Origin of the sequence: Prevotella melaninogenica, assembly GCF_003609775.1 — a bacterium.
GTDB classification, from domain to species: Bacteria; Bacteroidota; Bacteroidia; order Bacteroidales; family Bacteroidaceae; genus Prevotella; species Prevotella melaninogenica_A.
The window spans coordinates 288358-346028 of record NZ_AP018050.1; the positions used below are offsets into that span (position 1 = coordinate 288358).

Genomic DNA, 57671 nt, shown 5'->3' on the forward strand with positions numbered 1-57671 from the left:
GACGCCAGTAGAAGTCAGTTGTAAGATTGATACGGTTATCAAGGAAACCAAAGTCGAAACCAAGGTTGAACTCACGCTTCTTCTCGTAGGTAAGATTCTTATTACCAAACTGCTCTTTGTATCCTGTCTCCTGAATAGAAGTAAATGGACGCCAAGGCACAGTTGCACTAAAGATTGGCAATGAGTTTGTTACAGGAGGACGGTCACCAGTAAGTGAATAGCTCAAACGGAATGTAGCATGTGTCAACGCCTGCTTGAACATCTTATTAAACCAACCTTCCTCATGAGCATTCCATGCACCAGAAACGTTATAGGTTGGCAACCAACGAGCTGAAGTAGCTTTACCCAGATAGTTAGTACCCTCATAACGGAAAGTACCAGTCATCTGATAGCGACCCTTATAAGAATAGGTACCTGTACCGAAGTAAGCAAGACTACGGATGTGAGTATTAGATAAACCATAGTAGTCAGAACCCTGCTCCTGGAACATCTTGAAAGCACGATAGTTCAGCTTAGCAATCTCACCAGCATCAAACATCATACCCCACTCACGGTCGAAAGTTGCCTTACGGTCAACACTATTACTCTCAACACCAGCATAAAGGTTTACGATATGTGTGTCATTGAATACGTCGTTGTAAGCAGCAGAAAGACGGGTATCCCAACCAAAGAAGTGATTACCTGATCTGTCAAGAATACCGCCTTCTTTAAGAATTGATTCTGGAAGAGAGAATGGATTATCTGGATCAGTATAAAGATAAGGATTGGCATCGCGGATAGTTGTTGTACCCATTGCACGATAAGCCAAAGCCTGATTAGAGTTTTCACGAACGATATGCTCCATCGTTGAAGCAGCACTCTTAACAGCTACCAAAGCAGTAAGCTTCAACTTTGTAATTGGCTTATAGTCAATACTTGTCTGTATACGGAAGTCGTGTACATTCAAGTCCATATAGTTATTGTTCAACTCATTGAAGATGTTGAACGGAGCATAGTTACGTGTATATGACTCGGTTGGGTCGAGTGTACGTGAAGTATTCAAAGAATAAGAGTATGGGTTGATATCAAATGCACGACTAACAGCACCTGTTGAAGGGTCAATCGTACGGCTCAACGAACCTGGAGCTCTCTGCTTACGATAAGAAGCGTTAGCAATAAGGTTCAAACCTATCTTCTTATTAATATTGTAAGTCGTATTGATGTTACCAGTGTAACGCTGAACACGGCTTGACTTATACCATCCCGGATCATACATCGCAGAGAGTGAAGCATAGTACTGACCCTTGTCTGTACCACCAGAAGCACTCACTGAGTGGTTGTGCATGATTGAACTTGAGAAAAGTTGGTCGAACCAGTCTGTATTGCGATACTCAGCAGCACGCAGATAAGCATCACGTGCAGCCTGAGTATTCTCAAGACCGAACTGTCCCTTAGTAGCGTCATACTCAGAGATAAGCTGATACATACGACCATAAACACCACTTGTAGAGGCGTTAGCGATTTCGGCATAATTCAAATAGCCCTTCTTCTCTAACTCACGATAAACCTCCATCTGGTCCTGTGAGTTCATGATATTAAAGTTCTTATAGCTTGGCTTCAAACGAAGAGTGTACTCACCAGTATAGCTCAAATGGCTCTGACCAGCCTTACCCTTCTTCGTTGTTACAACAATCACACCCGCCATAGCACGAGCACCATAGATAGATGTTGCAGAACCGTCCTTCAAAATCTGGAAGCTCTCAATGTCGTCAGCATTCAATCCAGCAATAGCTGAAGAAATCAAAGTCTTTGCATCACCTGATGACAAAGAGCTTGCATCAACATTAGCAATGTCTTCCATGATTACACCATCCACAACCCACAAAGGTTTTGACGAACCGAAGATTGACGTGTTACCACGAACACGAATCTTAGGAGCAGTACCGAACGTACCTGATACGTTCTGAACGCTCACACCAGCAGCACGTCCTTCAAGCGAACGGCTCACGTCTGCCATACCATCGAGCTTTGCTTTTGAAGCATCAATCTTGGTTGCAGCACCAGAGAAGAGGCGTTTGTCTTGCTGGGTCATACCCGTTACGACGACCTCAGTAAGCTGATGATTGTCATTAGAGAGGACAACCTTCATGCCATCTTTTGCTGTTACGGTCTGTGTGACCATACCAATGTAACTGACTACGAGTTTCTTTCCTGCAGGAACGTCGATAGTGAAGTGACCGTCGATATCGGTAACTGTACCCATCGTAGTACCTTGTACCATGACAGATGCTCCGATAACGGCTTCTCCATCGCCCTGAGAAACTACGGTTCCATTAATCTTTGCCTGACCAAACGCTGTTCCTAATGACAGAATAAGACCAAACAAAAAGAGAGTAATTCTTTTCTCCATAGATCTCTTTTGATTATTAAAATATTATTGTGTAACTGTTTCGCTAAACTTTACGTTTTTGTTTCCTAATGAAACTTTTAATTAGAGATAGGTCATAAACTTGAATGTATTGCTGCTTTTTCACAACATACAAAGATTATTACTTTCATGGGATGCAAATATATATATTATTTATAAAAACCGCAAGCATTTTTCGTGCAAAATTACATTCTCTACTAAAATTTAATTAAATACTTAACAATTTCAACAAAAGAGTACATAAAACACTTATAGTTATAAACAAAAGAGTGTGTAGTTGACAAGTTAATGTATTTAATTGATAAGTAAACATGTTTACAAACAAATAAGTCATTTACTATGATGAAAGACAAAATGCACAAAAAGAGACATAATGACATAAGAACAGAAAAAGACAAGATAAATAGAAAATAAAAAGACAAAATTACAAAATATTTGGTTTTCCTTTTTACTCTTGAAAATACAAAATAAACTCTAAGTTTGCAACAAGAAAAATAAACAAGTTATAAGCTCACTTAAAAATAAAATAGATTTATCACCTTATTATAAAAGGAGAGAACAGGAGGTATAAAGAAAATAATAAAAGGACGATTTTCTTTTATAACTTTACACCTGACAACATCTTTATAGATGGTAAATCCCCAAGCAAGCTACAAGATATAATGTAGAAAAACAAATAAATATATTGTCTACCCATTAACAAGTTTTCCGCTTTCTACGAATAACTCATCTTCATACAAAGCGAGGTTTGTAAACTATTTATTCTATATACAATCAGATGAAGTTTTCTTAGATATAATTTCAACAGATTGAATAACCCCCGAGCGCATCCAGTGCTTGACCCGAATAATATGTGCATTTAAAAGCATGTCATGAGTTGCATCATTAATTTGAAGGCGATCGCTGCTTATCATGTCATGTTTGCCATCAAATACAATATGATAAGTTCCATAACTCCGACGTCCTTGACACATGATAAATGTACCTTCAGTTATTTGTGTTTCTCCTGTAATGAGATCGAAAGAAGCATTGTAGAAGTTTGGGAAAGAAAATATGAAGACAAACACCCCATAACCTAAAAGAACAATCATACCAATAAGTTGTTTCTCACGTTTAATAAGTACAGACAAAAATGCAGCAAGAAAGAGTATAATAAACCACCCATTGAGTAAAATTATATCTATCAGTGCCAAAATTCCTTCATGCCAGTCGAAGATCCAAACAAAGGTAGAATATAACATACAGATACATAAGGACAAAATAATAATAAAACAACCTTTCAAGTCAGAGTCTTTTTTCTTCTCTTTCTCCTCCCGTTCGAAAAATGGATTCTGCTTTAAGAATTCCTCATGTGCAGTTTTTACACGTTGGTCTTCTTTTACTATATTAATATTCATACCCTTAAATATGTTAGGCTGTATATATCTACACTCTACAATAATTAATAAAACATTAACGCAAAGTTTATTAATAATATTGTTTACACGTCCACCTCATCCTTCATAAAAATACTTTCTATATATTCGAATAAGCTCGCACAGCACGTTACAACTGATTATGATTATTAGAGTATGCTAAAACTGATTACCATAAACAATAGGTTCACGTCTAAGTAAACTACTTATTAACTATATATCCATTAACAATCCACCCTCAAAGAGGCGGAGTGGCTCTGATTTGTTCTTAGTTAATTTAACCCAAATATCTAAGTATGCAATATGAATTGCAAACTTAGATATTTGGGTTAAATTATCAGTGAACAAGATATTCCTTTCAAAGAAGGATTGTTAGATAACAGAAGTAAAAAGCAGACTTGATATAGAGCACAAAAAATAAAAGGGTAGCAGAGTTATATTTTACTCTGTTACCCTTTTACTTTCCCTTTGGGAGTTTGTCTTAGGAACATCGTGTATCTCCTCCCCCTTCTTACGAGGGAGGGGCCAGCTGGTGGCTGCTTGCTTGAAGCGGCTTCTTTTCCTTTATCAAATAAACAGCAAGCCCACTTGGAAGACCACAGCACTGACCATCCAAGCTAATGCCGTTGTGTAACCTGCAGCAAAGAGTGCCCACCCCCAGCTGCCAGTCTCGCCCTTAATGGCAGCTATCGTAGCGACACAAGGGAAGTAAAGCAATACAAAGAGTAGGAACGAGAAGGCTGTCAGCGTTGCAATAGGCTCTGCTTCCTCGTAGCTGATGTGATGCATAGTTGCTACATCCTTTGTAATCAGATTATGTAGCTTTGAGTATTTGCCTGTCTCACTACTATAACCATTGTCGTCAGAGAAGCTATCATCATTAGAATAGAGTACGCCCATTGTTGATGCAACAATCTCTTTTGCACCCATACCAGACAACAAGCCAACATCCAATTTCCAATTGAAACCCTGTGGACGGAACACTGGCTCAACGGCTTTACCGAGTCGTCCAATATAGCTTTGCTCCTGTCGTGCCTGATTATCCATATTTGGGTCGTCAGGGAGTGGGAAATAGCCTAATGCCCATACGATGATAGATGCAACGAGGATAATACCTCCCATCTTCTTCAGATACTGCTTACCTTTCTCCCACGTATGGCGGCCAATGGCCTTCCACGTTGGGAAGCGGTAAGGTGGTAGCTCCATCACAAATGGTGTATCCTCACCTTTGACTACAAAGGTAGAGAAAAGTCTACTCATCACCACTGCCATTAGCACACCTATTATATATAAGGAGAGCATGGCAAGCGAACGATATTTTAAGGCAAAGAACGAACCCGTAATCATCACGTAGATAGGTAGACGAGCCGAACAACTCATTAATGGGAGTATCAGCATTGTTATCAACCTACTTCTCCGACTCTCAATCGTACGTGTTGCCATCACCGCTGGCACATTACAACCGAAGCCCATGATTAGTGGGATAAACGACTTTCCATGTAGTCCCATCTTGTGCATCAATCGGTCCATGATGAAGGCTGCACGTGACATATAACCGCAATCCTCCATATAGGAGATAAAGAAGTAAAGTATCAATATCTGAGGTAGGAATACGATAACGGCTCCTACTCCACCGATAATACCATCGACAACCATATCCTTTACTGGACCGTCAGGCATATTCGTAGAAATGAACTTGCCTAACCAGCCCACACCTGCCTCTATCCAATCCATAGGATATTGACCAATGACAAAGGTTGCAGTGAACATCACCAACAACACAAAGAAAAAGATTGGAAAACCAAAATACTTATTTGTCAGTATGCGGTCGATAAGGTGAGTTGTCTGATAAGTATCTTTCTTATCGCCTGTCGTGAACTTTGCTTCCTTCAGCGCACCATTAATAAAACCATACTTAGCATCCATGATGGCTGTTTCGCTGTCGTTACCAGTCTCTTCCTTTACTCGAGCATCTGCCGTATCACGATGATTGAATATCTCAACCGAATCGCCCAGTGGATTGACGAGTTGTTCTACGTCCTTATCATGTTCCAACAGTTTAATGGCAAGATAACGAGTAGAATAACGACGGCAGAGTTCAGGATATTTCTTCAAATGCTCCTGCATCTCTTTAATACCATTCTCTATCTCATGTCCGTGGTTGATATGGATATGGCGGAACTTCGACGACTCGTCTTCTTTCCCTTCATAAACGGAGATAATCTGACGGAAAAGTTCCTTCACACCTCTACCATTGGTAAATACCGTTGGAACCATTGGCACTCCAAAGAGTTCAGAAAGCTTTTGTGCATCAATATGATCACCACGCTGTTCTGTCTCATCAAACATATTGAGAGCACAAACCATACGTATGTGCATATCTATCAACTGGGTTGTAAGATATAGGTTGCGCTCAAGATTAGACGAATCAATCACATTGATAACTACATCTGGGGTCTTGTCAACCAATTGCTTACGCACATAGAGTTCTTCAGGACTATAGGCAGAAAGACTATAAGTACCTGGGAGGTCAACAAGGTTAAAGACATAGCCATCAAACTCAGCACGTCCCACCTTCGCATCAACCGTCACTCCCGAATAGTTGCCTACTCTTTCGTGTGCTCCTGATGCAAAGTTGAAAAGCGATGTCTTACCACAATTCGGATTACCAACAAGTGCCACATTGATTGTACGGCTCTTACGACGCACTGCATCTGACAATACCTCTGGCGTTAGTTCCTTGTCTGTGCTATCGTATGCGGAGGAGTCCATCTCAACCTTATTGTCTTCATGCCCCTCTCCGTTATCAGCAGTACGTGTCACAACCTCCGACAACACCTCAATCTGGTCAGCCTCACTGTGACGAAGACTAACCTCATAACCCATAATCTTATATTTAACAGGATCCTGCAAAGGTGCATTGAGCAATACCTCAACGGTCTTGCCCTTGATAAATCCCATTTCTATGATTCGTTTACGAAAACCACCGTGTCCCGATACCTTTACGATAACACCAGTTTCTCCCGTCTTTAATTCTGATAACTTCATAGCTTTGATAATTCAGAATTCACTTTTGATAATTCATAATTCATAATTATTCGAACGAAGTTCTCATCAGTACGTCAAAATCCATAATTATGATTACTACTGTATGCTGTATTTATTGCTGCAAGCAACTTGTTTACTCGTCTACTTGTTGGCTTGTCAACTTTTCAAAGTTCCTTTGTCTTCTTCTCAAGCAACTTGTTTACTCGTTAACTCGTCAACTTGTCTACATCGTAAGAAACAAAGATAATGAAAAAAATACAGAAATAAAAGCGTTTACTATGTAAATACCTAATAATGGGGATAGTCAACAGCATAAACAAAGGTTCTAAACGATAGATTTCTTCACGTTATAATAACGATAGCTTGGTCTGAAAAATAAGCTTATAAAAATTCAAAACAAGGAAAATACTATCACAAATCTTACAAGAATAGTTTTGTTTTCGTTTGCCGTCACTTTTAACACTTCGCTTTATAGTACTGTAAACGAACAAGTTAAGTAATAACCATGACTGAGAGCAATGACAGCAAAAATCGTTTTAGGATATTTCCTTGTTTGCAGATTACAGCAATAAAACGTACATAAAGCCTCCAATCATTATAGTGACATCAACAGATTTATACCAAGACAAAAGCAGAATACAAAAACAAATAACACATCGATTAGTCGTATAAAACCGTATAAAACACAGTTCCATAAACGAACAACTGCACCCTACGAATAGAGTGCAGTTGTTAAAAGAGTTGCAGTCATGACTATCGCCTGCTGCTAAAGATTATGTTTATTCCTTGATAGAGATTACGCTTGCGCCCCATGCCATATTCTGGAACATTGGGAAATCATGTACAGAATGGACATCCTTTTTTAGCACTAAGTCCTTCTGAGAACCTCTTGCTAATGCAAAGAGACCATAATAACCTGTATAAACTTCATCTCCACCAAAGTTACCAGGACCTATCTTCTTCTCAGATGACCAATAGTAACCATTAGTACCCTTATTCTTAACTGTGAAGTCATCATGGCTAAGAACACCTGTAAGCGGAGTAAATGCAGCCTTACCATTATTACCATTGTTGATCTTCTCGAATTCAGCCAAGCGAGGTACACGGAAACCAACTGGGCTTGGGTCATACACAGTCTTTACAAAAGTGCCTGTATATCCATGACCTTGTCCGTTGTTTGCATCCCACAAGTTGAAATAAGTAGTATTTGCAACAACACTTTCTGAATAATAAGGTTCACCATTTCCTATATCTGCAGTACTAATTGCCATCCAGTCCCAATTACCCTTAGTTGTAGGGTCTGACCAGAGTTTACGTGGTCGTGCCATAACAGATGCATATTTCACAGAATTTATCAGCGTAAAACCTCTTCTGAGTGCATCTGGATTAGTACCTGGAGACTGTAATGCCATAGGAGATGTTGGATAGAGTGGATCCTTACGTCCCTGCTGATAGTACATAGCCTCACCCTCTCTTTCCATAGAAGCAGCTTTTTGAGTGAACTCTACCTGCGCAGTCTTTCCAGTACGAGTCTGAGTAAAGGTAAGACGAACCTTACGATCCTGTTGGTAGCTTGTACCCTGCCACTTTGTATGACGGAAACCTAAAGGTTCACGCATAAAGTAACCATTATCTGTATCAACAACATCCTTAGAAGTAATCCAGATATGCCAGCTCCAAAGAACATTTCCTACACCATATGACCCATCAGGATCTGAGTTCTTGATGCCAATAATGACACTTGCCTCCTTCATGTTAGCCTTGTTAACTTTGAACTCAACATTGTCACCATTTATTGCTACGTCAGAGACAATACCAGGAGTGCTGCTCCACAACACTTCAGCCTTTGTTGCACCAGTGATTTTAGAACCAGTGATTTTAGTAGCTCCCCAAAATGGGTTTATAGCTACAGCAGAACCGTTTATACCTGATGGATTAAAAGCTTCTGTATTATCAACGCCATTCTTTTTAGCATTACCATATACCATTGGGAACGAATACTTACCACTGGCTGAAACAATATAACAGTTAGCTGTTTCCTGTGGACCATTCACCTTAGAAAGGTCTACTGTACCAGTCGCCTCAGGTGCCGCCTTAAGTGCCGCCTCACGCTCTGCCTTATAGTCATGGAAATCATTAGCAAGTGTCATCACACGAGCTTCAGCAGAAGTACCACCATTACCACTCTCAGAACTCATAGCAGCAACCATTGAAGGCTTGCCCTCTGTCCAAGTAGTACCATCAGCACTGAACTCATACTTTGTAATTGTCCAAGGCTCTGGCTTTTCAATGCTACCTGGTTTTAGACTCTTACTATAACTTGTAACTGTGAATGGAGCATTAGTTTCATCGTAGTTAAACGTTGTCTTAGCAGCCTTAGCGGTAATATGAAACTCTCTATCCAACTCATCTTTCGAATTAGAAATCGAATAAGTTCTGGTTGTACCAGCAACCCACTTCTTACCATTACCACCAATCTTTGCAACGACGCTCTTACCACTTAAGAAAGTAATCTTCACATCTGCATCTGCTGGAATATCCTGAGGAACCATGAAGAAAACACCATCGCCATCATTCATGACTTTATTTGAAATGTTTGTTGGAAATTCATCCCCTGAATCAAACTCAAGCGCAAAGTTCTTCTTTGTTGTACTTGGAGTCCATGTCTTTGTAGCAATATCGTATGTACCACTACCAAGAACATTGCGAATCTCAATCTTCTTCACCTTCTGATTATAAGAGAGATCACTACCCACCTTGAAATAAACAGCAGTTGTTGCGTGTGAGAATCTAATAGGAATCTTCTGGCTTATATAATCATCGTAATTGAATGCTTCTGTATTGGCAACCAAAACGTCAATATGCTTCTTAGCATTAGCCTCTGGCGAGTAATTAACAACTGGGTTTGTACCAGATGTTGTTGTTACCAATGGGTTTGATCCGTCTTTAGCTGGATGAACAGCAAAGAACTTCAACTTTGAAGACTCGCTCTTCTTCCACTTTACAGGATTAACCATAGTACCATCAACCTTCACCTGCTCATTGTAGAGATAGTTAGCAGCTGTGCTACCTTCCTTAGTTGCAAAGATTGCGAAATTCTTATTGATTGTCGCAAAGTTACTCATGTCTGTTACCAAAGCACGTGTAGCTGCTGGAATATAAACTGGGTTAACACCTTCAACCGTGGTCTCTACCAACTCCAGACCCTGTGCATCACCCTCAAGTGGTGTAAAAGTGGTTTCGTAAACAGATGGAGCCTTAGTCTTTGGAAGTGAAGGCTCATTGATGTTCTGAATATCAGATACAGCAAAGCTAATACCATCCTCTACTTTCTGCGTCTCCTTTACTGTTTCATTATCAGTACAAGAAGTCACAACAAATGATGCTAAGCCTACGAAGCCAGCCATCAAAGCAAATTTAAAATTTCTTGATTTCATTTCTTTGGGTTTAATTTCTTAGGTTTGTTACGGATTAGTTAGATGGTTCTGCATCAATTTCCTCTTCTCCTCCATTTTCAAATCCACCTATGGATGCGCCAAAACCTGGTTGATTACCAGAACCAGCCAAAATCGTCTCTGCCTCTACAATGTTATACACATTAATAGCAGGCGAAAAATACTTCTTTTTCATATTTTTTTACAATAGTTATCTTCTTTGTTCTAAATTACGTTTATGCTCGTCTGAGCGCAATAATACGGAACAATTTTTTGTTATCCGTTTTCCTATATATTTGTGGGTAAACTCTTTACGTGGATTGATATTTATTTTAGTCAAGTGCCTGAAAACGGTGCAAAGGTACTACATTTATCATATATTGCCAATAAAAAGAGATTAATTTTTAGAGAATTTTAACCTGATTAACAACCTAATATGAGTATAAAAAAACAAGAAAACCTTTAATTTTGCAGGGGGTTCCAATAGATGATATAGTCTGCTTAGATTAAAGAGTTTTTAACACAACACAAGCATTATTCTTAACTTTGTAAATATAATTCACAACCTCAAAAAATAAAGACCGTCTTTTAGCTTTGAATCAACGCTCTTTTGGCTTACAAAAGATGCCCTTTTGAGTTCTAACTAACGCCCTTTAAGAGTCCAACTAAGCACCTTTTATTTCGTTCACCTATAACTTACTGATTACAAACAACTTGCAAAGACGATAAAAAATACTATTTATCATGCAAAAGATAGCATTACAAAACATTTCTTTGTAAACATATTTCAGCCTTTATAATAGGTAAATATAATGATTTATACCGTATTAAAAACTAATAACAAACTATCCTATCTATATGATTTTTAGCTTATTAGTAATAAAAACATAAAAAATGCCACAGAGATGGTAATTAATAAATACCACACACATGGTATTTTTATCGTTCTCGACAAACTTTATAATGAATTATTAGGCAGAATAGAAAAGAAGCCCTATCTTTGCAAGCAGTTAAAGCAACGATACCACGTGCTACATGTCACACAAAGCCACACATATATAAAAGGTAGAACGGCGTAGCATCAAAGGTAAAATTATATAAATATAAAAGATTGTAAGAGATGAAAAGTTTAGAATTATTGTTTCCAAAAGTTGAAAGTACAAAAACATCCCTCCTATTATTGGCTTCACGCCTTATATTTGGATTGACATTTGCGAGCCATGGACTCGACAAACTACAGCATTTCTCAGAAACGGCTGCACACTTTCCTGCACCCTTCGGTCTTAGTGGTGACATTGCTGTTGGTTTGAGTATCTTCGGCGAGTTAGTGTGTGGTTTGGCATTTGCCTTCGGTTTCCTCACACGTTTAACACTACTACCAATGATTTTCACCATGATAGTTGCTTTCACAACTGTGTTTGGTGGATCGATCAGTGCAGGTGAATTACCTTTCCTCTATCTTGTCATCTTCGTTCTCTCATGGTTCGCTGGCGCAGGCAAGTTCTCTGTTGATGGCATCATTCGAAGCAAAATAAGTCGGGGTAATTCATAATTCACAATTCACATTTCATAATTATGATTACCGATATTAGCTGTGGTTTATCGCTACAAGTAACGTATTATCTCGTCAACAACGAATTACGCAAATGACACAAATTACATTGCAATAAGCATTAGCGAAATTCGTAGTCGCTAAAAGTAAGATAGAGTTTGCACATATCATAAAGTTCAAAACTCAAAGTTCAAAGTTCAAAGTTAATAATAGTAATCATAATTATGAAATGTGAATTATGAATTATGAATTATAGATTATGAATTATTAGCCCCAACACTCAATATCTTTTGCTATATCAGGCATTGTCTCTCGCTTGAAAACGGGACTCTGCACGCCCGCCCGTTTCTGTCTACGATAATCATCAAGCAGGCGGAAAGCGTATTTACCAAGTGTAAAGATGGCTATAAGGTTACAAATTGTGATGAGTGCCATGAAGAAGTCGCCAATACTCCACACAAGGTCAAGACTGGCAAGAGCACCAAATATAACCATTACACCTCCTGTTATCACACGCAAAACGAAAATAGCTGAAGGACGGTCGGTCAAGAAACGCACATTGGTCTCACCATAATAATAGTTTCCAATAATACTACTGAAAGCAAAGAAGAAAATAGCTATCGCAATAAACACTGGTCCAGCCGTACCCACTTCGCTCTCTAACGCTGCCTGAGTAAGTAATATTCCCGACTCAGAATTATTGGTATAAAGTCCGCTAATGATAATAATAAAAGCAGTACAACTACAAACGAGAAGCGTATCTGTGAATACACCGAGCGACTGGATAAGTCCTTGTTTCACGGGGTGAGTGGTTGATGCTGTCGCAGCAATGTTAGGAGCAGAGCCTTCACCCGCCTCATTACTGAACAATCCACGCTTAATACCATTCATCATCGTCGCTCCTAATCCACCACCTGCAACCTGTGTAAAACCAAAAGCATTCTCAATGATGAGGCGGAAGACGGACGGAATGAGTTGAATATTCATTATAATTATCACTAAAGCAAGGAGAACATAACCCACAGCCATCAGCGGAACGAGTACGCTACTTACCTTAGCAATACGCTGAATACCACCGAAGACAACTGCTAAAGAGAAGACTGCGAGAGCAATACCCATCCATGTCGGGTCAATCGAAAAAGCCTTCTCCATCGCTCCACATATAGTATTGCTTTGTATGGAAACATAAGCCATACAGACAGTCATCGTAATCAGTACAGCAAAGAGCTTCGCCATCCATTTACAATGCATTCCATGCAGAATATAATAAGCTGGTCCACCTATAAACGAATCGGCATGACGACGCTTATAAAGCTGGGCAAGCGTAGACTCGATAAAGGCTGTCGCAGAACCCAACAACGCTATGACCCACATCCAAAAGACGGCACCGGGACCGCCAATGGCTATGGCACTTGCCACACCAGCAAGGTTTCCCGTTCCCACACGTGAGGCAATCGAGACGGCAAAAGCTTGAAAAGACGATACATGTTTCTCGCCCTTATCATGCGTACCTGTCGATTCTGTCAGCAAACGAACCATCTCGCCAACCATGCGAAACTGTACGAAATGCGTCCGCCAAGTAAACCATAACGCACAAATAATGAGTGCGGCAACAAGGATATAAGACCATATAAAATAATTGACAGATACGATGGATTGATTTAACCATCCGTCTGCAGAAAACAATTCTATCATTTAATAAGAGATTAAATATTAGATACAAAAATACTAAAAACATCCGAAAGATATCAGATTTGTTCACAAAAAAATTGCTATTCACTTGACATTTACAATTATTTCACTAACTTTGCAAATTACTAATGGTTGATAAACACATGGTAAGAAAAAGAAAAAACAAGTTTAGAGATGTACGCGAATTTCTGATGATTGCATTGGCAATGCTCATCGGCAGCTTCGGCTGGTGTGCATTCTTATTGCCTCATCAAATCACTATCGGCGGTATTGCTGGTATTGCATCTGTCATTCAATGGGGTCTTGACATCCCTGTACAGTATACCTATCTCACTATCAACGGTATACTACTCTTTGTCGCATTAAAGATATTGGGTTGGAAATTCTGTATCAGGACCATTTTTGCCGTCTTGGTGTTCGCCTTTATAACATCGATTCTGCGTGAAGTCTTTGCTGGACATCCACTCTTTTCCGACGAGCCTTTCCTCGCCTGCGTGGTGGGTGGTGTATTGTTAGGTGTTGGAGTCAGCATCGCCTTGCAGTATAATGCCAGTTCGGGCGGATCGGATGTAATTGCGGCAATGATTCATAAGTATCGTGATGTCTCACTCGGACGTGTTATCCTTGCTTGTGACCTCTGTATCATCACCTCCAGTTATCTCGTTTTGGAGAATTGGGAAAAGGTTATCTACGGATACATTGTTCTCTTCGTAATGACCTATGTTGTGGACTACCTTATTAATGGTATGCGTGGTTCGGTGCAGTTCTTTGTCATTTCTGAACACTGGGGAGAGATTGGTTCTGCCATTAACAACGATGTTGACCGTGGCTGTACGGTTATCGAAGCACGCGGATTCTACACGGGTAAGAAGGTGGGAATGCTCTTTATCATCGCACGCCGTTCTGAAGCACACTCCATCTATCAAGTGATTGACGAGATAGACCCTAACGCCTTTGTGTCACAGGGTGCCGTAAACGGTGTTTATGGTATGGGATTCGATAGAATGAAGGTAGCACATAAAAAGAAAACAGCTGACGAGAAGGTCAGAACAAAAGAATAAGAAAGAAGGAAAGATTGTAAAGATGAATATTCAGGAACTCGAAGGTAAGCGTATTGCCATTCTCCTTTCTGGAGGTGTTGACAGCTCGGTTGTCGTCTATGAGTTTGCGCGATTAGGCCTGCATCCAGACTGTTTCTATATCAAAATAGGACCGGAAGAAAAGGAAGATTGGGATTGCAACTCTGAGGAAGACCTTGAGATGGCTACACTTGTGACCCGCCGTTTCGGCTGTAAGCTGCAGGTCATCGACTGTCATAAGGAGTATTGGGACCAGGTGACACGCTATACTATGGAGAAGGTGAAGGCAGGCTTTACACCTAATCCGGACGTGATGTGCAACCGACTGATAAAGTTTGGGGCTTTTGATGAGAAGATGGGGCATGACTATGACCTCATTGCGACGGGCCATTATGCACAGACTGAATGGATTGACGGACGTAAATGGCTCACCACAAGTCCTGACCCTGTAAAAGACCAGACCGACTTCTTAGCACAGATTTACGATTGGCAGTTAAAGAAAGCTATCTTCCCAATCGGCCACTATGAGAAGAATGAGGTGCGAGAGATTGCCGAACGAGAGAATCTCATCAATGCACGCCGTAAGGATTCGCAGGGAATCTGCTTCCTTGGAAATATCGATTATAATGAGTATGTACGCCGCTATTTAGGCGAACAGATGGGCGACGTCATCGAACTTGAAACGGGAAAGAAAATTGGCGAACACAAAGGACTATGGTTCCATACCATTGGGCAACGAAAGGGGCTCGGTCTTGGCGGTGGCCCTTGGTTCGTCATCAAGAAAGATGTAACTAAAAATATCCTGTACGTAAGTCATGGCTACGACCCTGCTACAGCCTACAAAAAAGATTTCCCGCTCCATGATTTCCACTTCTTGACAGAAGGTATCACAACTTTACCTGAGAAGATTACCTTCAAGATTCGCCACACACCTGAGTACCATCCCGCAACTGTTGAACAGTTGTCGGACGGTAGGTGTATCATTCACTCTGCCGAAAGCATCCACGGCGTTGCTCCCGGACAATTCTGTGTTGTCTATGATGAACAGCATCACCGCTGCTTTGGATCAGGAGAAATTACGTTATAAGTTGACAAGCTTTGAGTGATCAAGTTAACGAGTTTTGAGTGAACAAGTTGACGAGTGAACAAGTTATGTATTTTGTTGACTGCTTTGTTGTTGCAAGATGACATGTTAACGAGTGAGCCAGTTATGCATTCTACAAATTGGTTTGCAAGTTTTGTTGTGCCTAAAAAATAAAATCATAATTCCATTTGAGCTTATTTTAGAAGAGAGGAAATAGAACAAAACCGTTATTCCCTAAATACTTACAAGTTAGATTTAGCCCATATCGGTCAGCTAATAGAAGTATAAACAGCATTATTCTTTTATAATTCTACCTTATAAGGCATTCCTATGTATGCTAAACATTAAAGCCTTACGACCTTTATAACAATAGCTTTAAAATCCCTTACTTTTCGTCTTCAACAGATGTGTTGATGCTTAGCACATGTCGTGTTGTTGGTTAGCACCAATGGTGCTAAGGGCTAATCATATTGCAATTTGCTATCAAAGTAGATTCATTTTCTTATTAGAAGCGGCTTATTTTACACAAACCCTACTCATCTCTTTTGACTAAGAAGGCTTGTCGCTCCGAAACAAATACGCTATTGTTATTAAACCCCAATCAGTCATTAGACCATAAAATGTATAGTTCTTCTTACATTGGTATTGTTTCTTAACATCTTTTATATTCTTAAGATACTCCCTTTTATTTTATCAACTTCTGTACATATCTGTATATATTCTTTCGAAAAACATTTCTTACTATCACCCGTCCATATACCTTTTCAGCCCTTTCATAGACAGAAATTCGCCAATGTTTATAATTATAAGTGTTTTATGTACTCTTTTATTCGAAATAGAAAGAAATAAGACTAATTATGATTTAGAGTATAAATTTAATCGCAAAAAGATTGTTTCTTTTATAAATAATATTTATATTTGCAGCAGATATATAATAGGACGAATAACCTGTAAGAGTCTTTACTCATCAATTCCTCTTAAAATATCTTCTGCTATACGTGCAGATACCATAGAAAAAGTGTTACATTCGACATTTGATTAACTATAAATATGTATATATGAAGCAGGTTTACTATTTTATTTTCTTAGTGCTACTGGCGTTCTCGTCAGTAAACGTAAAGGCTGACACGACTGTAAAAGTCAAGGTTGATGATATCAACAGAGTTTCAGTCAAAGTAAATTACATGCCCGTTGTCAATCTTGCTAACGGAACAAATGAAATAACTGTGCCTCAATATGGTGCCTTAACCATTGAGGCAAAACAAGGTTATTACTTAAAGAGCGTTCTCAAGACGATTGATGCTGACAACTCTGTACCACAGACTATTAATAATCTAACCAGTTGCAACATCTATGTTTCGGATGCAGACAATAATAAACTCTTCACAGTTAAAAGTGCTGACTTAGCTGCAGCTCGCACAGGTTCATGTACAGTAAACGTTGATAATGCCTCAAAAGTGAGGGTGTCACGCAATGAATCACGCACGGCAGTAGAGTTGCAAAATGGTGAAAACACGGTTAAATGGATTCCTAATACCGAGAAAACGCTTGTAATTACCAATGCTAATTATGGTGATGCCCCTATATATAAGGTGACACTTGACGGTAACGACGTTACTCCTTCAAGTGGTCAATACTTTGTTACATTGACTGCTGGCTGCGTTGTTGACATTAAAGCCGATTATCCAAACGTATCTTATCCTGTAAAATTCAACTTTACTGACGAGAATGCAAAGGGTGTTATCTCAAAGGTAATGGCTGATGGTGTGGAAGTTAAGAACTACAACGATGCTGATTTTAAGCTCAAAGCAGGCACCAAACTATCATTGAAATTCGACCAAAGCAACTATGCTTTAGATGCTTTCAAGGTTAATGGAGCTGCTACTACGGTATATGGTACCTACGACTGTTATGTGAAAGACAATCTTGTCTTTGATATTCAAGCACATAAATATGCTACTGTAAAGGCTGTGCTTACTGTTGATAAGGCAGAAAATATCACCGCTTATGAGGGTCCAAGCTATAATAATAAGGTGATAACACTTAAGGATGGCAGCAATAATATTGAGTTAGGCGAGAAGAATAACCTCATCCAAATAAAGCCTAATAGCGGTTGTAAGGTTGAGTCTATCAAAGCAAATGGCACTCCTGTAACAGCTAATTACGAAGGAGCATACGAGATAAGACTAACCGAAGGTATGACGATCGAGGTTACGACATCAGCTATTGTACGTGACCAAAAAGCAACGGTCGTCATTGACGACATCAGCGTTGCGAACTATGGTTTGAGTTTCTATCGTTCTGACCGTTCGATGGTAAAGATGCAGACAGGTGAAAATACTGTGATGTTCTCAGCTGACGACAATCATTTCATGCTTGTTGCAAACGGAAATGACATGAGTAAGATGGTGATAAAATTGAATGGAACAAATCTTAACCCATCTTATCCTGGCGGCACAAGTTTTGAGTTTGATTTGAAGAACAACGACCGTCTGGATGTCCTTCTCAAGGGCGACACAAATGGTATTGAAGCCATTGAATCAGTAAAGCAAGGTAAGGCTGTAGTCTATCGTCTTGATGGCAAGCGTATAGAAGGCACCCAACTACCTAATGGAGTATATATTATTAATGGTAAAAAAGTTATAGTCAACAAGCGATGAGAAAAATTCTACTCACAGTATTTTGTTTATGTTCGGTAGGATTAGCTTACGGTCAGTCGAAGCTTGACCTACAAAGTCAGTTGGAACTGTTCAAACTCCGTAACACTTCCATTCCTACCTACAACAGTCGTACACGTTCGTTTGAACGTCCAAAGAGTGTACCAGAGAACACAATGGCAATGGTCGAACTGAAGGATCAGAACGACCGTACAGACTTAGAGGCACAAGGTGTAAAGGTGCTGCGTGTACGTGGTAATATTGCTATTGTCGTGGCTCCTCTGGCTGATATTGAGCGTATTGCAGACTTGAAGTGCGTTCGTCGTATGGAACTCCCACGTCGTGTTTATCAGAAGATGGATATCGTACGCAAGGAGATTGGTGTTGATAAGATTCATCAAGGCCTCGACCTTCCACAGGCTTACACTGGTAAGGGTGTTGTAACGGGTATTGTTGATGGCGGTCTTGACCCTAACCATATCAACTTCCTCAAGCCTGATGGCAGCACACGCTTCGGTTATATCAGTAAGATTACAGCCAGTCAGTCGAATAAGAATGGTTATCAATACGATAACTATTACCCTCGCGTCGTACTTGACACCTTAACAAACCGTGAAGATGCATACGCTATTGAGGAGTTTACCGCTGACTCTTACAATACTTTCCATGGTACACATACAACGGGTATTATGGCGGGTGGATACAAAGGCGATATGACCTACGCTAAGACTAACGATAACGACAGGTCTTATAAAGTGACAGGTCCTAATCCTTTCTATGGTTGTGCGACAGAGTCAGAACTTGTAGCTTCATGTGGTGATTTGCGCGATCAGTATATTGCACTTGGAGTTGATGATGCTGTGCAGTATGCAAAACTATCAGGAAAGAAGCCTAAGCCATGTGTTATCAACCTTTCATTAGGTAGTAACATTGGTGTACACGACTCAACAAGTGTGATGAATCGCTTCCTTGCAGAGGAAGGAAAGCATGCTATTATCTGTGTTGCAGCAGGTAATGAAGCTAACATGGCTATCGCATTGAAGAAGAATTTTACCGCTGCCGATGAGACGGTTAAAACCTTCCTCACGCCAATGCAGCCAGATACTTTACGTTCTGGAAACAAGACCTACTTTAATCTTCGTAACGGACAGATTGCAGCTTATAGTAATGACTCTACTGAATTCGAATTACAGATAGTTGTTACCAATACGGGTCGACGTAATCGTGCGGTTACAAGAATATCTCTTCCAAAGAACACAAATGGTCAACCTGTAACCTACGCATCAGGTGGTGACTATTCAATGACTGGTGCAATCATTAACGAAGGCTTTGCGAAAGCATTTGATGGTTACGTTACAGCGGCTTCTGCAGTAGATGCTGAAACAGGTCGTTACTACGCTATGGCGCAGATTATGACCAGTGATAACCAGAAAACTAACCAAGACGGCAACTATAAACTGGCGTTGGAAATAAAGAGCAAGAAGCCTGGACAGCGTGTTGAAGTTTACACTGATGCACAGTTTATCTACTTCGATAGCAATAAGCAGGATGGTTTCGTAAGCGGAACACGTAATGGTTCTATCAGCGATATGGCATGTGCAGCAAACATCGTTACCGTTGGTAGTTACAATGTACGCAATCACTGGTCTTCTCTCGATGGCTATGTTTATGGCTACAACAAGCGAGGTGACGAAGATGATTTCCCTGAAGGCGAGGCTTCACGCTTCTCTTCTTTCGGTACATTAGCCGATGGTAGAAATCTTCCACACGTATGTGCTCCGGGTGCATCTATCATCTCTTCTGTCAACTCATACGCTGTAGAGAATCTGGACTTAGGCTATACAGACATGGCATTGCAGGGTAGATTGGAGAAAGGTAGTAAGAAATACTACTGGCATCAATCACTCGGAACATCTATGGCTACGCCTGTTGTGGCTGGTGCTATTGCGCTCTGGCTTGAAGCAAACCCAAGTTTGACAGTCAAGGACGTAATACGTATCATCCAGCAGACTGCTCGTAAAGATAACTATGTTACTAATACGGGCGACCCAGTACAGTGGGGTGCAGGTAAGTTTGACGCTTATGCAGGTTTGAAGCAGGTGCTAAAAGAGAAGAATACCAATGGTATTAATGGCGTAAGATATGCTGAGGACAAGGAAGTTCCAGTTATCACAATGACTGGCGAACGCGCTTTCACAGCCTTCCTTGCTGGTGCAAAGCAGCTGAACCTACGTGCCTATTCACTCAGTGGACAGTTGGTTCACTCACTCTCTGCACAAGGTGACGAACTTAACGTTAATGCCTCTTCATGGAACAAGGGCGTTTACTTGATTCAAGTAAATGGCGGTAAGGCACAACGTATCGTTATCTATTAAGGCTTGATATGTATCGAATAATATTCCCAAAGGATAGGAATAACACTCCTAATCCTTGGGAATACGATAAGTAAACGCAAGCTATAAAATCAGAACACAATAATATTTTTAATTATATGAAGCACAAATTTACTTTTCTGCCATCATTTCTCCTCTTAGTGATGGCTATGTTATGGAGCTCGCTTGCTGCTCATGCGCAAGATGAATGGATGATAAAGTTCCATACGAATGTGCCTGAAAAGGCAAAGAACACAGGTGTTCAAGCACAGGTTTCTTTTGTGTTAGGTTCTAAATCTGACAAGGCCAATGTCTACATCGACTATGGATCAGGTGAAACCGAAGTCGAGATTAAGAAAGCCATTGTTGAGAATGACAAAGGCGAACTGGCTATCAAAGGTACTCTCTGTACAAATGCTGTAACAGATGCAGGCTGGGTAACGATTTCGGGTGACCCAAACGATCTCTATTTCTTCAATGCTTCTGGTAATGAGATTGACAAGATTGAGTTTAATCCTAACTTAAAGCTACAAGTGTTGAACTTAGAGCATAATGTCTTAACATCCCTCAATATCGATCGTTTACAGAGTCTGAATGTTATCTATTTGCAGGATAACCCTTTCTCTGCCACAACTCCATTGATGATTGGAAAGATGCCTGAACTCATAGTTTTGGAAGTACCACAGATTGGACATATCTCTCCAAACTTCACCCTTAAGAACTTCCCTAAACTACGTTCGTTTGATGCTTATCACACGATTGGTCTTAAGGTAGCAGACCCAACAGGCTGTCCTAATCTGCAGCGTTTGAGCCTTGACATGACAAGCGTGGAAAGTGTTGACCTCTCAAAGAACCCAGCATTGGAGATTCTCAACGTGGGTGACTCTCGTATAAAGACGCTTGACCTTCGCAACAACCCTAAGATTACGCAGCTATATATATCTCACTCATCAGGAACAGTCAATACAGACGTGAAGTTTGAGAGCATTGATGTATCTCATTGTCCTGAACTTTACTACTTCTATTGTGGTGGTAATAATCTTAAAGAGCTTAACTTAAGAAACAATCCAAAGCTCTTCACACTCTCTTGTGACCGTAACCTCTTGAGAAAACTTGACGTTAGTCAGAACCCAATACTCTATAGTGTTAATGTACGATACAACTATATGGACTTTGCTACATTGCCTGAACCAGGCAACTGGTTTGAGTATTACCACGAGCAAAACCCTATGGAGTTGAACGATACTTATAAGGTAGGTGATGTTATCGACCTTAGTAATCGTGTGCTTCGTCCAAAAACAAATACACAGGCAAGACTCTTCCGTGTTCCAAAGGCAGACCCAACAAAGCCTGTAGAGTTAGATGATAGCTATTATTCTTACGAGAATGGTAAGGTTACTTTGAAGAAAGAACTTGATGAAGAAGTCTTTGTTCAGTTCAATAATAGCCGCCTGAAAGACTATCCTATCCGCACTGAAAACTTCCGTGTGAAGACTGTTGCAGAGTTTGGTAAGGACGTGAAGGCTATTCAGCTCGCAAGTCTTGGCGACGCAGGTTCTCCTCTGAAGATGTCTGTCGGCATCCTTGGTGCTACAGCAGCTAATCCTGTAACTGTAAAGGTTGACTTAGGCGATGGTAATACTACTCCATTCCAGATTAAGGATGAGCGCCCAGCTACAGCCAATATCGTGACTACACGCACTGGTGCTGGAGACATTATCGTATATGTTCCACAGGATAAGTACGTAACAAGTCTTGAGTCTGATGGTCAGTACATTGACAACATCGACCTCTCTGCACTCACAGAGCTTCGTACGCTTACATTGAAGAGAGCAAATCTTACTACTATCGACCTCTCTTATAACAATAAGCTTGAAAAGCTCGACCTCTCTCAAAACCAGCTTAGACGTGTTGACCTCCGTGGTCCATCATCTTACTTCAATAAGAGTAAGTTGTCTGATATCAACGTAAGCTACAATCAGATTGACTCATTGCTCTTCAATACCATCTATGGTGTAACCAAGCTTAATGTAAGTCATAACAAACTGAATAAGTTAGATCTTAAGGATGCTGACAACTTGCGTATGCTTGATATCTCTCACAATAAGTTCACTCGTCTTCTCCTCAACCACAGCGAACTTATAGAGGATGTAAACGTTTCAAACAATGAGTTGACAGAGGTGAAGATTCCACCTGTAGCACCTATCAAGAAATTGAATGTTAGTGGTAACTACTTCACATTGGCAAATATGCCTAACGACTTCGGCTTGACTCGTGGTAACTTTATCTATGCACCACAGCATGTATTGCAGATTTCAACCTCTTCACCAGGTATTGATCTCTCTGAACAGAATATTACAAAGAATGGTGCAACAACTAACTTTGTATGGAAGAAGAAAGATGGTTCATCGTTACAGTTGGGCAAGGACTACACCATCACCAATGGTTCAGCTAAGTTCATCAACCTTGCACTTGATTCTATCTATTGCGAGATGACGCATCCTGCTTATCCTGATTTCGAAGGACAGAACGTCTTCAAGACTACTAATGTTCATCCTATCGCCTTCCCTAAATACGAGTTGGCTTCCTTTACTACTGTTAACCAGACTGATAGCGTAGTATTGTCTCTTGCAAGCTATATTCCTGGTAAGTCTGTTTACTTCGAGTGGGGTGGCAATGGAAATGTCACACAGTACACACTTGGAGATAAATATAAGATTTTCCAAGCTAAATCAAAGGCGAACACAAAGGTACGTGTACTCGTTGCTGAGGCTGATGATAAGGTGAAAGTCTTCAGTGTTGCAAACGTTAATATGACTGATGTAGACCTCACTGGTTTGAAGGAAGCAAAACTCATTGCTGTAACTCGTGCTGGACTGACATCAATTAAACTCCCTGCAGCACCAAATCTTACCGACTTGAACCTTGAAGGAAATGAGTTGACTGACATTAACTTGTCAGCTTTCCCAAATCTTAATTTCATTTCACTAACGGGTAATAAGATTAAGACATTCGACTTGTCACAAGCACCAAACCTTGGTATTGCTTACCTCTCAAGCAACAAGATGAAGGAAATTAAGCTTAACAACCCTAAGCTTTGGAACCTTGACTTGAGTGATAACGACCTTGAAAACGTGTCACTTGACAAACTTCCTATGCTGGAGCAATTGTGGTTGAATGCCAACAAGTTGACAAAGGTTGACGTATCTAAGAATACCAACCTTACAGTTCTTAATGTCGTTGGTAACCGTCTGAAGTTCTCTACAATGCCATTGCCAAGCAACAACGGTAAACCATTTAATAGATACTCTTACAACCTTCAGGCACCAATCGATGTTAAGTGCGTTAATGGTAAGGTAGACCTCAGCTCTGAGGCTGTCGTTGGAGGTGAGATGACAACCTATCATTGGTTCATCGGTAATGTGACATATAGAGATGGCGAGTTGCAAGGTGAGAGATTAGAGCTAAATGAAGAGTACACACTTGAGAATGGTGTTACCACTTTGAAACTCGACAAGACATTCACCAACCTTGTTTGTGTGATGGCGAACGATAACTTCCCTAATGCTCTTATCTATACAAACTACATCACATTCACACCTGCAACTGGTATTGATGCAGTGACTACAGATAAGGATGTTAAGATTCAGTTCCTCGACGGTGCAATCAGCGTTCTTGGTGCACAGAATAGCACAGTTGCTATCTACTCAATCGATGGCAAGCTCGTTTACCAGGGTAAGGTTGCTAACGATAGCAGCCGCATCCCTCTCAGTCGTGGTACTTACATTGTACGTGTAGGAAACAAGGCAGCAAAGGTAAGCGTTAAGTAAATAATAGCTAACTAATAGACATTCCCCTTGCTTGTTGTAGAATAAGTATTCAGCAACAAACAAGGGGATTGTTTTGTATAAGCCCACGAAGTGTCAATCAAGATTCTCCTTCTGTAACAAAAATCAACGTGTTAAGCCTTAGCACCATTGGTGCTTACCATCAACACGACATGTGCTAAGCATCAACTCGCCCAGTAAAGATGACGTAAGTGAACAAATAAACAGGTGAAAAAGTCAACGAGTTATGTGTTTTTCAGTTTCGCTTAGATGTTTATTGTGCAAAAAAACGAGAAAAAGTGTTATCATCTTGTGATTTATTTCTATCTTTGCAACTCCTTTCTAAGACAGCTAACTATCAACAGACTATCTGGTATGAGAATCGTCCTACAAAACAATCGATCAGACAAGGTAGTGCGAAAGAAGAAAACCTTTAGTCTTCTATGTGTTTACCCATAAACTCTATGCGGTTATCCATTAATAAGAAATACTATGTGTGAAGTAGGACTTACCTACTCTTTTTACACCATAGAAGCGTCTAAACAAGGTTAAAAGAAAATATTAAACGATAAAATTATAATCAACAAGCAATGAGAAAATTTCTACTCACAGTATGTTGTTTGGGTATGTTTGGTTCTGCTTTTGGTCAATCAAAGCTTGACTTGAAGAGCCTGATGGAGTTAAATAAGCTCCGCAACACATCAATCCCTACTTACAACGCCCGTACTCGTTCGTTAGAACAACCAAAGACTATTCCTACAAACATTATGGCAATGGTTGAACTGAAAGATCAGAACAACCGAGCTGATTTAGAAGCACAAGGTATAAAAGTGCTGCGTGTACGTGATAACATCGCTATTGCTTTGATTCCCTTAGCCGATGTTGAGCGTATTGCTAATTTGAAATGCGTTCGCCGAATGCAACTCCCTCGCCGTTTGTTCCAGAAAATGAACCTTGTACGCAAGGAAGTTGGCGTTGACAAGATTCACCAAGGCACAGACCTTCCACAAGCTTACACAGGTAAGGGAGTGGTAACTGCTGTTGTTGACGGTGGTGTTGACCCTAACCACATCAATTTCTTTAAAGAAGATGGTACCAGCCGCTTTGCTTATGTGGGTAAGATAGTGGAAAATAAGCGGAATAAAAATGGCTATCAGTACGACAAGTATTATCCTCGTACCGTGCTTGACACCATGACACAGGCTAATAATGCGCACGCTCTTGAAACTTTCAAGACCGATAATGATGAGATTGTACATGGCACGCATACCTTAGGTATCATGGCTGGTGGATATAAAGGAAACATCACTTACGGAGAGGCTGTTGGAACGTATCAAGCAAAGTCTGTAACAGGAGTAAATCCTTTCTATGGTTCTGCAACAGAGTCAGAACTAATTGCTTCTTGTGGAGATCTTAATGACTTATATATTGCACTCGGTATTGATGATGCGATTGAATATGCTAAGACCTCTGGACCAAGCCCTAAACCCTGCGTTATCAACCTCTCATTAGGTAGTAATATTGGTGTACACGACTCTACAAGTGTGATGAACAAATATCTTTCAAAGCAGGGAAAGGAAGCCATTATCTGTGTTGCTGCAGGAAACGAAGGCGAAAAGCCAATCGCATTGAAGAAGACTTTCGCTACTGCCGGAGAAACAGTTAAGACCTTCCTTACACCGATGGATATTAGTCCTGTAGATGAAGGAGGAACCACTTACTATAACTTCCGCAACGGACAGATAGCAGCCTATAGCAAAGACTCTACTGTCTTTGAGTTTTATATCAATGTTGTCGACACAAAGCAGGACAATCGTACCATCCTAAGCATTGCTGTTCCAAACAACTTGAATGGAAGAGATGTGACTTACGCATCTAAAGCTAAGTATGTAAACAACAGCAACGATGTCAACAAAGACTTTGCGAAAGCTTTCGAAGGTTACGTCTCAGTCTCTTCTGCTATTGATTCTGAAACTAACCGTTACTATGCCTTTGCGGAGGTCATGACTGGCGACAATCAGACAACCAACCAAGATGAAGACTACAAGTTGACCTTAGAAATCAAAAGTAAGAAAGCAGGACAGAGAGTTGAGGTTTATACCGACGACCAGAATATCTACTTCGATGACAATGACGAGGATGGCTTTGTGAAAGGTTCAGCCAATGGTTCTATCAGCGACATGGCGTGTGCAACAAACATTATTACCGTTGGTAGCTATAATGTTCGTAATCACATAGCATCACTTGATGGTAGTATCTATAACTTTAACGGTCTTAGTTCTGGAGAAAGTTTCCCAATAGGTGAGATTTCAAGCTTCTCTTCTTTCGGTACACTCGGTGATGGTAGAAACTTGCCACATGTATGTGCACCGGGCGCAGCCGTCATCTCTTCTGTTAATACATACGCTGTCAAGAATAAGGACTTGGACTATGAAGACGACCAATTACAAGGTAAGTTGAAGAAAGGTAAGGATACTTACTACTGGCATCAGTCAATAGGAACGTCAATGGCTACGCCTGTCGTGGCTGGTGGCGTCGCTCTCTGGCTTGAAGCTAACCCAAGCTTGACCATCAAGGACGTACTGCGTATTATCCAGCAGACTGCTAAAAAGGACGATTTTGTCAAAACAACGGGCGATCCAGTACAATGGGGTGCAGGCAAGTTTGATGCATACGAAGGTCTAAAGCAGGTGCTGCTTGAAAAGCAGACCAACGGAATCAATGGTGTCAGAACTACTGAAAGCAAGGATGCTTTTATCATTACGAAGGCTGGCGATCGCACGTTCAACCTCTTCCTTGCTGGTGCTAAGCAGCTCAACGTACGTATCTTCACACCGAGCGGACAGCTCGTTCATTCGCTTTCCGCACAAGGCAATGAATACAATCTGAATGCTTCTTCATGGAATAAGGGCATTTATCTTATTCAAGTGAATGGTAACAAGGCACAGCGTATTATCATCTATTAAAAGCGCATCATCATACATTAAAAAGGAAAGAACCTTTCAATGATTGGGAAGAAAATGGGAACTTAAAGTCTCATCCCAATCATTGAAAGAATCAAACAAAAAAGAATTGAAGACGCTCTTTTAAGAATACATCTAATATCAAGAGGAAAGCTCCTTATCTAAGCACCTTCATCATGAAGAAGACTGTTTATTACAAAGAAACAAGCTAACTATATACAAAAACGGAAGTATGGTTAAAATTCGTCATAAAAGATTAGCTAATATGCCTTTTAATCCTTACCTTTGCACAGAATAAATAATACTTATGGACTGGTTAATTGATATTTTTTCGGCAGAGAAGCAGGATACGGTAGCCCATATTATGCTATTGTATTCTATTGTCATCGCCTTGGGTATCTACCTTGGCAAAATTAAATTTGGAGGTATTTCGCTTGGCGTTACCTTTGTGTTGTTTGTGGGCATCCTTGCAGGTCACATTAAATTTACAGGACCTATCCCCGTATTGACCTTTGTACAAGACTTTGGATTGATTCTCTTTGTCTTTATGATTGGTCTTCAGGTAGGACCCGGCTTCTTCGAGAGCTTTGGTAAAGGTGGTCTAAAACTAAACATCCTTTCGACGGTGGCAATTCTGCTCAACGTCCTTGTGATGTTTGCTTGCTACTACATTTTCTTTGACACGAAGGACTCAACAACCCTTCCAATGATGGTGGGTACGCTCTATGGTGCCGTAACTAACACCCCTGGTCTTGGTGCTGCTAATGAAGCTCTCCATAGTGTTTACAAGAATGGCATGGACTTCGACATCACTTCAGGTTATGCTTGTGCTTATCCTTTGGGTGTAGTAGGTATCATCGGTGCAACGATTGCTATCCGTTATATCTGCAAGGTAAACCTCCAAGAGGAGAATGAAAAGCTGAATGAGGAAGAGGCTGAGAATCCTAATGCAAAACCCCATTCAATGTATTTGAAGGTACAGAATGCTTATATCGCAGGACGTAACCTCAAGGAGATTTCAGAGTTCCTTAATCGTGACTTCGTTTGTACACGTCTTATGCACAATGGTGAACTCTCACTCCCAACCTTGGATACTGTCTTCGAGTTGGGCGACGAGATTCTTGTTGTCAGCGCAGAGGGTGACGCAGAGGCTATTTGTGCCTTCGTTGGTCCAGAGATTGAAGTAGACTGGCACGAGGAAGACCAGCCACAGCAGTTGGTTAGCCGTCGTATCGTTATTACCAACAGCAAGATTAATGGTAAGACATTGGGAAGCATGCATTTCCGCTCAGTATATGGCGTGAACGTAACACGTATCAGCCGTCAGGGCTTGGACCTCTTTGCTGGTCGTAACCACCGCTTCATCGTGGGTGACCGTATCATGGTTGTTGGTCCAGAGGAGAACGTAAACCGTGTTGCTGCTATCATGGGTAACTCTGAGAAGCGTCTTAACGCACCTAACATTGCAACCATCTTCGTGGGTATCATCGTTGGTATTATCTTCGGAATGTTGCCAATCGCTATTCCTCACATGCCTGTACCGATGAAGCTCGGTCTTGCAGGTGGTCCATTGGTTATCGCAATTCTTATTGGTCGTTTCGGTTATCGAATGGGACTTGTGACCTATACTACCACATCAGCTAACATGATGCTTCGTGAGATTGGTTTGGCACTCTTCCTTGCCTCGGTAGGTATTAAGGCAGGTGCAACCTTCTGGGACACCGTAGTACAGGGTGACGGATTGAAATATGTGTACACTGGTTTCATCATCACGATTGTTCCAATCCTTATCGTCGGCACTATTGCTCGTCTGAAGTATAAGTTCAATTACTTCACAATCATGGGTATGCTTGCCGGAACCTATACCGACCCACCAGCATTGGCTTACGCTAATTCAATTTGTACAGGTGAGGCTCCAGCTGTCGGTTACTCAACAGTTTATCCGCTCAGTATGTTCCTTAGAATCTTCTTAGCGCAGGTAATTGTACTATTCTTCTGCCAGATTTAGGATAGAATAAGTTATAAAAGAAAAATAATTTGGGTGTGTCAGACTTCTGATACACCCAAATTCGTTTATCTCTCAATCAACAAGGACAGTTATTTAAACCCAAATACAAAAGCCCTCAACCATCTGCTTTTAAATGGCTATGAGCTTATTATGCGTTATGAATTTTCCTTACATTATCTCGCTATTAATTTGTCAAAAAGAGGCTAAAACTCATCTTTTCCCTCACCCTTCTAAGTTACTATCTATCAAGTGGTTGTAAAACTCCAATTCAAAAGGTGCTTACTTGGACTTCAAAAGGGCGTTAGTTAGACCTCAAAAGGGCATCTTTTGCAAGCCAAAAAGGCGTTAATTAAAAGCCAATTAACGCTCTTCTTATTTTCAAACTTAGAATTTTATTTACATTATATCACCCGCCCTATACAAAAACATTATTTTGTTACTTATGTTGTTATTTACTTTGTTACTATGTCCTTAAATACTATGTTACCATATCTTCACTTATATTGTTACCATGTCTTTAAATACTATGTCTTTTGTTCATTATGTCTACCACTGAAGTAATCATAATTATGAATTATGAATTGTGAATTATGAATTATATGAGAAAAGTTTTGTATATTTGCCTTTGATTTGTATATGACCAATAGCAAAGGCTATATAAAAGTAGATGAAGAGAACAAAGACATACAGCATAATAACGGGATGGGTAGCTTGTCTATTCCTTCTATTACTTGCTGCATGTAGTGTTCCACATGTACAAGAAGTTGACGATTTGAACGATAAAGCCTATGTTTTGCACTATCGTAATCTCGACTCTGTAAGAATCTATGCCAACAAAGCATATAACTTAGCGGGGAAGTATGATGCGGGAAAGGCAGAAGCATTAAACAACCTTGCTTTTGTTGACTTGATGAAGATGCGCTTTACTGCAGCCTATGCTAAGCTTGACTCTGTTCATAAAATCACTGACAACCAAGTAGAACTCTTAGTAGCTGATATCCAGCTGATGCGTCTTTGTCAGCGTGAGTCACTCAATAAGGAGTTCTACGACTACTATGAAAAGGCAAAGAAGCGAATTCATCGAATTGAAGAGGATGAGAAACTCCTCTCTCCTCGTCAGCGACGTCGCATGGTCTATGCGCGCTCTGAGTTTGCCATTGTCACTTCTACTTACTACTACTATGTAGGTTTAGAGCAGCCCTCTATTAAAGCGATTAGCCAGATTAACCCCGATGGAGAGATTCAAACCGACATGGCACAGCTCTTGTCTTATTACTATAACATCGGAGCTGGTGGTATTATCAATACAAATTCGCAGAAAGCTATTGAGCAAAAGGAGTTTGAATATCTTATCCGTTGCTATATGTTAGCACGTCAGCACAATATCCCTTATTGGGAAGCCAACTCCTTGCAGGCTATCAGTGAACTGATTCTCAACGATAAGAGTAGAGCAACTCTGATGCATGATAACTTGCCTTCGTTCCAGTATATCAACCTTGACAACATGCCTGAGAAGCTCCTTGCGGGTAACTTAGCACAGCGTTCACTGAATATCTTCAAACGTTATGGAGATGTTTATCAGACAGCTGGTTCCTATCGTACACTGGCTTCATGCTATTGGCAGATAAAGGATTATCGCTCGGCTATCATCTGTTTGAACAAAGCTTTGAACAATAACCCTGCTATCAAGCAAGCCCCTGACCTCGTTGCGTCTATTCGTGAGCAGTTGAGTGTGGCTTATTCGGCTATTAACAATAAACAGCAGAGTGATTATAATCGTAACATCTATCTTGACCTTCAGGACGAAACCCGTCAGGATAGATACCTTACATCACGTGCAGAACAATTAGAGCGCACCTCAAAACAGCTGAATCTTATTATCATTGCTGTGGCGCTCTCTATCTTCTTTGTACTTGCTTCGCTCGTCCTCTTCCATTATCTTCGTCGAAGAAAAGACACACAAGGTTCGTTGGACGACCTTCTCCTTCCACTTGAGCAGTGGCGTCAACAGCATCAACAGCACATGGAAGAGTTGGCTGAAAAGTATGAAGAAATATCAGAACAACTTGTTATCAACAAGTTACACCTCACGGACAATAAGCGTAAACACCTCGAACAGCGGGCTAAGATTTCGCTTGTTAATGGTGTTATCCCACTCATCGACCGTATGTTGCATGAGATTGAGAAACTCAAGAAGGGAGGAGAAAACGAAGCTGTACAGGCTGAGCGTTACACCTATATTCGTGAGTTAACCGATAAGATTAATGAACTTAACGCTGTACTTACAGAGTGGATTCAACTTAGACAAGGTAAGCTGTCGCTGCATATTGAGAGTTTTCCAGTACAACAGGTGTTCAATATAGTGAAGAAAGGACGTATGGGCTTCCACATGAAGGGCATAGACCTACGTGTAGATGACACAAAGGCTGTTGTCAAAGCCGACCGTGTTCTGACGCTTTTCATGGTGAATACATTGGCTGATAATGCCCGTAAATTTACGGGAAAAGGAGGTAAGGTGACGATTACATCCATTGAGGAGCCAGACTATGTTGAGATATCTGTTGCCGATACAGGCTGTGGACTCACCGAAGAAGAACAACAACACCTCTTTGACCATAAACCAATTCATGACCAAAAAGATAGTGCTTCGCATGGCTTTGGACTGATGAATTGTAATGGTATCATCAATAAATACAAGAAGATAAGCCAGATATTCTCTGTTTGTGAGATTGGCGTAGAGAGCCAGAAGGGCAAAGGAAGCCGTTTCTTCTTCCGTTTACCAAAGGGTATCAGCCGTATATTATTGGCATTTATCCTCGCTACTGCCTCCCTCTTGACTGCCCAGGCTCGTCCTACAAGAGCCAGCGATAAGGCTACAGCACTTGCTAAGAAAGACTATAATACCCTTGCAGGTATCTACGCTGACTCGGCTTACTTCTCAAACATCAATGGTGCTTACAACAAGACATTGGCGTATGCTGATACTTGTCGTTACTATCTGAATCAGCATTATCTCCAGCTTCGACCTAAAGGAAAGGATTTGATGAAGCAACTTGGAAGCCTTTCTATCGTTCCAGCAGAGATTAAGTGGTATCATGATAGTCTGCCGATGAACTATGGTATCATCCTCGACATACGCAATGAGAGTGCTGTGGCAGCATTGGCACTGCATGAATGGGATGTTTATAGATACAATAACTCTGTTTACACCCACCTTTTTAAGGAGCGTTATGCCGATAACTCATTGGGCGAATACTGTCGAATGATGATGAAGTCGGAGACGAATAAGAATGTGGCTGTTGCCCTTCTGGTACTCTTCTTACTTTCGATCTTCCCCGTTTATTACGTGATGTATTATCGTCATCGTCTTTCCTACCAGTTCTGTTTGGAGCGTGTGAAGCAGATGAACACCACCCTTCTCAGCGATGTTAGCGAAGAAAACAAACTTAAAGAGATTGAGAAAGGGGTGAGCGACAGATTCCCAGAACGATTACTGGTTATCGTCAGACAGATTAAGGAGGCACTAATTGCCTCTGTGGAGGAGAACCAGAAGAGCCAATCAGACATTGAAATGCTGGAAGATGAGGTACGATGTGTGGAATACGAGAACGAGCGTTTACATATTAGTAACAGTATTCTTGACAACTGTCTATCAACGCTCAAGCATGAAACGATGTACTATCCTTCACGTATTCGACAGCTTGTAGACGAGCCTGATGGTGAACTTGAAGTGATTGACGAGTTGGCTATCTATTATAAAGAACTCTATCAGATTCTTAGTCAGCAAGCAATGAGCCAAGTAGAATCCGTGAAACTCGTGTCACGCCCAGTAGACCTCTCGACGGTCGTAAGTACTGCAAAGTTGACAACAACCTTCGAGTCTCCACTTATCAATGGCGACCCGGTCTTCCTTGCTTATTTATTTGATATACTATATCTTATCAATAACAACCAACCACTGACGGTCACAGCCGAAGAACATCAGCCTGGTTATGTAACCCTACATGTTCTCATGTCGACGTTGACACTCTCTGATGATATTTGTCGCGACCTCTTCCAGCCTTCTGCCGACCGTTTGATGTTCTTCATCTGCCGACAGATAGCCCGCGACAATGGCGAATCAACCAATAAACGTGGTTGTGGTATCTCAGCTATCGAGACACCGAATGGCGTGAGAATAGATGTGGTTTTGGCAAAAGCAAATTAAGAAACATAACTAAACAAAATATACCTATGGAGAATTTTAGAGTCATCATCGTTGAAGACGTACCCTTAGAGTTAAAAGGAACGGAGGGTATCTTCAGAAACGAAATCCCTGAAGCTGAGATTATCGGAACAGCAGAAAGTGAAGTTGCCTACTGGAAACTCATTAAGCAAAACCTACCTGATCTCGTTCTGCTTGACCTTGGATTGGGTGGTTCAACAACGGTGGGAGTAGAAATATGCCGTCAAACAAAGCAGACTTATCCACACGTGAAGGTGCTTATCTTTACAGGTGAGATATTGAATGAAAAGCTATGGGTTGACGTTCTTGATGCAGGTGCTGATGGTATCTGCTTGAAGAGTGGCGAGCTATTGACACGTGGCGACGTGGCAAGTGTAATGTCGGGCAAGCGAATGGTATTCAATCAGCCTATCCTTGAGAAGATTGTAGGCAGATTCAAGTTGAGCGTGAGCGGTCAGCTGATGCACCAAGAAGCAATGGTTAGCTACGAGATTGACGAGTATGATGAGCGCTTCCTTCGCCATCTTGCACTCGGTTATACCAAGGAGCAGATTACCAACCTTCGTGGTATGCCTTTCGGTGTGAAAAGTTTAGAGAAACGACAGAACGAACTCGTACAGAAGTTCTTCCCTGATGGTAACAATGGTATGAGCGTCAACGCAACGCGCCTTGTTGTACGTGCGTTAGAACTACGTATTATCGATATCGACAACCTCCATGCCGATGAGGAATAAGTTAGGTTACATTGTCTTAGTGCTTCTCATAGCCCAGTTAGCACTGATACTGCTCTCATGGCTTCTAACGGCAGCTTTTCCCGAGCTACCGATGCGGTCTATGTTGAGTAGTGAGGGCATCCGTTGGTTCTTTGGCTCCTTTGTCAGCAACCAACTTTCACCACTGCTCATCTACTTTATTATGACAGTGATGGCAGCAGGTGCGTGCGTTCGTAGCCGTCTTTATACTGCACTACGTGCAATGCTATCAAATATGAGAAGCAGCCTAACAAACTCCACAAACAATCGTTACAAATTCCATTATCGTGAGAAGGCAGGTCTTCGCGTGGCATTGGTCGAGTTTATCGTCTATGTGATTATCATGATTCTTCTCACAGCTGTTCCGCACGCAATTCTCCTAAGTGTGACAGGGCAGCTATTCCCCAGTTCCTTCTCATCCAGTTTTATCCCTTCTCTATCGCTCATCGTCACGATTATGTCACTAACCTACGGTGTGGCAAGTGGTACGATAGACAGCGTTGCCAAGATGCACAAGATTCTTGTAGGCGGTTTGGAAGTAGGATCAAGACTTGTCCCCACCTACCTTATTGGCATTCAATTGTATATGTCGATAAGGTATGTATTTATTTTATAGCCTCAACCAATCGGTCATTAGAGCCTAAACTTATTATGGTCTAATGACCGATTTGGGTTAAATATATACTACAATAAGTTTGTTTTCATTTGCTGTCACTTTTAACATTTTGAGAAAACTCATTGTAAATCAATTATATAAGCATTCGTTAAAGGTGACAGGAATGACAGCAAACTTATTTTAGTTCAACTTGTCTATGCAGATTAAGCACACATAAGAGCAGGAAAAACCTTAAATCATTCGTTACACTTAGAGAACGCTGTGCATATATTACAATTGCACCATGATGATTGCCTTAAACTTCTTTATCATTGTTTAGTTACTCAATGACTTACAATGACTTATAAAACACGCCCACCATTACGAGGAGTAGCCGTAAACGCAATTACAAAGATAATGATCCCAAAGCAAAGAGCTGCAGGCTTTTTTCTTACATACTACTTTATGACTGACCTTTCCTAAAGTGAGAATACTGCTAAAAGAGGAAGAAGTACTATGCTTAAAGAATTACTATATTTCTCTAACTTGCCACCTCTACTTATCCTTGTTTTAATGGAAGATACGCTCAGAGGAGAATTTAGCAATAACACAAAAGGACTTTTGCAGTCTTAATCCTTGTTTTAATGGAAGATACTCTCAGAGTGCACTTGACAACATATCTAAGTACTTTAAAGAGTCTTAATCCTTGTTCTAATGGAAGAGACTCTCAGAGAGCAAACGAAGACTACAAGAAACGAATTAAACAAGCAGTCTTAATCCTTGTTCTAATGGAAGATACTCTCAGAGTTGAATACCAACAATGAAGATTGACGAATATAAGGTCTTAATCCTTGTTCTAATGGAAGATACCCTCAGAGATAAAAAAAGCTATGTTAGAAATAATTATAATAAGTCTTAATCCTTGTTCTAATGGAAGATACCCTCAGAGATAAAAAAAGCTATGTTAGAAATAATTATAATAAGTCTTAATCCTTGTTCTAATGGAAGATACCCTCAGAGGTTTTGATAATATTGATGCTAACTGGTTGATTATGGGTCTTAATCCTTGTTCTAATGGAAGATACTCTCAGAGTAGTAACTCCTTACCAGTCTACAAGAAGAGTGAGTCTTAATCCTTGTTTTAATGGAAGATACCCTCAGAGTCAGTGCGTGATAATGTGTGTGTTGTTCACATTGCGTCTTAATCCTTGTTTTAATGGAAGATACCCTCAGAGAAGGTGATATGTGGGAGGAAGAAGCAAAAGAGTCTTAATCCTTGTTTTAATGGAAGATACTCTCAGAGCTCCACTGTTAAAACTTCAATAAGATTTAGAATGGCACTGTCTTAATCCTTGTTTTAATGGAAGATACTCTCAGAGTTTTATATTTATTAGTTTTATGTGGTTAGTATATAGTCTTAATCCTTGTTTTAATGGAAGATACTCTCAGAGATGTACCGATGAACATCAAAAAAAAACTCGGGCAGTCTTAATCCTTGTTTTAATGGAAGATACTCTCAGAGAAAGCAAAGGACGGTGATGATGACTCTATCAATGGGTCTTAATCCTTGTTTTAATGGAAGATACTCTCAGAGCTCTCGAGAAGGGTGATGTATTCATGGTATTTGGTGTCTTAATCCTTGTTTTAATGGAAGATACTCTCAGAGGGAGATATTGATGATATTTATGCAGGTTGTAGTGTGTCTTAATCCTTGTTTTAATGGAAGATACTCTCAGAGTGCGACGTAAAAAGGCTATACGGCGAAAAGATGTACGTCTTAATCCTTGTTTTAATGGAAGATACTCTCAGAGTCAGAGAGCAAAACCTAAGAATCCTTGAGTTCAGAGGTTTTGATAATAGTAAGACCTATAAAATCGGCTTTTGTTAATAGAAATTAACTGCTTTAAAAGCGAGTGCAAAGGTAGTGATTTTTAAACAAAAAGTCAAGGAACGCAGGGTTAAATCTTATTAAGCAAAGACTACTTTTTTATAAGTTCTTGTCTTCATGGGCTTTCCAAAAGTGGGAGGTGATATCCTCAAAGCTGCCATCGGGACTGCGGCGGTACATTCGCTGATTGGTGCGAGGAGAGTCGAGGGCACCGAGATGGCGGAGATAAGGTCCCACTTTGATATAGTCGAAACGCTGTTGGTCAATGAGCGGAGAGATAGCTGTGCGCCCAGTGTACCACCCGATTTTTAGTCCAGCATGATGACATCTTACGTATTCAGCGAGTCTGTCAACTTCAGCAGGGTCGGCATCGCCCCCCATAAAACCCACACAGGTAATCGTGGCTTCCGTCTCACGAATCAGTGCAGATAGTGCTTCAACCGTCAATTCCTCTCCTCTGTCTGCCCACAGAAACTGACTATGGCAACCGGGACAGCGACACGGACATCCCGAGATATTGATGGCAAGCGTCACCTCATCGGGAAACTCCTGAAAGACGATATCTGTATTGATATAACGAAGCATTACTATCTGACTATATTTGCTAAACACGCTTATGCGCAAGTGATTATCCACACCCTTGCAACATCGTGCTGTCTCCTTTTAGAAGAGCGATTTTTTACTCCACAAAGATATAAAGAAAGTATTAAACAAAGCAGACTTTATCTGGAATTATTGATAAAATCACTAAGTTTCATCTCTCTTTTAAGATATGAGGTAAAAAATAAGCCCATTATATGCTGAGATAGAAGAACTTTAGATCGCTGGAAACGGTAAGTATGGAACTGTACGAGAATAGTTATAATCTCACAGTCCAACATACAGCAGGCGTAGTTACGATGCAGCTTGCTGAATACTTGGAACATGTACTTTTCCAACTTGGAAGTAAAATACTTGCAAAACCATCAAATATACAGAATCTTTCTACTAAACCTGTATCACTCATAGAAGTGAATGTTTCTTCCTAACCACTTGATTTATAGATATAAATTTACAAAAACATCCTATTCACTCAACTTTTTATAGGTTTTCTTATACCAAACTTATTTTCAATAAAGTTTTGAACTGATTCAACGCTTTCTTCCAATTGCTTTTGTATCTATCACTCCCTTTATTTTTCCATTTGTATACCGCATTTCACTCGTTATTTGTCACCTTTATTCATCACAATCTCCACTCCGTCACTTAAGGATTTGATGGCTGAAGGTAGATGGATATTATCATTACCGTCCTTTTCCAACGACGCAAGTATATCCCCTTGTCCGTTCTCCGAAAAGTGTTCATATTGCGAGAAATACTTGTAATAGTGATACAATCGTGTTGCCACTTTTTCAAGTTCAGGAATCCTAATCAAGAAGTTTGCAACATCTTTGGTCGTAATACTCTTCACCCTCGAAAAGCCCTTATCTTTCAATTGTTGTTTCGATTGCTTTTTTATCGTCAACTCCTCCAGATTATCATCCAATGTTAGCTGTCCCAAGAATTTATCTTCCATCGTCAACTCCCACAAATGATCTATAAAGACGCCATCAAATATCTGTCCCGTATTTTTCAACTGTTCTATGTATACCTCTTTACGCTCCAACATAGAGTTGGCATACTCTATTAATCTCAGATCTAGTTCTTCATAAGTTCGTTTCTTGCCTGAACACTGTATGTATAGGGTGAATAAACAATCGGTAAAGCAACAACGCAACAGCAATCCCATCGGTAACTGAAAAAATGAAATCTTTCCAGTTTTCAAGACCTGCGCAGTTAACAGCAGTGATGAATAAAGATTTGAGTAGATACGGTATAACAGGAGTAGCTTAACCTTCTCAATCCGTTCCAGTTCATCCTGTGAATGTCCTTTCCCATACTTTTGAATCTTCTTCAACAAGGTTAACTCTTCAGCAAACAGTTGTTTTATTTCTGTCATCATCATTATAGCTCGTACAACTATTCAATATAAGGAGTTTATAACACTCCTTTTCTAATTGAATAAGCATTATTATTCAGTATCTTTTTTTCTTTCTTTCAACACATTCTTACTCATCATCTTCATCAACTCATTTTCGTCCATTTCATTTATCTGATTGAGGAATTCTTCTGAGAGTGATGGAAAATCTTTCTTCTCAAACTTCACACGTTCTCTTGACGGTGCTGGTGGTTCATTCCTCAATGGCTGTATCCTGTCTATTTCCTTACCCACCCTATAAGCAGCAGCTCCTGTTAGTCGTACTATTAACGCATGAGGATGATTACCATATTGCTTCTCTCCTACCAGACTCCAGAACAACACCAAACCTTTTTCCTCCATATATTCATCCAGTTTGCTACGTAATACCAACAATGCACGCAGAGGATCACCTGGTATATTTCGATTAATTGCTACAATTTCGTCGTGTTCATTGCGAATAATACCGCGTTCAGCTGTATGCCATCCGAACATCTCCATCATTTCCTTGCATGGCATATAAGCAGTACTCATAAATTGACATTCATCATCAATACCCTTATAATCCTCTTGTAATTGAGCTTCGTAAGCCAATTTCATTTCTCCGCCACCTTCGTCAAAGATATCGTCGTCCTCGCCTCCTAATTGCAAATAACTATCTGCCCATGGATATTCATTCCATCTGTAATCAATACTACCATTATACTCTGGCATCCAACGTCCATAGAAATTCTTGTCTGAAGCCCAGTTTCTCAGCTGCTCAAAATTATTTTTATTTGCAAACGCTCCATTGTATAACACAAATTGCTCACGTTTATCATCACCCTTCTCTTCCTTAATGGTACTATAGGCTTGTAAAACAATCCACTCATTTCCATCGTGATCTTTCAAGCTAAAATACAATGGAGGCATCTGGCGCTCATCTTGCAACCATTCTTTGGCAATTTGCTTCATTGTCGATGCTGGTCGTAACACATCAAACAGTTGGTGTGACTTCTCCAAAGTCAAATCCTTATCCGTGAGCGTAGGATCGTAGTAATCATGCTCTCTGGCATACCAAGGGTAGTTCTTTTCTGCAAATCGTTCTCGTGCAGACCAGAGGTTAATCCTTATCTGACAAGTATCGCACAGATAGGCATAGACCCTATACATACCTATCCACTGGTATTTCTTTCCTATACGTTCTACAGAGTTCTCTGCGCGAGCCTGATATGGCACATCTGAATCATATTTACCCAACTCATCATTCCATCCAAACTTATGCTTTATCAAATAAGCTATTGCATACTCAATTTTCCTCAAGCTCACGCCTTTTCCGTCGCGGAAGAAGATTCTGGATACGTTGTTACTGTTTGTTCCGATAATGTAACGGCTGAAGTCCCAATGAAACAGCGAACGGGTAATCTGCTTTCCACCATCTGTTTCACCAAAATATCCATCAGCCTCGTAGTCATCTTCGGGCATCTCTGCAAAAATATCTTCAGTTACATTATAAGGCGGTTGAGCTTTACTCCATGCATCTATTGTAGGATCTTGATGATTAGCCAACTCTAGAATCTTAAGCGTCCAATGCCTAACCATCAAGTCTTGTGGCACTTTTCCTGCTTCTCCGTAATGGTAAGATAAAATCTTTTCTGCAATAACTCTGCTGAAATCAGCTTTGTCAACAATTACACCATAAACTGCAGCATACAATCCCCATAAAATATATGGGTCATCAACTGCATGGAACTTATCAATAACATATTCCGTTTGGCAAGGATTTTCTGACAGAAGAATCTTCACCTTTCTCATTACATACGCCCTCAGATAGGGATAACTGGCACTCAACATCCATATCTCTACCGTCAGCAAGGTCTTCACTTCATGATCAAGAGTCGGTTCAAGAGCTTTTATCAAATCCATGTATATGCCCCCATCAAAGAGTCCATTCACTTTAGTAGTCCATTTCAGGTCACGTTCTGCCATTTTCATGGACATCAGTTGTCTATGCACTTCATCCATCAACCCTTGGCTATAAAGTTCCATGTTTCTCAAAATCAATTCTGGATCTATATAATCAGGATTCTGCCGGAGTATATCATCTATAATATCCGCAGTTAGTGTATTCTTGTCATCACGTAGATTCCTCATTGACATACTACTCAGCAAAAGGCTTGTCAACTTGCCATTCATGAACTCTCGTTTCTTCCAAAAGACAGCAGATGGGTTCCACACACTGAGAAAGGCCTTGATAAAATTATACTTTTTCTGCCAATTGAGTCTAACATGATAGGCAGCATCCATTTGGTCATACAATCTTTCCAACGTCCTGAATCGATCACCATCATCACACTTACGATTCAATAATCGTTCTGCTTTCAGATAGTCACCCATGGAGTCAAACTCAAAATCTACAAAATCACCTTCAGAGGTAGTATATTCGCGAAGGAGGTTCGCATCCAGGCAATTCTTCAGCAGGCTCTTGCTCCATGTCCTGAACGGGCACACCCTATATGAACGTTTATAAGCTTGCTGTCTTGGTATGTCCTCACACTGCCATTGTTCAAGCGATCTCTCTGCTACCCATAGTATATATTTTGTTGTTACATGCTGTTTCACATCTTCATCCACACCGTCAGTTATTTCGTAGTTACGCTTTTCTAAATAACGCTTATAGATAGGAAGCCTTAATACCTTCTCACGTTCTTCTTCTGTCTGACTATAGTAAGTTTCACAAAACATTCTCAGAAATAACGGATTGGTGAATTCCGTTATTTCTGTATATGGCACTTCATCCGTCATAATCTCGTATGCCTCGAAATACTTCCTGATAGCCTTTTTTCGGTTCTTAAAACCTTCTACCCTCAAAGAATGCCAATCGTTTATCAAGATATCGTTGAGTTGGTCTTCTTTCGAAAGCGTTCTAAGCGATACTATCATCTTCAGATGACTGTAACGGGAAATCTTGTTCTTTAGAATTGGTAATTGCTCCATCCAAAAGTGAGTACCCGCTCCTTCATTCAAAGCATCAATAATGATAGTTGCAGTTTTCCCTTCTTCACGTGCAAGTTTATCATCCAGTTCTTTAAGCGAATCACTACTTTTCCACCCCATAACACGTGCTATTGTTTTCTCCGGATCTTCCAAGGGTGAAAATTCCGAACCCAATAGCATATATATCTGTTGGCGATTACTTATTTCAAGAGCCTCCCTATAAAGCAAATGAGACTTTCCACACCCAGCAGTACCACTAACGTGCATGAATTGTCTTTCTTCATATAACGTCTTATTATGAAGCCATGTATATATTTTGTTATAAATGGCTTGCAACTCCTTCCTGTGGTCAGCATGGAGTTTCTTTTCGCTACCCCTCAAACAAAATAGCTTCTCCATTCCGCCTTTGACCCCATCTGTGATAATTCCATCTTGTAAATAGTTTACAAGTTGAATAATACTATCAATATATGTTAGTCTGTCACCAGCCATTTTATCATGCCAAGACTTATACTCATCATGTATTTCAAGCCGTTCTTCTTCAAAGCCATAGCCACAAAATCGCTGTATAGTCTTTTCTACTTCCTCATTTTCTACATGAACCTTGTCATTATAACGTGTTTTGAGCATGTCGGCAGTGTGCTCTCGTATGTGGTTATAACTCCTTCTCAGACCATACGGGGTGTTATCATATAAATCGTCATTCTCTTCAATTCTGATTTCTGTTTCCTTTTCAACCAGTTCTTTAATCGCTGCGATGGAAAGATAGCCTAACGAAGAGTAGAGTTGGTCTGTTTCTATACCTACAACCATTCCGAAATCATTTATCACTGGCGACCCTGAAAAACCTTCATAGCTATTGAAGCCAAAACTATCAGTTCTTACAACCATTCGGTCAAAGCCCCCTTTAAGGTCTGCTTTCTCCCGACTATTTTTCACAGTCACTCCGAAATAATCCACGCCGTTTCCCAGTTCTCTCGGATATCCGACTATCAACAAATCAATTCTCTCTTTAAACTTACTGGCTAATAATGGCAGTACATACTCATTAGGGCATATATAGTCAACACTTTCCAATATAGCGACATCAGGGTCGGCTTGATGTACAAGTACGCGGCAAACCTTGTGCTCATCTTCCACAACCACTGCAACCATTGTCTCTTTGTCTAAAATATACTCAGCTACAACATGGCCTGCTGTTAATAGGTATGTTGGCGTTACAAAGAAAGCGGTGCCACTTACATAGCCCCCACAAAATACGGGAACTACACCCTTATTTCCGTAATTGTCAATATTCAAATTCATATGTATTGTCTGTACTCAACTGTGTATGATGATTATTAAGCAATTGTATTGCCTTTTCTTTTTTCAGTTCTTTCCAAAGGTTAATTCCTTTCTCATGGTTATAATGAATCACCCGTTGTTCTATTCCCTCTGCCAGCGGTTTCATAGCTATTTTTGCAACAGTTTCAATATCTGGCCCTTCATTATCTTTCCCGCCTGTAAAAAAGTAGTGAGCTGAATCAACTTTAGCATTCAGTTCTATACTAGTATTATGCTTGCTCCCGTGGTGTGACACCTTCACAGCTTCAAACCATATTCCATCATCATCGATGTAATTTAATTCTTTCACGACTTGCGATGACACAGCATCTCCCATCAGAAGAATGCGTTTCTTCTCGTCACCACCTTCCCAACAGAAAGCGAGTGATGCTTTATTAGAATTGGTAACACCTTTTTCTTCAGCTTCTGTTTTTGCGCTCTTATTCAACGTTTCTTTAGTTATAGCCCCTGCACTGGTCTTTCTTGCCAAAGAAGGGCTTTTTCGTAGTTCTGCTAATCGTAGCATCAATTCATAGTATTTATCTTGATCTACAAATGCCTCGTTTGGAGGTGCAGAGCCTAATCTTTTGGCATATTCTAACTTCACATCGTGTAGCAAATCGTCCATCACGTCTTGTGCTGGAGACAGCACTCTAAGTCTTCCCCATTTTTCTTTATTACCAAGCGGTATCGTTTCCCCTGCCAATATCGGAGTTTGTCTCCATACGAATTTCCATTGCGGATGCTTATTTAACTCTGTGATTAAACATGCCGCATCCATTCCATTCGTTTTTTGAAATGCTTCATCTATCGTCGGCGGCAACAATTCAGCCGCTGCCTGCAGTTTTGCTATAGTTTGAGGGGGCAAAGTCTGAGGTTGCTCTGTTTGCGGCTGGAAACCGTTGAATAGAATCATACCTATTTGCATATCTGCAAAATCAGAGTTACGCATTAGCTTGGTTATACCATTTGCATGGTCACGGTCAATATGAGTAACTATGAGTACATCTATATGTTTGTCAAGTTCATCACGTATATAAGTTTTTATCTCATTTGTCAATACATTGCAGTCCATCATAATATGAAAAAAGCTGCCATCCATCTCATCTTTTATTACGAGAAAGATACAGTCGCCAGCTCCCGATTCAAAGGTTTTTATTATTGCTTTCATCTCCTATTCGTATTTCTTTTTTACTCCTATACATTTCACACATCTCCAATAGCTGCTTAAACATCTCCAACCTCTCTATCTTTAAGTTCCCATTGTTATACAACTCCTCCTCAAGATAGTGTTTCACTGTTTTCCTATCATCTCATACCATGAAACTCATTAGCTCATTACATTTTATCAACCATCGATTATTCTAAATCATATTCCGAGTGTCCTATCCTAAGTTACCCTTCCATCAGCCACTTCCACACCGGCACCACAGGTATTTCCTTTTCTGTGTCCTCCTCATCATACGTAATCAGCAGGCACTTCCAGTCTTCGTGCGTCTTGGCATATTTCACTAATGGCGACACCTCCCTATTGTAAGTAGTCTCATCCTTGATGCTATAAGACACTTGTATAGCCAACTTCTCGTCGGGTACAATGAAGTCTATCTCCTTATCCACATTCAGGAAAAACACATTCTTTTTGCCACACCGCCTACACAGTTCCACCGCCACCATATTCTCCAGTAGCGATGTCTCTGAATTCATCAGGAACAAGTTCAGTAAACCGTTATCAACAAAGTAGTACTTCTTCTGCGTCTCCTTCTCCGTCAGCTTCCCAATCTCATTTTCCATGGGTAATATCAGCCAACTGTCAGCGGCATAATCCACATAGTCTATCGTAGTAGGTACACTGATGGGCGACCCCGTTGCCACTATCACGTTCTTCAGCCTGTTATACGACAGTGGTTGCTTTACGCTTTCTGCCATCTTCTTAATCAGGATATTCAACACCCTATCGTTCTTAATATTGTTTCGGACACAAATGTCACCCAAGTAAATCTTCTGGTACAAACTCGAAAGCATAGCCCGCTTGTTCTTAAACGACAGAATCTCTGGCAGACCACCGTAATAAAAGTACTCATTCAGATGTCGCTTCACTTCGCTTCGCTGAATCGTGTCATACTCCCAATGCTTCCTCAGTTCCACCTGCTTCGCTGCCAGATACTCTTTGAAAGAATATGGGTACGCATCGTAGATAAAGAACCGTCCACCCAACGTAGTTGCCACCTCCTTACTCAGCATCTTCGCATTACTGCCCGTCACGTACACCCTGTATTTCGCATCAGCCAACCTGCGCACGAACTTATCCCAATACGGAATGTTCTGCACTTCGTCCAAAAATACCACTGGCTTTTTACCATACAGTTCCAGATGGGCTTCCAACAAACTGTTAAAGTCTTCCGGTTGGAATTCCGCCAGACGCTCATCTTCAAAGTCCACAAACAGAATCTCATCCCATCCCTTTCCTGCTGCCTGCAGTTGCCGCACGCGCTGATACAGCAGATACGACTTACCCGCATGTCTTACACCAACTATCACATAGTTGCCATTCTCTTCAAAATCTGTGGGACGGTTCACAATCACCGCCTCATCCACTTCGTGCTGCTTACTAATCAGACACTGTTTGATAACATCTTTACTAATACTCATATAAACCACATTTGATAAGAATTACGTATTCTTATAAAGTATAGTTTACAAAGGTACATATTTCCTATAAAACAAACTTAATAACCTCTGCCTTTTTTATCATAAATCATTATTTCTTATAACCTATACTTGTGCTAAGGTATATTTATGACGTACTAATGAAAACTCTGTCCGAACAATTATAAAGTCTTCTCTCACAGAATCCACAGATGAACAGAAGCAGCAGAAGCACAGAAACCTAAAGGTCATTTGAAGACACAGACACGATGGATATACATTTGCAAAGCTGATCGGTGTATTCCAAGACCTTTAGGTCTCTGAGCCTTTTATTCAGCAAAAAGGAAATCTGCTCTTTCTGTTTATCTGTGTGTTCTGTGAGAGAATGAAAACACAAAATAAACTTTGCACTTTATGATTTGACTTTTAAACGTTAGTAGCTAATCAAAATTATGGCGTACTAATGAAAACTCTGTCCGAACAATTATAAAGTCTTCTCTCACAGAATCCACAGATGAACAGAAGCAACAGAAACAAAGACTATTTTCTCTCTCACAGAGTACACAGATGAACAGATGCAACAGAAGCACAGAGACCTAAAGGTCATTTGAAGACACAGACACGATGGATATACATTTGCAAAGCTGCTCGGTGTATTCCAAGACCTTTAGGTCTCTGAGCTTTTTACTCAGCAAAAAGGAAATCTGCTCTTTCTGTTTATCTGTGTATTCTGTGAGAGAATAAAAACATAAAATAGAAAAAGACTGAGGGGAAGAAGGCTTCAACTTGTGATTTGTAATAAAAAAATCACCACTCATAAATCAATAGATGCTCTATTAGCTTCCAATTAACGCCCAATTAGCTTGCAAAAGATGCCCTTTAAGACCCTTACTAACGCCCTTTTGAAGTCTTATTAAGCACCTTTTAGAAAACAACCTCATAACTACTTTATAACAAGATAGTTACAAAGGCAATAAATTTAGTGTTTTTAGGCATTTGACAAGCTGATTTCCTTACTCATAATGTAAAGAAAATTCAGAAGCGCAAGGCGTAAAAAGAATAAGATTAAGGCTTAGTTAGAATCCTAACTAAGCCTTAATTGTAGCATTATGAAAATACTTTTAGAGAGATAAAAGCATTAGTTACTTCTTGGATTTTGCTCTAAATTACCCTTATAGGCATTGATAGCCGACTGTGGTATGAAGTAAATCACACGATAATCAGTTGCTGGGATGTCAACCATTGGCTGATGAGGGCCAGGGAAACGACGAGTGAGGGTGTCGCCATTGCGGAACACATCGTAGCTGCGCTCTGCCTCAAACGCCAACTCTAACTGACGTTCTTTATCCACCAAAGTCTTTGCAGTAGCAGCAGTAAACTGAGCACTCGTATAGCTTCCACCCACGATCGCACGCTCACGAATCGTGTTCACGTCAGCCATTGCACTGGCGATATTACCCAATTTCACATTTGCTTCTGCACGATTAAGATACATTTCGTCAAGACGAGAGATGATAGGCGAATACAACTGATTCTCCTTACCACCCTGACGAGAGCACTTCACCACATAGAACATAGGATAAACGCGGTTGAGCTTCATCTGATAGTCAAGCACACCACGATAGGTATGTCCCTGATAAGTAATCGAATAAAGACGCTGTGCAGGGTCGATTGGGGTGAGAACAAGTGGAGTAGTGTGTCCCGTTCCAGTGGTATCACAAGTCAAACTATTGTCTGGCTGGCGGGTATAACGCAACTGTACGTAGTTGAAATTCACCTGATTGCCACTTGCATCATAGACATTCTTGATGAAACGGAAGACAGGGACATACTTATCAGTCTTGTCTTTTACATACTGTGGCTCAATGAATTGCGCACGAATATCGGTGTACTTCTTATTAAACCAGTCGTTCTGACCCGTCTCATTAAGCAAGTCAAGATACTTACCAGACGCATACATTTCGCCCCAACCCATACCGCCGATATTTGAATACATACCGCCGATGGTGTAATAATAATCCCAACCGGGGAACTCAGAGTCTACCCTTTTCACCACAAAGATGTTTTCAGGGTTGTTTTCTGGTTCGAGTGTGTTGCTAACGCCATAGTCCTTACGGCTCAACAGACTAAACTTACCAGAGTCGATTACCTTTGTTGCATACTCAACACTCTTCTGAGCGTAGGCAGTGTTAGGGCTTTCGTAAGTCCCACTCATATAGAGATAGATTCTACTCAACATAGCCCAAGCAGCCTCTTTAGAAGCAAAGATACAACGTTCTTCGCTGTGCAAGTCTTCTGTCATCAGCGAAGCCGCCTTCTCTAAGTCCTTAATCGCCTGCTCGTAAGTTTCCTTTACGGTAGAACGATTCGGCAACACAGTGTTTACAGGGTCGTCAGGTGTACCGTTAACGATAGGCATACCAAGGTTTGTATCGGGGTTTTGTGCGTATGGTCTACCGTATGCACGACAGAGATAGAAGTAAATCATGCCACGCAGATAGTAGCATTCGCCCAACTGCGTATCGGTGATTGCACTCTTCCCTTCAGGAACATCCTTGATAATATTAGATGCCTGCGCAACCACTTTATAGCTATAATCCCAGAAATTCTGCAATCGGTAGTTATTAGGCGTGCGCGAATAAGAGATAAACTCATAGAAAGCATCGGTGGAAGTACCACGAATCATGATATTATCTCCAGCATATTCGCCACAGCGATACATAGGGTCCGACCACGTTTTTAGGAATCCATAGCATCCATTCAGTAGCGATGGAAAACTCTCATCAATGTTTTTAGTCATGGTATCATCATCCATCATGTATTCAGGATGACGCTCTACGCTACACGATACCATTGCAATAGCTGCTAAGAGCAGCACATATATTTTTTTCATAGGGCAGATTCTTTATTTAGAAAGTAACGTTAACGCCAAGCATAAACTTGCGAACAGAAGGATAAACACCAGCGCCTGTTGAGATTGAAAGGGCTGTTGAGCGTTCGCCAGAAGCATTGCGACCACCATCGGCAGCAGGCAATTCAGGGTCAACACCAGAGTAATTGGTGATGCAGAAGAGGTTTTCACCACTGAGATAAACGCGCAGTGCCTTCACAATATCACTCTTAAGATTGAAGTTGTAACCCAAAGTAATTGAGCGAAGCTTCAAGAAGTCAGAGCTCTCTAAGTAGCGAGTTGATGCCTTGTTAGAGTTAGATGGGTTGTTATAGGCAGCAACTGGGTGTGTTGCAACGTCTCCCTTCTGTGCCCATCTCTTCCAACCTTTCTGCAAACTGAACTGATTACGATCGGTATATGCACCATCTGAGTCATACTCCTGACGTGAGTAGTTATAGATGTAAGCACCCAATGAGTAGCCGAAGACAGCATTAAAGTCGAAATTCTTGTATGTTAAGGTCGTTGAGAAACTACCGAAAACGGTTGGCGTAGCGTGTTTGTCAAGTGCTATTTGGTCAGCCTTAGCATAGTTGTTAGTAATAATACGATTGCCATTCGCATCAGTTGTGTACCATTGTGGCGCACCATTCTCTGGGTCAACGCCTGCCCATTCACGCAAGTAATAGGTATCTGCGCTCAGTCCTGGGCGTAACAACGTGTTGGTTGAACCAGCAATACCATCACCTTGGATAATCTGATCTCTACCGCTATACAGCTTCTTAATCTTGTTAGAGTTGGTAGAAAGGTTGGCATCAACGGTCCAAGTGAGGTCCTTAGCCTTGATGATATCTGCAGAGAGTGTCGTTTCAAAACCAGTGTTGGTAAGCTCACCAATGTTCTGCCAGATGCTTGTCACACCGATAACACCAGATATAGGCACAGCAAAGAGTAGGTTGCTTGTACGCTTACTATAGAAGTCGAAGGTCATACGCAGGCGTTTAAACATATTCAGGTCGATACCTACACCAGTGGTATAACTCTTCTCCCAAGTCAGTTTCTTATTGGCAAGCTGAGCGATGACAGCACCAGGAACCTCGTTATAGCTTGCACCTAAGCTGTAAAGTCCGTATTGAGGGTAGAGGCTGTTAGGGCGACTACCTACTGAACCAAACGATGCACGCACCTTCAAATAGTCAATGCAAGGCACCTTAAACCACTTCTCAGCCGTAGCAACCCAGCCACCACTGACAGAGAAGAAGGTTCCGTATGCAGCATCCGATCCAAAGTTACTTGCACCATCGGTTCTCAATGAGAGCTGAAGCAAATACTTATTAGCATAGTCAGCATTGAGGTTTGCGAAGAAAGACTGCACTGCCCACTCATATTTATTACCTCCAACAGATTCAGGTGTAGAGGTGATATCAAGTTGAGCAAAGCCCGGAACCAAACCTGTTCCATCGCTGCTATGATAACGATATTCACCATCATTGAACTCATAACCGAGCATTAAGAAGCCGTGATAATCACCGAAACTACGTGTCGCTTTCAGCAGTTGGTTGGTATATCGACGTGTGTTCGTACTCGTGCTTTCACTCACTCGACCCTTACCCTCTGCTCCTGATGTACGAGGATCAGAATAACTCTTATCGAGGTGGGTACTCCAACGATAGCTATTCACAGAAGAGAACGTAAGCCAATCAGTGAGATAGATATCAAAGTCGAAGTTGCCATTAAAGGCATAAGAATCGTACTTGCTCCAATTATACTGCAATTCGTAAAGATAGTTAGTAGAGTTACTATTCACCCATGACGATGATCTATTGCCAACAATCTTGCCCTCTTCATCGTAAGGGCTATCCCATGGCAGCATAGAATACATAGAATAAGTTGAGCGTTGGCGGTCGTCAATCACTCCCTTACTACCATTAAAGGATGGACGGATAGCTATCCAAGAATAAGGTTTGAAGTTCAGTTTCATCATGGTATTATATCGAGTGAAGTCGTATCCACGTACGGCACCATCCTCCTTATAGACACCACCAGTAAAGACAGCACTCAGTTTCTCGCCACCACTGTTAATAGCAAGGTCATAGTTCTGCACATTTCCCGTGTGTGTAGCTAACTTCCACCAATCGAAATTACTATCACGGAGCTTATCATTCCAACGTGGGAAAGCAATCTCTGCAACATTAGTAAACGACTTATAGTAGTCGTATAGCTCGGCACCATCCATCATCTTCACATTACCATTGTTCAGAGTTGAAACGCCCATCTTGGCAGAGAAGGTAATAGAAGTCTTACCAGACTTAGCCCCCTTGGTTGTCACAACGATAACACCATTGGCACCCTGCGAACCATAGATAGCTGTTGAGGCAGCATCTTTGAGTACGGTAAGAGTCTCGATATCGTTAGGATTAATGTCACCTGGGTCTTTACCGACAATTACTCCATCGATAACCCACAGCGGAGCAGTGCTACCGTTGATAGTAGACTTACCACGAACGATGATAGCACCAAACGAACCCGGCTTACCAGAACCCGGCATAACGTTCATACCCGGCACCTTACCCGTCAACATATTGGTGACATTAGCAGTCGTGATATTAGTAAGCTCCTTACTATCAATACTCTGCATAGAACCCGTCAGGCTGTTACGTTTCTGCGTGCTATAACCCACCACGACCGTTTCATTAAGCATTGTAGATGAAGAAACCATGCTTACGGTCATGTTGTTTTCAGCTCGCACCGTCGTTTTCTCATAGCCTAAGGACGTAATCACCAGCTCGTCACCAGCCTTTGCGTCGATAGAGAACTCACCATCAATGTTGGTAAGTGTAATTTTCTTCGTCCCCTTCACGGTGATACTGGCACTTATAACCGGTTCACCCGTACGTGAGTCGATAACTTTTCCTTTGATAACTGAGGCCTGTGCCTGTATGGTTACTGTCTGGGTGGCGTATGCCTTATGCACCGTATAAGGGCAGCACATAAGGGGCACTACCAACAGCAGCGACCTTCCAAGGTTAGTTTTTCTCATAGCTTTCATGCTTTAAAAGGTTTTTATATAATATTGCGTTTAGGTCTTTTGATTATAGAGACGCGCTTAGATTATTGATTGTTTAGATAAATGCAAATTTAAATTATTTTTTTTAAACCACATGTGTTTCATATTCTTTAACATGTATCTCCCATGACTTTTTTATTCTTCTTGTATCTAAGACACATAATAGTGCGTATTTTGTAGTGTGTACCTTATATAAAAAGCGGCACGAAAAGATTAAGTTGCTTCTGAAAACAAACATGAAACAACACATTGACAAGAAGGATAAAATACAAGGAAAAGAAGGATAGCATCTGATTAGTTGTAATAAAAAAATCACTAACAAAAAATCAATAGATGCTTAATTGGCTTCGAAAAGACGCCTAATTGACTTGTAAAAGATGCCCTTTAAGACCCTTACTAACGCCCTTTTGAAGTCCAAGTAAGCACATTTTGAAATGCAGTTCTGTAACGATTTGATTATCTGTTGGTTACAATACCCTGCTTTTAGCTGCTTTTTTAGGTAAAAAAGGGGCTAAAAGAGTGTATGAATTGTAAGGATTTTTCCAACATCCTACTGCTTAACAACTGAAGAAAAGAGGATATAAGAAACGCAAAAATTAGAACGAATTTCTTATTTCAATATAGTTCTTAAACAGCCATGAATGGCCCTCAGACAGGAGTTTTACCACCTCTGCACAGATGAAAAGACCTGCAATGACCGAGAGGATGAAAACAAAACTGAAACCAAAGAATATCCAGAGGTCGCCATCCGTGTATTTCTCCTGAAAACGACGAAGGCGTGAAGATGATTTAGTAACAAACTCACTGGTGCTTTCTGTCGCATTCTTCAAGGTTTCACCAGCCTGCTTAGACACGTGAAGGGCACGCTGAGAGGCCTCAACCAACTTACTTCTCATCTCGGCAAGCTTCTCTTTTGAAGGCGAACTGATGAGATTGGTTGAGACAGTAGGAAGATTCTCGGCCTTCTTTACTTCGATAGGTGAAGCCTCAGCCAAAGGAATAACGGAACGAGCACGAGTACGAAAAGACTTCGGCGCATCAAACCTACAGTTCAACACGTTACCACAATAGGGGCAACGATACTTCATTGTCCCATAGCTCTCAGTCTCAGCCACAAAGTCGCGACCACAGTTATTGCATTTGACAGTATATCTCATGATGGGAGCAAAATTATAAAAAAATGTTGAAAAGAAAGCAGGAAAGAGTGTTAATTCATAATTCAAAATTCATAATTCATAATTATGATTTGTCTTAATTCATAATCCAGAATTCATAATTCATAATTATGATTACTGTTGTAAACTGTGGTTTATTGCTATGAGTACCATGTTAACTTGTTTTCTCGTTTACTTGCTAAGAATCTGTGTTATCTCTGACCTTTAGGTCTCTGTGGCGTAAGCAATCTGCTCATCTGTGCCATCTGTGAGAGAGTGATTTGAGCTTTGAATATCCCTTTGAGAGTAATTATAATTGTGAGCTGTGACGTACTGATGATAACTTCATTCGAATAATTGTGGATTACCAACGATTTTTAAAAGGAGTACGCCAAGTTAACTAATATCGAGTTGCTGGATGCATGATACTTACCGTATGCGAGGTTCAACTTGAATTGCTCAAGGTTGATACCCGCACCAACGCTGAATCCAGCACCATGTGCACTGGCGTTATCAGACTTACCAATGGTCATTTCGTCTGCCTTACGGAAGTTGTAACCACCTCCAACCCAAATACTTTCAGACAATAAGATGTCTGCACCAAGGTTAAGATGATTGATAAAACGATAGTCGTAATGGGTAAGATCGACGAGCGTTGCCGATACTCTGACTGGGAGAGCAGCAAAAGTTTTACTCACACCGACCTGCACGTCAATAGGCATCTTACCATAATCCTCTTCGTAGGCCTTGATTTGTCCACCGAGGTTCTTGGCAACTAAAGATACTGACCATTGTCTTTCAGGCTCATACCAGTTAAGACCAAGATCAACACCCACTGCCATAGAGTTATAATTACCAATGTAAGAAGTGATGAACTTAGCCGTGATACCACCCATAAGGTTGCGTGCCAACTCGTAGGCAAAGATACCTTCAACAGCGATTTCGCTGGCATTGAAAGTACCCGTCTGTACGTTGTTCGCATCGACCTCCTTCATCTTTCCGTAGTTCATATACTGTACTCCACCTGCCAACGTAGCCTTCTCGCCCAATGCTTTGGTATAAGAAGCACCCATATAATGCGCCCCACGCATATAATTCATATAGCTGAGTCCCACCGTCTTATCGCTCACAGAAGAAGCCAAAGCAGGGTTAGAGAACATCAGTGAAGGGTCGTCCTCAATGATAGTAATATTCTCTCCGCCCAATGCCGCAGCGTGTGCACTCACTGGAAGACGTAAGAAGTTGTATTCAGTTTGACTCTCCTGTGCCTGCATTACAACCGCAAAAAGGGTGAACAGGAGGGTGAAAACGATTTTTTTCATTTAATCTAAATTAATTTCTCGGCAAAGTTACATCTTTTTCCGAATATCTTATTACTTTTGTCGTTGCAACTTATAATGTGGCGTTTTTGTGCCCATTATGGATTGTATAACGGCAGAAAAAGGTGTTTAGTATATCTTATCTTGGAAATAAAGAAGTCAAATAGAGCAGATTTAGAGAATAAGCGGTGGGTTGGTTTCCTATTGGGAATCATCGTTGCGCTGTCCTTCTTCTTTGTTGCCATAGAGTATAATGCAACGGGGAGTGACGATGATTCGGCTAATACTAAGGCCATCAAGAATGTCACACTCCATGATATGGATATGCTACCTGCCATTGACCAGCAAGATCTTGCTAAGACACAAGAGGACAAGAAACCAACGATGGAGGATCTGCTCAACCTCAAACGCCGTGATATTCCGAATAAGGTAACGCCTCACGATGCGGGAAGTATGAACGCAAACGATGAGAAGACGGGGGCACCACAGGTGAGTGATGAACCGATTATCATGCCTAAGATAACCACAACTCCTGAACCTCCGAAGGTGAAGGAAGAAGCAAAGAAGGAGATGGAGAAGATGACGGATGACAATTCCGACAAGGTTGTGGAACGCTATGATGATAAGGTTAGCAAACGAATCCTCTCCGAAACGCCAACACCTCCAGGTGGATGGGTGGAGTTTATGAAGTGGCTCACGAAGACGTTACAGTACCCTGCGGCTGCAAAGGAAAGCAAACTGCAAGGAACAGTGAATATAACTTTCATCATCAATGCCGATGGCACGGTGGATGATGTCAAAATAAAGAATGGCAAAGTGCCTGTTCTCAACGACGAAGCACTGCGCGTTCTCAAGACAATGGGTAAGTGGAAGCCGGGCATTGAGAAGAATAAACCATGCCGTTCGCTGATAGAAATACCGATTGTTTTCCAACTCTCATGATGCTTCCGAGCTATGAGAGAATATTTAAACGATGAATATAAAATAACTTTTAACTTCAACTCTATATGTACACTGCCGATGAAATTCTGAGTAAAGTAAACGAGTATATAAACAATCTCAGTTATGACCGTAAGCCACAAAGCTTGTACGAACCGATAAAATACGTCCTATCATTGGGTGGTAAGCGCATCCGTCCTACGCTGATGCTTCTTTCTTACAATCTTTTTAAGGACGATCCAGAAACGATTCTCTCACCAGCTTGTGCCCTTGAGACCTATCATAACTATACACTCTTGCACGATGACTTGATGGATGATGCGCCACTTCGCCGTGGACAGCAGACCGTTCACGTACGTTGGGATGCCAATACGGCTATCCTTTCGGGCGACTCTATGCTTGTGTTGGCCTTTGAAAGAATGGCACAGTGCGACAGCAAACACCTCAGTGAGGTGCTTCATCTCTTCACCATTACGGCACTTGAGATTGGTGAGGGTCAGCAGTACGACATGGAGTTTGAGAATCGTAATGACGTAAAGGAGGAAGAATACATTGAGATGATTCGTTTGAAGACCAGTGTTCTGTTGGCTTGTGCGATGAAGATTGGTGCTATCCTTGCTGATGCACCAGCTGAAGACGTAGAGAATCTCTATAAGTTTGGCGAGCAGATTGGTCTGGCTTTCCAGCTGCAAGACGATTACCTCGATGTCTATGGCGACCCAAAGGTATTCGGAAAGAAGGTGGGTGGCGACATTATCTGCAACAAGAAGACCTACATGCTCATCAATGCTTTCAACAAAGCAAACGCTCGTCAGCGTAAAGAATTGGAGAAATGGATTGGCTCTGAGAACTTTAATCACGAGGAGAAGGTGGCTGCTGTCACTAATCTTTATAATAGCATTGGCGTTGACAAGATGGCTATGGAGCGCATCAACTACTATTTTGATGAGGCAAACAAGTATCTCGCTGCAATAAACCTACCTGATGAACGGAAGGCAGAACTGTTAGCTTATGCGCAGAGGATGCTGCATAGGAAGTGGTGAAGCCTCCCCCGACCCCTCCGAAAGGAGGGGAGCCCAAATAGGATAAAGCCCCACCCCGACCCTCCCCGAACGGGGAGGGAGGCAAATAGGATAAGGTTAGGAAAATCATCAACACCCAACATTCAACACCCAACACCCAATAAACACTTCATCAACACCCAATATTCAACACCCAACACTCATCACCCAACACCTATGATCATAGATACGCACGCACATTTAGACGTTGAAGACTTTGCTGACGACCTGCCAGCGGTAATCAGCCGTGCCCATGAAGCGGGCGTAGGAAAGATATTTCTGCCTGCTATCGACCTCAAATCAGTGGATACTGTATTGGCTGTTTGCCGACAGTTTCCTGATACCTGCTATCCAATGATTGGACTGCAGCCAGAGGAGGTGCGTGATGATTGGCGTGAGGTGTTGGACGCTATGCACGAACGAATCCTACTCTCGCTCCGTCAGAAGGCTGAGGGAACAGTAAAACCGGGTGAGACTGTCGTTGCGATTGGTGAGGTAGGACTCGATTTCTATTGGACACGTGAATACGAAAAGCAGCAACTTGCGGCCTTTGAAGAGGCTGTGAAGTGGAGTGTTGAGACTCGTCTTCCTCTGATGATTCACTGCCGTAAGGCACAAAACGAGATGCTACACATCATGCGTCCGTATGAGAAGGAGCTGCCAGGTGGTGTCTTCCATTGCTTTACTGGTAATCAGAAGGAGGCTGAGGAGTTCCTACGTTTCGACCGCTTCGTGCTTGGTGTCGGTGGTGTATCAACCTTTAAGAGCAGTCATCTACGCGAAGACTTGCCCGCAGCCGTCCCTCTTGACCGCATCGTCCTTGAGACCGACAGTCCTTACATGGCACCTGTTCCTCATCGTGGTAAGCGCAACGAGAGTGCCTTCATCGTTGAAGTTATGCGCACACTTGCCCTTAGTTATGGCGTTGATGAAGCCGAATTTGCCCGCCAAACCAATGAGAATGTACGTAGGGTGTTTGGTGATTTTTTGGGTGATAGGTGATGGATGTTGGGTGTTGATGATTTGTTAAGTTGTGGGTGATAATGAGTTTACAAACTATGGGTAGGGTGTTTGGTGTTGAATGATGAGTGATAATGAATTGACAAGCTGTGTGTAGCAATAAACATATCAAGCAATGGTAATCATAATTATGAATTATGAATTGTGAATTATGAATTAACAAAGTATTATGAATTAACAAAGTATATGAAGAAAATAACCATCGCCATTGACGGCTATTCATCTTGTGGAAAGAGCACAATGGCAAAAGACCTTGCCAAAGAGATTGGCTATATCTATGTT

Annotated in this window: 31 protein-coding genes and 1 CRISPR repeat array (2 of these 32 only partly in view); of the genes, 16 read left to right on the forward strand and 15 right to left on the reverse strand. The window is 41.0% G+C overall.

Translation table 11 applies throughout. The features are described 5' to 3' along the window. The 5 genes from PMEL_RS08085 to PMEL_RS12240 form a co-directional block, all read right to left on the reverse strand. Positions 1-2389, reverse strand: partial view of a SusC/RagA family TonB-linked outer membrane protein gene (locus PMEL_RS08085; RefSeq protein WP_120174851.1) — the 5' portion only. It extends 920 nt beyond the left edge of the window; only the first 2389 of its 3309 coding nucleotides appear in the window; the start codon lies at positions 2387-2389; the stop codon falls past the left edge of the window. A 782-nt stretch (positions 2390-3171) separates the two neighbouring features. Beyond that, a complete protein-coding gene (locus tag PMEL_RS08090; protein ID WP_120174852.1) occupies positions 3172-3804 on the reverse strand; it encodes a hypothetical protein in 633 nt (210 codons plus the stop codon). Positions 3805-4389: 585 nt separating this feature from the next. Next, the gene (gene feoB / locus PMEL_RS08095; RefSeq protein ID WP_120174853.1) at positions 4390-6870 is read right to left on the reverse strand and encodes a ferrous iron transport protein B; all 2481 of its coding nucleotides are present in this window, start codon (positions 6868-6870) and stop codon (positions 4390-4392) included. Positions 6871-7649: 779 nt separating this feature from the next. Further along, on the reverse strand, positions 7650-10307 hold the full coding sequence (locus PMEL_RS08100; protein WP_145985358.1) for a fimbrillin family protein: 2658 nt from the start codon (positions 10305-10307) through the stop codon (positions 7650-7652). 34 nt (positions 10308-10341) lie between these two features. Next, positions 10342-10500: a hypothetical protein gene (locus PMEL_RS12240; RefSeq protein WP_172586775.1), complete on the reverse strand. Its 159-nt coding sequence runs from the start codon at positions 10498-10500 to the stop codon at positions 10342-10344. Between the two features lie 924 nt (positions 10501-11424). Here PMEL_RS12240 and PMEL_RS08105 point away from each other — a divergent pair. Next, on the forward strand, positions 11425-11856 hold the full coding sequence (locus PMEL_RS08105) for a DoxX family protein (RefSeq protein ID WP_120174855.1): 432 nt from the start codon (positions 11425-11427) through the stop codon (positions 11854-11856). Between the two features lie 267 nt (positions 11857-12123). Here the strand turns inward: PMEL_RS08105 and PMEL_RS08110 are convergent, their stop codons facing one another. Then, positions 12124-13551 (reverse strand): alanine/glycine:cation symporter family protein, encoded by a 1428-nt coding sequence (locus PMEL_RS08110; RefSeq protein ID WP_120174856.1) that lies wholly within the window; start codon positions 13549-13551, stop codon positions 12124-12126. 140 nt (positions 13552-13691) lie between these two features. On the opposite strand from PMEL_RS08110, the gene PMEL_RS08115 reads away from it, so the two are divergent. From PMEL_RS08115 to PMEL_RS08160, 10 genes are all read left to right on the forward strand, one after another. Then, entirely contained in the window at positions 13692-14609 is a 918-nt protein-coding gene (locus PMEL_RS08115) for a YitT family protein (RefSeq protein ID WP_120175506.1), read from the forward strand. 22 nt (positions 14610-14631) lie between these two features. After that, the gene (gene mnmA, locus PMEL_RS08120) at positions 14632-15714 is read left to right on the forward strand and encodes a tRNA 2-thiouridine(34) synthase MnmA (protein WP_120174857.1); all 1083 of its coding nucleotides are present in this window, start codon (positions 14632-14634) and stop codon (positions 15712-15714) included. Positions 15715-16769: 1055 nt separating this feature from the next. After that, positions 16770-18371 (forward strand): hypothetical protein, encoded by a 1602-nt coding sequence (locus PMEL_RS08125; RefSeq protein WP_120174858.1) that lies wholly within the window; start codon positions 16770-16772, stop codon positions 18369-18371. Then, positions 18368-20743: a S8 family serine peptidase gene (locus PMEL_RS08130; protein WP_120174859.1), complete on the forward strand. Its 2376-nt coding sequence runs from the start codon at positions 18368-18370 to the stop codon at positions 20741-20743. The genes PMEL_RS08125 and PMEL_RS08130 overlap by 4 nt, the downstream gene beginning before the upstream one ends. Before the next feature lie 116 nt (positions 20744-20859). Continuing rightward, positions 20860-24570, forward strand: coding sequence for a DUF6383 domain-containing protein (locus tag PMEL_RS08135; RefSeq protein WP_120174860.1), 3711 nt, complete (start codon positions 20860-20862; stop codon positions 24568-24570). A 587-nt stretch (positions 24571-25157) separates the two neighbouring features. Continuing rightward, positions 25158-27533 (forward strand): S8 family serine peptidase, encoded by a 2376-nt coding sequence (locus PMEL_RS08140; RefSeq protein WP_120174861.1) that lies wholly within the window; start codon positions 25158-25160, stop codon positions 27531-27533. Positions 27534-27837: 304 nt separating this feature from the next. Further along, positions 27838-29538: a putative transporter gene (locus tag PMEL_RS08145; RefSeq protein WP_120174862.1), complete on the forward strand. Its 1701-nt coding sequence runs from the start codon at positions 27838-27840 to the stop codon at positions 29536-29538. Positions 29539-30205: 667 nt separating this feature from the next. Further along, positions 30206-33745, forward strand: a complete 3540-nt coding sequence (locus PMEL_RS08150; protein WP_120174863.1) for a DUF5112 domain-containing protein — start codon at positions 30206-30208, stop codon at positions 33743-33745. Between the two features lie 26 nt (positions 33746-33771). Next, the gene (locus PMEL_RS08155; protein WP_120174864.1) at positions 33772-34497 is read left to right on the forward strand and encodes a DUF5932 domain-containing protein; all 726 of its coding nucleotides are present in this window, start codon (positions 33772-33774) and stop codon (positions 34495-34497) included. Continuing rightward, positions 34487-35131, forward strand: a complete 645-nt coding sequence (locus tag PMEL_RS08160) for an ABC transporter permease (RefSeq protein ID WP_120174865.1) — start codon at positions 34487-34489, stop codon at positions 35129-35131. Before PMEL_RS08155 ends, PMEL_RS08160 begins: the two co-directional genes overlap by 11 nt. A 534-nt stretch (positions 35132-35665) precedes the next feature. Further along, a CRISPR array of direct repeats spans positions 35666-36921; the repeat unit is 37 nt; unit sequence GTCTTAATCCTTGTTTTAATGGAAGATACTCTCAGAG. 176 nt (positions 36922-37097) lie between these two features. On the opposite strand, the gene nrdG is transcribed toward PMEL_RS08160, so the two are convergent. Continuing rightward, a complete protein-coding gene (gene nrdG / locus PMEL_RS08165) occupies positions 37098-37583 on the reverse strand; it encodes an anaerobic ribonucleoside-triphosphate reductase activating protein (RefSeq protein ID WP_120174866.1) in 486 nt (161 codons plus the stop codon). Between the two features lie 254 nt (positions 37584-37837). On the opposite strand from nrdG, the gene PMEL_RS12140 reads away from it, so the two are divergent. After that, a complete protein-coding gene (locus tag PMEL_RS12140; protein WP_145985359.1) occupies positions 37838-38026 on the forward strand; it encodes a hypothetical protein in 189 nt (62 codons plus the stop codon). 176 nt (positions 38027-38202) lie between these two features. On the opposite strand, the gene PMEL_RS08170 is transcribed toward PMEL_RS12140, so the two are convergent. The 8 genes from PMEL_RS08170 to porQ all read right to left on the reverse strand — a co-directional run bounded on the left by PMEL_RS08170 (position 38203) and on the right by porQ (position 54372). Next, on the reverse strand, positions 38203-38982 hold the full coding sequence (locus PMEL_RS08170; protein WP_120174867.1) for a hypothetical protein: 780 nt from the start codon (positions 38980-38982) through the stop codon (positions 38203-38205). Positions 38983-39048: 66 nt separating this feature from the next. Then, positions 39049-43275: a serine protease gene (locus PMEL_RS08175; RefSeq protein ID WP_120174868.1), complete on the reverse strand. Its 4227-nt coding sequence runs from the start codon at positions 43273-43275 to the stop codon at positions 39049-39051. After that, positions 43259-44464 (reverse strand): hypothetical protein, encoded by a 1206-nt coding sequence (locus PMEL_RS08180; protein ID WP_120174869.1) that lies wholly within the window; start codon positions 44462-44464, stop codon positions 43259-43261. The genes PMEL_RS08175 and PMEL_RS08180 overlap by 17 nt, the downstream gene beginning before the upstream one ends. Before the next feature lie 224 nt (positions 44465-44688). Continuing rightward, positions 44689-45942 carry an ATP-binding protein gene (locus tag PMEL_RS08185; protein WP_120174870.1) on the reverse strand — a complete coding sequence of 418 codons (1254 nt, stop codon included), beginning with the start codon at positions 45940-45942 and terminating at the stop codon, positions 44689-44691. Between the two features lie 1135 nt (positions 45943-47077). Next, on the reverse strand, positions 47078-48832 hold the full coding sequence (locus PMEL_RS08190; RefSeq protein WP_120174871.1) for a RagB/SusD family nutrient uptake outer membrane protein: 1755 nt from the start codon (positions 48830-48832) through the stop codon (positions 47078-47080). 16 nt (positions 48833-48848) lie between these two features. Continuing rightward, the gene (locus tag PMEL_RS08195; protein WP_120174872.1) at positions 48849-51878 is read right to left on the reverse strand and encodes a SusC/RagA family TonB-linked outer membrane protein; all 3030 of its coding nucleotides are present in this window, start codon (positions 51876-51878) and stop codon (positions 48849-48851) included. Between the two features lie 614 nt (positions 51879-52492). Beyond that, positions 52493-53053, reverse strand: a complete 561-nt coding sequence (locus tag PMEL_RS08200) for a hypothetical protein (RefSeq protein WP_120174873.1) — start codon at positions 53051-53053, stop codon at positions 52493-52495. Between the two features lie 374 nt (positions 53054-53427). Then, positions 53428-54372, reverse strand: coding sequence for a type IX secretion system protein PorQ (porQ, locus tag PMEL_RS08205; RefSeq protein ID WP_120174874.1), 945 nt, complete (start codon positions 54370-54372; stop codon positions 53428-53430). A gap of 141 nt (positions 54373-54513) precedes the next feature. On the opposite strand from porQ, the gene PMEL_RS08210 reads away from it, so the two are divergent. From PMEL_RS08210 to cmk, 4 genes are all read left to right on the forward strand, one after another. Continuing rightward, positions 54514-55311, forward strand: coding sequence for an energy transducer TonB (locus PMEL_RS08210; RefSeq protein WP_172586776.1), 798 nt, complete (start codon positions 54514-54516; stop codon positions 55309-55311). Between the two features lie 65 nt (positions 55312-55376). Then, entirely contained in the window at positions 55377-56351 is a 975-nt protein-coding gene (locus PMEL_RS08215) for a polyprenyl synthetase family protein (protein ID WP_120174875.1), read from the forward strand. A 195-nt stretch (positions 56352-56546) separates the two neighbouring features. Continuing rightward, a complete protein-coding gene (locus PMEL_RS08220; RefSeq protein WP_120174876.1) occupies positions 56547-57371 on the forward strand; it encodes a TatD family hydrolase in 825 nt (274 codons plus the stop codon). 204 nt (positions 57372-57575) lie between these two features. Then, a protein-coding gene (cmk, locus tag PMEL_RS08225) for a (d)CMP kinase (protein WP_120174877.1) crosses the window boundary here: on the forward strand, positions 57576-57671 show its start. Its footprint extends 597 nt past the window's final position; the window shows 96 of its 693 coding nt (coding positions 1-96); its start codon is at positions 57576-57578; its stop codon lies off the right edge, out of view.

What these genes read in the sequence shown, in the direction of transcription:
- PMEL_RS08090 (WP_120174852.1), bottom strand. Translation starts at nt 3,804, where the DNA reads ATGAATATTAATATAGTAAAAGAAGACCAACGTGTAAAAACTGCACAT.
- feoB (WP_120174853.1), bottom strand. Translation starts at nt 6,870, where the DNA reads ATGAAGTTATCAGAATTAAAGACGGGAGAAACTGGTGTTATCGTAAAG.
- PMEL_RS08100 (WP_145985358.1), bottom strand. Translation starts at nt 10,307, where the DNA reads ATGAAATCAAGAAATTTTAAATTTGCTTTGATGGCTGGCTTCGTAGGC.
- PMEL_RS12240 (WP_172586775.1), bottom strand. Translation starts at nt 10,500, where the DNA reads ATGAAAAAGAAGTATTTTTCGCCTGCTATTAATGTGTATAACATTGTA.
- PMEL_RS08105 (WP_120174855.1), top strand. Translation starts at nt 11,425, where the DNA reads ATGAAAAGTTTAGAATTATTGTTTCCAAAAGTTGAAAGTACAAAAACA.
- PMEL_RS08110 (WP_120174856.1), bottom strand. Translation starts at nt 13,551, where the DNA reads ATGATAGAATTGTTTTCTGCAGACGGATGGTTAAATCAATCCATCGTA.
- PMEL_RS08115 (WP_120175506.1), top strand. Translation starts at nt 13,692, where the DNA reads ATGGTAAGAAAAAGAAAAAACAAGTTTAGAGATGTACGCGAATTTCTG.
- mnmA (WP_120174857.1), top strand. Translation starts at nt 14,632, where the DNA reads ATGAATATTCAGGAACTCGAAGGTAAGCGTATTGCCATTCTCCTTTCT.
- PMEL_RS08125 (WP_120174858.1), top strand. Translation starts at nt 16,770, where the DNA reads ATGAAGCAGGTTTACTATTTTATTTTCTTAGTGCTACTGGCGTTCTCG.
- PMEL_RS08130 (WP_120174859.1), top strand. Translation starts at nt 18,368, where the DNA reads ATGAGAAAAATTCTACTCACAGTATTTTGTTTATGTTCGGTAGGATTA.
- PMEL_RS08135 (WP_120174860.1), top strand. Translation starts at nt 20,860, where the DNA reads ATGAAGCACAAATTTACTTTTCTGCCATCATTTCTCCTCTTAGTGATG.
- PMEL_RS08140 (WP_120174861.1), top strand. Translation starts at nt 25,158, where the DNA reads ATGAGAAAATTTCTACTCACAGTATGTTGTTTGGGTATGTTTGGTTCT.
- PMEL_RS08145 (WP_120174862.1), top strand. Translation starts at nt 27,838, where the DNA reads ATGGACTGGTTAATTGATATTTTTTCGGCAGAGAAGCAGGATACGGTA.
- PMEL_RS08150 (WP_120174863.1), top strand. Translation starts at nt 30,206, where the DNA reads ATGAAGAGAACAAAGACATACAGCATAATAACGGGATGGGTAGCTTGT.
- PMEL_RS08155 (WP_120174864.1), top strand. Translation starts at nt 33,772, where the DNA reads ATGGAGAATTTTAGAGTCATCATCGTTGAAGACGTACCCTTAGAGTTA.
- PMEL_RS08160 (WP_120174865.1), top strand. Translation starts at nt 34,487, where the DNA reads ATGAGGAATAAGTTAGGTTACATTGTCTTAGTGCTTCTCATAGCCCAG.
- nrdG (WP_120174866.1), bottom strand. Translation starts at nt 37,583, where the DNA reads ATGCTTCGTTATATCAATACAGATATCGTCTTTCAGGAGTTTCCCGAT.
- PMEL_RS12140 (WP_145985359.1), top strand. Translation starts at nt 37,838, where the DNA reads ATGGAACTGTACGAGAATAGTTATAATCTCACAGTCCAACATACAGCA.
- PMEL_RS08170 (WP_120174867.1), bottom strand. Translation starts at nt 38,982, where the DNA reads ATGATGATGACAGAAATAAAACAACTGTTTGCTGAAGAGTTAACCTTG.
- PMEL_RS08175 (WP_120174868.1), bottom strand. Translation starts at nt 43,275, where the DNA reads ATGAATTTGAATATTGACAATTACGGAAATAAGGGTGTAGTTCCCGTA.
- PMEL_RS08180 (WP_120174869.1), bottom strand. Translation starts at nt 44,464, where the DNA reads ATGAAAGCAATAATAAAAACCTTTGAATCGGGAGCTGGCGACTGTATC.
- PMEL_RS08185 (WP_120174870.1), bottom strand. Translation starts at nt 45,942, where the DNA reads ATGAGTATTAGTAAAGATGTTATCAAACAGTGTCTGATTAGTAAGCAG.
- PMEL_RS08190 (WP_120174871.1), bottom strand. Translation starts at nt 48,832, where the DNA reads ATGAAAAAAATATATGTGCTGCTCTTAGCAGCTATTGCAATGGTATCG.
- PMEL_RS08195 (WP_120174872.1), bottom strand. Translation starts at nt 51,878, where the DNA reads ATGAAAGCTATGAGAAAAACTAACCTTGGAAGGTCGCTGCTGTTGGTA.
- PMEL_RS08200 (WP_120174873.1), bottom strand. Translation starts at nt 53,053, where the DNA reads ATGAGATATACTGTCAAATGCAATAACTGTGGTCGCGACTTTGTGGCT.
- porQ (WP_120174874.1), bottom strand. Translation starts at nt 54,372, where the DNA reads ATGAAAAAAATCGTTTTCACCCTCCTGTTCACCCTTTTTGCGGTTGTA.
- PMEL_RS08215 (WP_120174875.1), top strand. Translation starts at nt 55,377, where the DNA reads ATGTACACTGCCGATGAAATTCTGAGTAAAGTAAACGAGTATATAAAC.
- PMEL_RS08220 (WP_120174876.1), top strand. Translation starts at nt 56,547, where the DNA reads ATGATCATAGATACGCACGCACATTTAGACGTTGAAGACTTTGCTGAC.